The following is a 57671-nucleotide window of genomic DNA, read 5'->3' on the forward strand; positions in this document are numbered from 1 at the left end:
TACTACCCACAGGTAACCTCCAAAACCTGCCCTGTTGGTGCTGTACACCGGATGTGTTGGATATAGCAATCTCCAATTGTTTCACTTTAAAAACAGGTTTATGAGCACTAATGGATTAACCGCCGCAGAGGCGCAGGCCAGCAAAACCTCGCCAATCGCCAAGGGCTACACCAAATGGTTTTCTGTTGAATTCAAAAACATCATCTTTGACCCCTCTATTCTTCATCGTAAAGAAGCCATCGAAGGGTATTATATCGGTTACCTGACCGGGTATAATACCATAAAGGCAAAAAGATATGCTATTCTTTTTGAATGGACGGAAGAGCCCAGTGAGCTCCCCAATTGTAAGGACTTTACCTTACATGTGTATATAAATCCACCCCCCACCCGGAAAGGAAAAACGGAGAACTTTGTAGCTGTCACATTGAAGAGCACCGCAGCATTGGCCGACCCCGTAACGGGTAAAGAGGACATTGATCCTCCCACACCACCACCACCACCACCACCGACCATGTAAACGCATTAATTAGTCAAAGGCGAATAGAAAGTCCTGGCAAAATAGCCCTTTAAAGAGCTATATGCCGGGACTTATGTATTTATATTGATTAACTTTAACAGCCCATGTTAAAGAAAGTCTCTCTGCTTATTGGTAGCCTGCTGGTGGTGGTATGGCTCAACGGCCAGTGCCCCGACAGGGATTCCCTGTGGCGGGAAATCAGTTTATTAAAGAATAGCTTAGATAAATCAGATACTCCAAAGGCCCTTGCGCCGGAAACCAGGCAGCAATTGCTGCAATGGGAGAAAAAGATACAACATTGCCCTTACTGGTACGATTCAACGCATGTATTGCTGCTGCGCACAATTGCCAACACCTATTATAAGCAGGACAACTACCTCGAAGCGATCAGGTACCTCAAAGAAGCTGCTGTATTGGTCAGGCGTACGCCCAATAATCCTGCTATTAATGAAAAGGAGCTGATGCGTATCTATCTGTGGATGGCCATGGCCTATAAAGGGACGAACAATGTGCGGGACAGGATGAAAATTCTGGACAGTTGTATCAAAGAGTGCAGGCGGTTTAACTATGTTGACCGCTCCATACAGAATCCGCTGTACGAACGGGGGCAATATTTTTATGATCTGGGCGACTATCATCATGCTATTGCTTACTTCAGGGAATGCGAAGAAAAGGCGGTACTACATTTCCCACATGCGGTTGACAAGGGCGACAGTTCGGGTACCATGACCTATGCGCTGAGCAGTTTCGGCTGGCGGATCAACGCCCTATTCAGGCTAAAACAATACAATGAAGCAGAGACCCTGTTAAACAACCAATTGAACAAACATGGCGCCAACATTCTGTCGGCCTATCGCGGAACCTTTTATGGCCTGCAGGCAGAAACGGAAATACATAAGGGCAACTATACCCGGTCTCTCCAATTCTTCAAACAGGCCCTGGCAGTAGAAAAGCGGCCGCTGAGCAGGAAACAATTGCTCAATACAATGGCCAATGAAGTTTATTTCCGGCAATACAGGCAATATGATAAGGCATTGCCCCTCTTCAGAGAAGCGCTGACTTATAAAAATACAGATACATCAAAATTCAAGGAAGATTCTATTGAGTCGCTGAATATATGGTCCAATATGGCAGAGATATACGTGCAGAAAGGATCATATGATACAGCCTTTAAATGTTTCGGCCGGGCATTGGACCATATCAGGCAGGGGGCAGGCGTTGAGCAGTTGGTAAACAGCCCAACGGAAGACATTATCAGACTCAAGAAGATCCACTACCTCACCGGCCTTTTAATAGAGATGGGGAATACCCGGCGAAAAAAATATACCTATAGCCGGAATGCAGGCGACTTACAGGAAGCCATCAGGATCTTTAAGTATGCCGACCAATTGGTGAACCGGATCAAAGGTGAACAGTCTAACCTGAACTCCAAACTTTTCTGGCGCAATGACAGTCACGGCCTGTATGAGCACGCGCTCGATGCCTGCTATACTGCCGGTAAGCCGGCAGACGCTTTCTACTTCTTTGAGAAAAGCAGGGCCGTATTGTTGAACGACCAGTTGGCAGAACAACGCTGGCTGGGAGAGCAGGATATCCTGCAGCAGGCGCAGGCCAGGACGAGGGTCAATGCATTGGAGCGGGAATTGAACAACAAGTTGCCTGCGTCAAAGCGGGCGGAACTGGAGCAGGAAAAGGCAGTGCACCAGCAACTGTTGGAACAGTTGACCAGTAAGATCAAGGAACGCAACCCGTTTTATTACCAGAACTTCATTGACAGCAACTTTATCAGCCTGCAACAGGTGCAGCAAACCATCCTGAAAGATTACCAGGCATTCATCGAACTATTTTCAGGGGATAGTGCGGTATATGTTATGATCATTACTGCCCGGGATGCCCGTTTGCGCAAAATTGACAAGCAAGCCTTTGACAGCCTGGCGGGTCAATTTATTACCTATGTATCCGATTATGGACGGCAGAACAGCGATTTTGAGACCTTCACCCATATATCCAACAGCCTGTACCAGCTCATCTTTCAGCAGGAGGCCATTCCTGCCGGCCGGGTCATCATTTCACCCGATGGCCGGTATTTCCCCTTCGAGGCCCTGCTTACCGCTATCCGCCCGCGTACCTGGTTCCTGAAAGACCATGCCATCAGCTATACCTATTCCGCCCGCTACCTGTTCAATGATTTTACGGCAGCGACCAACAAACAGGCAAAAACATTTATGGGATTTGCGCCGGTACAATATGCGGGCGCTAAACTGCCGGAATTATATGAAAGCGACCGGTCGCTGGAAGCATTGACCCGCTACTTCAGTACTGCCGATAACTTTACCAGGAAGGACGCTTCAAGGAATAACTTCCTGCAACAATTTGCCAATTACAGGATCATCCAGTTATATACCCATGCTTCGGACAACCTGGAACAGGGCGAGCCGGTGATCTATTTTGCAGATTCCCTGCTCTACCTGTCGGACCTGGTGAGCGATAAAAAACCTGCCACCAGCCTGGTGGTATTATCGGCCTGCGAAACAGGCTCGGGTAAATTTTATCAGGGAGAAGGTGTGTTCAGTTTTAACCGCGGATTTGCTGCCCTGGGTATTCCCGCAGCCATTACCAGCCTGTGGAAGGCCGAAAACAAAAAGACCTATACCTTAACCACCTTGTTCTATAAATACCTTTCTGAAGGGGAGCCGGTGGATGTGGCATTACAACATGCCAAGCTGGAATTTATGGAGTCTTCCTCCCAAGAAAATGGCCTGCCTTATCATTGGGCAGTACCGGTGCTTACAGGGAAAATAACCGATATGCCCGGGCAGCCATTCCCCTGGTGGCTGGTATTGCCGGCAATAGCTGCGGGCATTATCGTATTGCTGTTGGTTGTTCGTTGGTGGCGCTCCGCCTATCGTCCTACTCCGTAACCGGCGTTATTTTTCGTAACAGTTCCTTAATGGCAATAATCTGTTTGCAAATGGCTTCAATCTCACAGGGATTTTCCAGCAGGTTCAGCTCATTTAAGGCTGATTCCAGTTGCTGTATCCTTGCCAGGTGGTACCCCTGTTGGGTTTCCCGCGAATCGAATGGCGCCGTATCAATAAGAGGCATTTCTGGACCTTTCATAAAAGGTAGCTTATAGCTTAGTTGGTTAATGTTTTCCCTGTTTGCCGGCAGTTCATTGCTTTTCGCGCTCAAGCGGGCTATAAAGCCCCGCGCAGAAGCGGGGGCTTTATGATATAGCACTGCAAATCCCTGCCGCGCAGTTATTTTATTATTCATGGCTGTTAATCTATTTTCCATCGGTTACCTGGATATTGAAAGTCCGGATTGCCGGGGTTGTGCAAGTGTAAATGATGCATTCATAACAGTTCTTATCCGGAAATGACAAAACTGTTACAAACGGTTGCGGGTTTAGCATGGGGTCGTTAATGCTATGGTTTATGGGTTAGCCTGATCTTTTTAATTAGTCGTGGGATGGATAGGTGGGGGAAACAACTGTAACGAATTATTTTTGGGCATATTTTTGGTATATTACACGCAACCGCCGCCTCTACATGAATGAATATAAAAATTTACCTGCCGCTGATCTCCGGATCATTGAAAATCTTACCGGCGGAGGTATTAACAGGAGAAAAGGAGAGGAAGAATTATTTACAACTTATATGTATTTTATACACGAGGGCATGCGCAAGCACGCCCTCACGGAAGATGAGTCTTTTGACGCCTATTCCGATACCATCCTCTCCGCTATTGACAAGATCGCCGACGGGACTTTTGAGCGCGCTTCTTCCCTGAAAACCTGGCTTTATAAAATTTTTCATAACAAAAGCGTTGACCTGTTGCGGAAAAAAGCGACTAATAAGAATAAGGTGCATCAAACGGTATCCATCACAGACATGCTGGTACACGTATCGGATGCTGCTAAATCCATCGTACAAAAGCTGGCCGATCAGGCAGATGAAAACCTCCTGAAGCAGCGACTGGCCGAAACAGGTGATACCTGCCACCAGTTACTGCAACTGTCGGCAGAAGGGTATACCGATAAGGAAATTGCTGCTATGATGGAATATAAGACAGCCGATGTAGTAAAAACCAGCAGGTTACGTTGCCTGGAGAAGTTGCGCCGATTATACAATCCGACATAAAGGTCACATGAAACACCTCGAATACATAGACGACTACTTTAAAGGAGCAGATTCCGCTTCCCAAAGCCGGCAGTTTGAGCAAAAATTGCTCGATGATCCCATCTTTGCGGAGGAAGTCGCTTTCTACCTTACTACCCAAGGGTTATTACAGCAGGAAGCCAGGGCTGAAAAAATAGCACATTTCCGGAAGCTCTACCAGCAGCAACGGACTACCCCGTTGCGCGTAGTGAAGCCGCAATACCGTATCTGGCGCTATGTGGCGGCCGCGGCCGTTATTATAGGATTAATATTCACTGTCACCTTCCTGCTGCCCATTTCCAAGCAGCAATTAGCCGACCGCTATATCCGGCAGGAACTAAGTAGCATGGGGGTATCCATGAGCGCTACTGTTGATAGCATAGAAATGATCCGCGATCTGTACAACAAAGGCAAATTCTCAGATGCACTTTCTTTATCTGAAGCGGTTATCAGTCATAATGCCGGTAACCGGCAGGCGCTTGAATTTGCGGGAATCAGTAACCTGCGTCTGCAGCAATACGATAAGGCCCTGAACTGGTTCAAACAACTGGCTTCCTATAAGAAGGATTATACCAATAGGGGTATTTTTTACCAGGCGCTGACACTTATAAAACGCAATCAGCCAGGCGACCTCCCCCTTGCTAAAACATTGCTGCAACAAGTAGTGGATGAAGACCTGGCTGAAAAGGCCACTGCCGAAAAATGGCTTAAGAACTGGTAACCGGTTGCTTAGTGCAATACCAGGCGGTGTTTGGTATCCGGCTTATCAATTGGTTTATCCTTCATCACAGTAAAAGAAAATTTTTTGCCGGTAGTGGAGGCTGCCCTCACCACGGCATCTATCACCTCTTTGATTTCTACATTTGCCCTGCGTTTGAAAGTAAGAATACCGGATGTTTGTTTGTCATTGCCGGTAACAAAAGATTCCTTTTTCATGGCCAGGATTAGCTGCCGGTAGTCTGCCGCACTTGCCTGATGCAACTCTACCCGTGTAGTGAAGTTTGTCATTGTTCAGATTATTAAAATTAAGAATGTTGGGGTGCAATAAGCTGCAGAAATTTACCCTGCAAATCTTATTCCCCCGTAAGCCATTGCACCGGAACATCCTTATCCTGAACTTTTTCTGTTAGTGGCTTATTTAAAAAAGCGGTAATCTCCTTTTCGATCACCTCAAATTCCAGCAGGAAACCATCATGCCCATACAGGGAGTTGATCACGGCCAATCTTGCACCCCGTATATGTTGAGCCAGGTATTGCTGTTCGGAAAGCGGAAACAGGATATCTGTTTCAATCCCTATCACCAGTGTTTTGGCAGTAATGGTCCGCAGGGCGGTGGGCGCATCCGGCCGTTTACGGCCTACATGATGACTGTCCATACTGGTGCTCAGCCGGTAATAACTGAATGCATTAAACCGTTTGGCCAGCTTTTCCCCCTGGTATTGCTGGTAAGAGCCTGCTTTATACTGCGTCGTAGCGTAAGGGGCGTCATCCGACTGGAACAGGTCATAAGTCTGGTAATGCCGGTAGGAGAGCAGCGCCACACTGCGGGCGATCTTCATGCCCTGCATACCAGCTTCCGGTGAGGGATGACCCCAGGTATGGTCGGATTCAATGCACCAGCGTTGCGATGCATTGAAGGCTTTACCCCAGGCCGAATGCCAGGCATTGGTAGCAATAGGTATAATATATTCAAAAGCGTCCGGCTCATCAATAGCCCATTCCAGTAATTGCTGGCCACCCATGGATCCGCCAATGCCAATATGTATCTGCTCAATGCCAAGAAAGCGGCGCAGGGGCTTATAGGCATTCACCATATCGTGTATCGTGAATACCGGGAAATCATCATAATACAAATGAGTGCTTCCCGGCTTTTTTTCCAGGGGCCCGATGCTGCCATAGCAACTGCCGGGCATATTGACGCAAACAATGAAATATTTGTCAGGGTCAAACAACTTTCCCGGCCCTGTCAGCCCAGGCCACCAACTGGCTGCATCACTGCTGGCAGTCAGGGCGTGGAAAATCCACACCACATTATTCTTTTGTGGATCTAAGGTCCCGTAGGTATGATAAGCCAGGTGATAGCCTGGCAGGGTGATACCGCTTTCCAGCGTAAATGCATCGCGGTATTCAAACAATTGATAATCGCTCATGTACAATCACTGCGTTACAGGATAAACAATCCACCCGGTGCCGAAAGGCCGACGGGTGGTTGGTGGCACCTGGTATTATGATACGAGTTCTTTGGCAAAGACTTTATCAATAGCCTGTTCAAAATCGGCTATAATGTCACTGATGTGTTCAATACCTGCACTCACCCTTACCTGGTTGGGGCGAACGCCTGAAACAATTTGTTCTGCTGCACTCAGTTGTTCGTGGGTGGTGGAGGCAGGATGTATCACCAGCGTTTTGGCATCGCCTACATTGGCCAGGTGACTGGCCAGCTTCAGGGAATCAATCAACTGACTGGCTTTTTCTTTGTCCCCTTTAATACCGAAATTCAGGATGCCGCCAAATCCATTGGGCAGGTACTTGCGCGCCAGTTTGTGGTAAGGACTGCTTTCCAGTCCGGGATACTCCACAAACTCTACCAGCGGATGATTTTGCAGCCAGGTAGCCAGGGCCAGCGCATTCTCTACATGGCGTTGTACACGCAAGGACAATGTTTCCAGGCCCTGTAATAAGAGGAATGCATTGAAAGGGCTCAGAGAGGGGCCAAAGTCGCGCAGGCCTTCAACCCGTGCACGGATAGCAAAAGCGATATTGGGCAGGCCGAGCGGGTTACCTTCGCCAAATACTTCCCAGAACTTCAGACCGTGATAACCTTCTGAGGGTTCGGTGAATTGCGGGAACTTGCCATTGCCCCAGTTATAATTGCCGCCATCTACTATTACACCGCCGATGGCTGTGCCATGCCCGCCGATCCACTTGGTAGCCGATTCCACTACGATATGAGCGCCATGCTCCAATGGCCGGAATAAATAACCGGCAGCGCCAAAAGTATTATCCACGATCAGGGGCAGGTCGTACTCACGGGCCAGTTGGGCAAACTTTTCAAAATCAGGAATATTGAGACGGGGATTGCCAATGGTTTCGAGATAAATGGCTTTGGTGTTCTTATCAATATATTTGGCAAAATTGTTTGCATCATCACCTTCTACAAAACGGGCCTCAATGCCCAGGCGTTTAAAAGATACCTTGAACTGGTTATAGGTACCGCCATATAAATAGGAGGTAGAAACGAAGTTGTCTCCCGCCTGCAATATATTACTCAGCGCAATAAATTGTGCCGCTTGTCCGGAACTGGTGGCCACCGCTGCGACACCTCCTTCCAGCGCTGCAATGCGTTTTTCAAAGACATCTGTGGTAGGGTTCATAATGCGGGTGTAGATATTGCCAAACTGCCGTAGTCCAAACAGATCGGCGGCATGGGCTGCATTGTCAAACCCATAGGAAGTGGTTTGGTAAATAGGTACGGCTCTTGCTTTGGTGGTAGGGTCAATTTGTTGACCGGCATGCAATTGTAAGGTGTCGAAGTGCCATTGCTGACTCATAACATAACTGTTTTATTAATGATTAGATAGATATCGGAATCTGCAGGGAACGGAAACTGGGGTGGGGCGTGCTTATTGGCAGCAACCCATCATACAGGTGCTACAACAGCACGAAGAATAATATGTAACTAAAGTTGGCAGGAGAATTATCTTAATAGTCCACAAGATAGATAGGTTATTAGATACCTCCAAATAATTTTTAATTACACTTTGTTAAAGATAGATGGGAGTGGTTGGGTCCAATCATTGTATTGAGCCGGTGAGAGGGCTTCTTGAGTGACCGGAACTGTTTCCTGAGTACAGTCGCCAGCGATAAGCGGGAAAGATGCTGGATACTGAATGCCGGATTGATTTCCCCACAGCGTCTCCCGCAGGGGACGCTGCGGTATTATTGCAAATGTATGGGCGGCAACCGCTGCTTGCGCAATTCACGTCTGTAGTGCTTTATATACTTCTTATTACTTTTGGCGCCCACGCTGGAGCCTGCACCGCTGAGCAGCATCTTGATCATATAATTAAAGATGGAGCGGTCGCGCAGGCGCTCAAAATAAATAATGCCTGTTTTGCGCTGGTTACGGTTTTTGATCACAAAGCTGTTGGCTACGAACGTGATCATCCTGGTAACAAAGCTCTTCTTTTGCTCATCGCCTCCCTTCAGTATCTGCACATTCAGCTTGCGGTACATCATATGCATTTCGCCATAGGATAAATACTCCCTGCCAATAGCCCGCAGGGTCAGTGAGTCCAGGTGTCCCGACCTGATCCTGACAGAAGCCAGTGGTTCTACCACTTTATTTAAGTGTACCAGGTTGGCCTTACTAATGCGGGTGGTCATATGGAAAGCAGCCAGTGTATCGGTATAAGATTCATACAGCCGCAGGTTCACGTGGATAGAATCTATCAGGTACGCATCTGCGTGCAGCTTAAGGCTGTCTGTGTGATGGTGATCATAGCTTTTAATGCTGGCCAGTGATGCGTTCAGTTGGGAAATGCTGATAATGCCCGATTTCCCTGTCTTTTCACTGAGCTCTTCATAACGCACATGCCCGTTATGTACCAGCACACTGTCTACCCGCAGCTTGAGCGCCATATTTTTGATCGCGGTCACAGGCAAGGGCCTGATAACATTGGGCTCTCTGGGTGGCCTTTTGTCGCGGTATACACTGATGATGGGTTGATGAACATGCACGGTGGCTATATGAGCCAGGGTGTCTTTAAAATAACCAGGCAGGTTGGGATGCTGTACAGTGATCTTACCGGTTTGCAATTGTATATAGTCTGTCTGGTAAGGATGCGTGGCTATATACGTGTTCCTGTCCTGTACGGGGGTATAAGCAAAAGAGTCAATGGACAATAAGCTAAGGGGATGCTGGTAGTGCAGTTGCTGCCAGTAAAAATGATCTTTGCTGCTGGTAAATTCACCGGAGAGTTCTTTAAGGTGAAAATGAGGACTATTATTCAACCATTCGCGGTGATGTTGTTGGGCCTGTATGGCCAGGTGTTCTAGTGATAGCGTCTTCAGGTATAGTTCACTGCTGTCTTTTCCCAGCCCGCTTACCTTCATATTGCTAAGTGCGAAATATTCTATCATAGCCGACCAGGGCATGGAGTGATGCTTCCCGGTAGCCAGCGAAACATTATCCAGTACCAGTTCTATGCTTTGCGGTTGCAGGAAAAGTGGTTTGTCTGCCTGCCGGGTGAATGATACATCCGTGCCTGACAAATGGACCCTTCCAATGGTCAGGGGGGCTTTGCCATCATGCCTGATATTGGTCAGCAGCCATTGATTGCGGGCGGGATGGGTGCCTGGATTCCAGGTAAGCAGCACCGTTTGCTTTTCTCCGAAGGAGTCCTTGCTGACCTGCTTTTGTTCAAAATGCAGGGTAGGTTGCTCTACGGTCAGTTTCTTAACATGCATGGATGGCAGTGGTTTGCTCTTCGTAGGGAGTTCTTCGGAGCCTAAGGAGCCCTTTGTATCGTGCTGTGGAGAATGTGTGCCTTTTCCGGCTGTTAAACTAATTAGCAGGGTAGGCGCTTTAAGGATCAGCTCTTCTGTCTGCAGGTTGCCGGCAGCAATAGCCGCCATATCCGGCACCAGGTGCACCTGGGGTATTACAGCCGTTATGGAATCATGGGTAGTATAATGCGTAACATGCACATCATGAATGAAAGAGGGGTGCATATCTGTCAGCTCATAGGCGCCTGTTTTCAGGGCCATATTTTTACTGGCAAACTGTAATTGCTTTCCACGCACAGCGAGTCCTTCCAGCCTTGCCGCCTTACCGGCATCTTTTTTCGCAGCATTTATTTTGAGCGATGTAATAAAAGTGCTCACGTTGTTGTGCGGACCGGTCATTAACAAATGGGTATTGTTACCCTGCACCTGTTCCATATTCAATGACAAAGAGGACGAGTGGGAGGGTGTTGCAGGTGGTGTGGCTGTATGTATAGATACCTCCGCTTCTCTCCATCTTGCAGAACCGATGCTGATATGGTCGCTGCTGTCGTCAAATGCCAGCCCCGACAGCCGGATGCCTTTGGCCCTGATCGCCATCCTGCCTGAAAGGTCATGAATGGCTGCTTCATCAGCTTCCAGTATCGTACTATCGCCTGTAAAACTGCCATTCCGGATATAGGCCTGCAGCTTTTTTGTTTTGATACTGCCTTTCTCAAAATGCAGCCAGTCTACCGCATCGCCCATCATGGAAGATGTGCGGGCTGCCAGTAAACGGTTGGTGCTTACAGTGAGGTTTACCTGCTGCAGCAACAGGCGGGTATCCGGATTGGGAGCATAAGAAACATTGCCGTTGATCACCCGTATTCTTTCCAGCGACATGGCATTGTCCAGGGAGTTCAGCATCGAGTACATGGATACCTTGCTGCCGTTTTTGGTGCGGTTGAGCCTGGTATAATGGATCTCCGGTTCATACAATACAGCCTGTTTGGCCTTAATATGCCGGTTAAAGATCAATTCTTCCCACGACAGGCTGTCGAGTTCAAATAAAGGAAGCTGGTGGTGCCGCTTTACCGGGGCGCCGGCCAGGCTGGTAATGGAAAAATTATTCAGTAAAATGCTGGAATTAATGATCCGCACGCTGTCAAACTTAAAACTATAGGTGCTGTCCTTGTTCAAACTCGAATAGCCGCGTATCGCCATATCAAACCGGCCCACGGTAACCGGCTGAGGGGCGTTGCGGTTAATCATAAGGTCCCGCATTTCAAAGTCATCTCCTTTCGTATGGAATTCTGCGGTTTGTTCCCCATGGTGGGTGACCACCGAAGTACTGATATTCTTTACGCCCATATACTTAAGCTGCATATCCAGGCTCAGGTGGTGCAGCAGGGTATCCATATGCACAGGAGGTGTATCGCCTTTGTTCGTACTGTCGGACTGTACACGCAGGTTCAGTACCGGGTTGGTGGCGTACATGGAATCGGCCCTGATCGTGTTGGTGGCATAAAGATCAGTAAAATCAATATTGGCAAACTGTAGTTTGTCGAGGAACAGGTTCACGGCCACCTTCTTATGATGCCTGCCAGCTGAAATAAGCGTACAGCTATCCAGGGCTATTACCCGGTCTTTTACATTAATGTGAAAGCGGCTAAAAGTCATCCGGTAACGCCCGTCGGGAAAAGTGAATGCCTGGTCATGGGTGCTGAAAATGATGTTATCGCTGAACAGGAAGGGTTTGTCTTCAGCCCGCTTGCCATCCACCTCGAAATTATTGATGAGGAAATCAATATTGGAAATGGTCACCGGCTGCCAGTCTTCCCGGGCGCGGTTGGCCAGGGTGAACTGTCCGTTACTGACCCGGAAATAACCTACAGAAAACAGGGACAATGCTTGGTGTATGGAGTGATACAGGTCGCCGATCTCCCGGGAGAGGGAACCCTGTCTTTTTTCCAGCGTATCTGATTTCATTACCTGGATGTCGGGGCTGGCGATCAGAATGCTGTCTATGATCAGTTCACGGTGCAGCACCAGCGGCATCAGGGCATGGAGCTGCAGGCTGAGCTTTTCCACCGATACATGGTAGGCTGTCTTCTTGCTGGCTGAATCGGTATTATACAGGATGGCATGCTTAAGGTCAAGCCGCCGGTCGCTGAAGTTGAAGACAATGTTTTTCAGGGAGAGGGCTACCTTGCCTTTCGACTTATGGTGTACGATCTCCCGGATAATGTTTTCAGCATGGTGTATAAACCAGAAATAGGCCACCACCAGGAGTACCAGTAATACACCTGCCACGATGCCGGTAATCTTCAACACCTTCCTTGCCAACGGTTTAATGGCCATATTGTAATATACGCCAATTTATGTTAAGGTGCTATAGGTAGGAAGGCTGTTACTGTTTGCTGTTTGCCTGCGTTGGCGATATACCTTACCCTTCGATGTTACAGTCAATAAACACTTCTCCATCAAACTCTTTATTGAGCTTATTTAAAATCGCCTCATGTGATTTCTTCACTGTAACCCGCTTCGTTTTAATATTGGGCATAAGCTGGTTCCGGTCGCCGGAAAAATAAAACCTGCCTTTCGTTTTGGCGATCAGGGTGGCGCAAAGCAGGTCATTGGGCATCGTGTTGAGCCAGCCTGTCTGGATCTTGGCGAAATTCAGGGGCGCCATTACCGTCAGGTCTTCATGTGTCATCATATCAACACCCAGCCTGCTGGCAGATCCGTTTTGACTGCAATGATGCCCTATCTTATAAAAAACAGTATTATTTAAGAGATATTCAGCATTCACCTTCTTGTTCTTTCCATCAACCTTGATGGTCCATTCCAGGTCGTGCCAGCTTTTCCAGTTCCCAAATTCTGCATCACCCGGAAATAATAACACCCGTTCACTATCCTCAAACTGGAAGGCAAGGGCAAGGCTGGTATTATTAATACTCCGCTCATAGCGAAGGGCCAGGCTGCCGGCTGTATATAACCAATCGGTATCTATCTTCTGCCACGCATTATTCTTTTCATAATCTTCCTTAATATCGGAATGATGATCACCAAGCTCATATTCACTCTCAAATGGCATTACATCGGTTCCGTTGCCATCGCCCAGTACGGCGGCTGCAAATGCAAAATCTTTGCTGCTCTTCTTTTCACGTTTATCAAAATGTTCTCCGTCTGCTTCTGTAATATCCAGCAGGCTGGTATCCCGGGGTGGACCTAGTACGAAAATACGCATGCCCGGCAGTTTGGCAACCTGCTTAAGCAGTTCGCCCGGGCTCAGGAATTCTACCTTCGTGTCCTCCTTAATGATGTTAAAATCTGTAAAAAGATCCACCATACTGGGAACATCTTTGGTAGCCGCTCCCAGCGTTTGGTTCATGTTCAATGAGTTCAGTTGGTCCAGTGAATGAATGAAATGCTTTTTCCCCTCCACCATCAGGTTACTCTGGAACTCATCCTGAAATTGCTTTTCGTAATATTCTTCTTTAACGAGGCCATTTAACTGTGTTACGGCGGCATGAAGGGCCAGGTTGAGCTTTGAATGGTTCCTGCGAAGATCATTCGCTACATCATCAGATTCATCTTCGGTCCAGGAAAACCATACTTTGTCAAAGGTCAATTCGTCAAAGAGATCACTGCAGGCTTTAAAGCCATTGATATGATCTGCATGTTCATGCGTGACCACCAGGATATCAATCTTTCCACCAGTCACTTCTTTTATATTCTCCAGCCAGGGCTCAAAATCTTTCCTGGCCCCCAGAATACAGCCACAATCGATCATCATCTTGCACTTAACAGTTGCGCCGGCCTTGAATTGCAGCAAAAAGCAATCCCCGGTACCTGCGCGGTATAAACGGATAGACACCTGGTCGATTGTTGCGGTAGTCTTTTTGGTTGTTTTAGCTGTCTTTGCCATAAACAGGGTTTAATGTGTGTGTAAAAACGCGAAGGGTTCTCCAACGCCATTCCGTTCTGCCGGGCTGAAATAGGCCTTGTAAGCATTCATATTGAGCCGGTTTCCGCGCTGTTGTTGTTCCAGTTGAAGTGCCCGTCCCAGGTTCAGCTTATGTACATCCATATCCGATCCCGGGATATATGTTTTTAAAAGATCAATGTCCAGTAAAGGCTTGCTGATGGCATACTTTAGTTTCAGGGTATCCAGGTCAAAGATCAGTGTGCATCCACCGGTCAGTTTAAGCCCTTTCGCAGCATCATGGCTGCCCATAGCCTGCCAGTTGCCATCTCCATCTTTCGTTACCTCCACCAGCGCCCGCTGCAGGAGGGTAACTATCACCTGATTGCTTTGGTTGCCGGTGGGACCTGTGCGCGACGTATAATGCAGCGTATGGACCTCAAAAGAAGGCCGTGGCTGGTCATATCCATACGCTTTGGAACTCCTGATGCCGAGCGCTTCATAGTTATCACTGAATACAAGACCGGTCAGTTTTTCAAAATCGATCGAGTTGGTGAACTTGATATGCAGGCGTTGGTGCAACCCCATTATCTCCTGATCATTCATATAACCACCGGCAATATACCGGCGGTTCAGGTAAAATATTTTCTCGCGGTCTTTAACATACGTAATGGCCTGGCGAAACTCCCTTAGAAAATCCACCAGTATGGCTATTGGCTCATCCAGGCCGTCTGCCAGTGGTACAGAATAGCTTAAGCTCTCTACTGAAAGGTTCTTTATACCGGTTGGATAAATGCCCCGCTTGCGGAAACCATCAATAAATGCGATCCGGTAATCCCGGTTATCATGTGCTATCAGGTCGGTGTCGGCCGTGATAATGGCTCTCAGGAAATCACCGAATGTAATATCTATAGGTGGGCAGAAATCCAGGGCGCGGATACACATCTGCAATACATGGCCTGCTGTTTTGGAGGCTTCGGCCGCCAGCCTGTTTACCAGGTCGGGTAGCAATTGTCCCTGTGGCAGGATGCCGGTCCCATTGGTAGCGATCCGGAGCAGATCGGCCACCCTTGTTTTATAAATGGTCAGGAAGGCGTCAAAGACGGCCGAAACAAGAATAGCGCCCCTGGCGTGGGGTTCCATAATAGTGCGGTATTCGTCGCCGGTTGGTTCTTTGGGCTTCCAGGCCTTTGTTTTTTCATCAAATTCCCCGATGGCATCCCGCAAGGCGCCATAACTTCCAATAGCAATGCCAAACTCCTGGGCCAGTTTGCCCAGCAGGTTTTGTGCAGCCAGGTCACCGCGGGTAGCGGCAATCTGGTTTTTCAATACATCCGGAAAAGTAAAATGCTGGAACAAGGCAACAATGTCGGCAAATGCTTCATGAAAAGCCAGTACATCAGGATTCGTGTCCTCAATATACTTCCGGTACAATCCATCCAGGATCGCATGGGTGGTTTCGTGGGCAATAATATCATGGCTCAGGCAGGTGAAAGTCAGGTTATCCGGCATTTGCAGGGTTATATCAGCAGGCCTTGCCGAAAAATAGCCAAACAACAGCGCTTTTTTCTGCGGACTGTAGAAGGCATTGGCATCGCGCAATGCATGCGGGTAAATACGCAAAGCAGGAACATATACATCGGTGAACCTGGCATCGCCATCTTTGCCCTTTACCCTGCGCGGGCTCCACAATACCGGCCTACCCAGGGCCGCTTCAAAATTCTTGATAGTGGTCATTCCCACAGCATATACCATCTGCTGGTGAAATTGTGGATTGCTGCCGCCGGGGTCAATACCATCCTGTGCCACAATATATAGTTCATTAAGATTTACCGGCGTATACCATTTGTTGACCGTAGGGTCATAATCCACTATTTCGAGGTATTCACCTTTAGGCCCGGGTTGCAGATCCTCTTCCCAGGGCACTTGATAAGTTATATTATTGATCAGTGCTGTATCTATATTGAGCGACAGGCTGGGGTCAAATGCATAACCACGTAACTTCCGGAATGGCGGTTTCCTGATCATAATAATGGCATTAATAAGTGAATCGATAGGTTTACAGCAATCTTTAACCACAGGAATGTGGGAGATAGCTTAATACTGCTTAAGGAAAGGTCGAACCTTTGCCGGGAAGAATAACCCGTGAAAACACGTATTTTTTATAGTAGCCATACTTTATATATCTTCAGGGGTAACAAATCATCCGTCCTGTTGATATAACCACGAATACCTTAAAACGGCTGACATATGAAACCGGGTCTGCTAACAGGATTATTACTAATAGCTCAACTGTCCAGGGCACAGATCAATGATACCCTGCCTGCGGTGGTAGAACCGCAGGTACAGGATAATCGCGTGAAGTTCACCTCTGTATTACGCCCGCTGCGTGGCGTTGCCGGGGCGCCCGCCCCTTTCTATACCTACTTCTGGGAGTTTGGGGATGGTACCTACAGTTTTGAAAAAGAGCCTTCCCATGTGTACAGGGACACCGGCGATTATCCCGTTCGCCTCTATGCTACCAATAACTATGATGATGGTAAAAAGCCGCCCACCCGCCTTAAAAAAATACGGGTAGAGAAGAAGACCATGCTGGCCGCCAATACAGCGCCTGCCTTTTTCAAAAGCGCCGGATCATTGGAAATGATGACCAACCAGATGCCCCGGCCGGGAGAAGATATGGTACTGCTCCTGGGTTACCGCAATAAGCCGGGTAGCCAGGTGGCGTCTGTCAGCGGCTCTGTCATGCTCTTGTACAATGAAAAACAATTTGGGCAGAACAGCTTTGATATGGCAGAGGCCAGGAGTTATCACCAGGAAAAAAACATTGGGTTGGATTCCCTGCTGGCCTATGCCCCTGCAGAAGAGTGGATACTACCCGGGCATGATGAGCAGAAAAAAGGATTGTTCACCGTAAGCGCAGATAATTACGAAGTAATAGCCAATAAGCCACAACTGAAACAATTGCTGAAACAGCAAATGGAAACCTATCGCAAGCATCATATCTGGCGGGTGAATGAGGTAAAGCCGGGCGAAGAGAAATTCATGTTCCTCTCCTTGAATACCCTGCCGGAAATGATCAAAGACACCAATGCCGTGGTCACGATCTCCGGCCTTTTCATTCCCGATGACCCTTCTATGGATATAGAGCAATTCAACCTGGAGTTGCAGATAGTGGCTTCGCACGATCCCAACAGGATCATGCTCAGGAACCGCCGGTTGAACTACCGGTTTACCGGCAAGAACAGGCAGAATACCTATAAAGTGCAGTTCCAGAATACCGGCAAAGGGCCGGCCAAAAGAGTAGCCATTACCATCACCATACCCGGTATGCTGAATACAGGTACGGTAGAACTGGTGGATATGAAACCGGCCTGCGCCTGGTGCGATTCGGCCTACGCCAATCAAAGCTGTATAGATACCATTCTTACGAAAGACAGTATCCAGTTCATCTTTAAAAACATCTACCTGCCCGGTACACAGCAGGAGGGCATCAGTGACCCGGATTCTACCATGGGCTATATACGGTATAGGCTGCGCTTTAACAAGAACATGAAGAAGCTGCCTTTTACCAGCCGGGCGGCCATTGTCTTTGATAAAAATGAGCCGGTGTATACCAACCGTTCGGTGGGCCGGTTTAAGAAAGGATTGTCGCCGGGTATCATCATAGGGTACAATACCATCCCGGGTAAAGTGCCCGCTGATATATTGCCGCAAAATTATGTCCTGGGCTTTTCTTTATCGGAATATGCTGCTTACAGGAAATATTTCCAGTGGGAACTCTACCTGCAAAAATCACGCACGTATGAATACTATGCAGGCCGCAGAACAGGCGGTGATACCACCATCAATGGAGCAGTATATAAAGTAGAATACCGGGACCTGTACCAGAAGCAAAAAGTATTCTCAGTAGAAGCGGTACCGTTATTTTTCCGGTATAACCTCAATGCCTTTATGGTAGCCGGGGCGGGTGCCTTGGTAGCGGTAGATGTAGAGCGTACTACCACACCGGTAGTGGAAACCTATGTACAACGGCCCAATGGTACCGGCCTGGAACTGTTCAAAGGAGAGCAACCAGCACAACAGGAATCTTTTGCCAACTGGCGGGGGGCGCTCTTTGCCGATCTGCAATTAGGTATCGTACGCAGAGGCCCGGCCGCCGGTATCCGTTTCCTGCAATACATGAACCCCTCACACCAGCGCATCTTCCTGTATGCGAGCTGGAAGTTGTAAGTGGCAAAAAATCGATACTTTTAGCCAAATTAACCCTGATGGCACACTGCCTGTATAAGGTAGTTATACAGTTTATTGTTTATTGTTGCTTCTTTATTCAATCTTATGCGTCGCCCGACAGTACCCGGCTGCCCGCCTCCCTGCAAAAGCAATTACAGGAATTACAACAAAAAGACAACCTGGAGCAATGGCTCTATGCCCGTATTGATTATGTGGATGCGGCCCCGTTTGAACGTATCAACTTCCTGATGGAAACCCAGCAGGCCGCCTGGAGAAGCTATACTACCTATGATGAAAGAGTGGCCTGGTTTAATCTGTTGATATTGCAGGGATATTACCAATTGCAAACCGGCAATATCCTTTCTTCCATCAATGCCTATGAAACGGCCCTGGCATTCTATGAAGCATATCCCTTGCCCGATGTTGACATTGTTAGCTATGTGCTTAAGCCACTGGGTAATAACTATACCCGGCTGGCTGATTACAATACGGCCTTATTTATTCACAGAAAAACATTGGCGCTGGCGCAGCAGCGGAAAGATAACCGGGAAATAGCCGCCACCTATAGCAATATGGCCATTTGCACCCGTTGGAAGGGCGAATTACTGTCGGCCATGCAATATTGCAAGGCAGGCATAGAAAAAGCAGACCCGCATACACCTTTGTATGGGCTGTTGCTGAGCACCTGGGCCGATATATTGACGGAACAGGGGACGTATGATTCGGCAGCATTTGTAATAGAACGTTCCCTGCAACAATTACGACGCTATAAAAACGATACAGATGCTGTATATTGGTATGGCAGCGCTTTGCAAATGGCGGCCCGTATTAGCATGGAGCAGAATAAGCATGTTGCAGCCCTGCAGTATGCCCGGCAGGCACTACAGTTATTTAACCGCTATTATCCCAATGCCCGCCAGCGTGAAAAGGCCAAGGTAAATGTACTGCTGGGCGATCTATGTTTTAAAACAGGCAAGCCAGAAGATGCCTTACAATACTATCAGCAATCACTACAATGGTTATTGCCTTCCTGGCAACCCGCCAACCTGCTGGAGGTTCCGGCCGAAGCACTGCTGTACAGCGAGAATACGCTGGCAGATGCACTGGCGGGTAAGGCCATGGTATTACCTGTGCTGAATAAACCGGAAGCAGCACTGGAGCATTATATAACTGTATTTATGGCCGGACGGAAATTGCGGGCAGCTTTCTATTATACGGAATCCAAGCTGAAAGAACTGCAGCTTACCCGGATGCGTGCAGAGGCGGCCATGCACCTGGCCTATAAACTATGGACAACCACCAAACAGAAAAAATACCAGGAGCAACTATTGCTCATAGCTGAACTTTCGAAAGCCCAGGTACTGGCAGAAGAAAGGGCTGCCCGGCTCGGCCAGGCAAAAAATGTACACCCGGCCGATAGCATTGCCCGCAAAGCACAACGATTGCAGGAGGTCATTATCTATTACCAGCATGAAGCGGCAGCGGCTCCCGGTAATAAAAATATCCCGGCTTTATTACAGGCGGCTGAATATGAGCTTTCCCTGTTGAATAAAAAGAACAAGCTCAGGAACAATAATGATTCCACCGGTCAAAGTATGATCAGCTTGGCACAACTGCACCACTTCTTTCAAGGTATTCCACCGCAGGTAACCGCCCTGGAATTCTTTGCCGGGCGTGATAACAGCTATATCATAGAGATGGATAATAAAGGAATCAGCGGGGTAAGACTGATTGCCAACAGCAGCGCGCTGCAGGATACTGTACAGCAATTCATGCAACAATGGTTTGTAAAGGGACCGGCTCCCATGATGAATACGCCGCAACCATTTTTCCGGCAGTGTTACGAAATCTATGCCCGTCTTTTCACCGGTTATAACTGGCTAAAAGACCGGCGGTACCTGTTGATCCCTGACGGCATGTTCAGTTACCTTCCCTTCGATGCCTTGCTTACCCATGGGAAGTTTAGTCATCATTACCAGGAATGGCCATTCCTGTTTAAGCAGGCCTCTTTATCACAGGCCTATTCCTTACAAACCTGGTACCAGCAGCAATCGGCCCTCTACCCGGCAAATGGGTTTACCGGTTTCTTTGTATCCAAAGGCAAGGGACAACCGCAGCCGGTATTATCAGTCATGCAGGAGTATCAATCCCTGCAGGGAATGATCAAAGGAAATTATTTCCCCGATTCAATGGCCACCTGGCAAAACTTCACCACCTATGCCAGTAGTACAGGTATCCTGCATATCAGTACCCATGCGGTAGCCAGCGTACAGGATTCTTTTCCTTATCTGCAGTTATATGATCAGCCTTTTTACCTGTTCGACCTGCGCTATCGTTCCTTTTCGCCGGCATTGGTAGTGCTGGGCGCCTGTAAAACAGCCGATGGGGAATGGCTGGCAGGGGAGGGGGTGAACAGCCTGAGCCGGGGCTTTACGGCAGCCGGCGCAGGTGGTGTTGTATCGGGATTATGGAATGTGAATGATGAAACAGCTATTGGTATCCTGCAACATTTTTACCGGCAGTTGCAACAGCGAAAAGATCCTGCCCTTGCCCTGCACGATGCCCGGCTGCAATGGTTGCAGGAACATACTGATAACGCTACCCTGCACCTGCCATATTACTGGGCAGGATTTGTATACAGCGGTCATTTGCAACCGGTGGGCATGGATCAGCATAATAATTATTGGTGGTATCTTGTAGCAGGAGGAATGGTATTACTGGTAACAGGTATGGTTTTATTTGCCAGGCGTAAGAAAACAAAACAGTAACCTCCTGTATTAAAGCGAGTCTATCCTGCGGCAAACGCTGGTCCAAATAACTTCCGGGATTACATTTAACTCCATAGCACTCCATAAATCTGCTTAGCTATTTGTAGTAGAATTACTACAATCTCAACGAATCATTATTACAGCCTTCCTTTTCGGGCATTGCTACATTTGCGACAATCGTATTTTAAAAAAGGGATATCCATATCAGTTTAAGCCGGAAAGCTTATGCCGGCCTTAAACTACATAACCATGAAATACCACTTATGAAAAAATACCTGCCGCTATTCGGGTGCCGGATTGCACCTGTTTCTTTTCTCTTTGTATTACTCCTGTTAGCTGCCACTACTACACACGCTACTGATTTTGTGGTCTCCAATGGCAACAATGCCGGTGCTGGTTCCTTACGGCAGGCCATCCTTGATGCCAATGCCAATGCGTCTGTACCCCACACCATCACCTTTACGGTGACCGGGGTGATCAATATCACCACCTCACTGCCCACCATTACCCGGCCCGTGACCATTGATGGCGGTAGTCCCGGTACGGTGACGATCAGTGGACCAGGGGGCAATAACACTATTGCCCTTTTTGTATTGGGTACAGGTTCCGGTGGCAGTACCATCCGTAACCTTACCATGCGCAATACCGGCATCGAGCCTATACGGTTGTCAGTGGCCCTGAGTAATGTCACCATTGAAAACATGGTGCTTACCCAAACGAGTACCCATTACATGAACCGGGCTATTCTTGCCAACGCAGCCGTGACCGGCCTTACTATTAAAAATGTGACGGTTACCGGCCTGGAAGATAAAATGTACGGCATTTACCTGGCCGGCAATGCCACCAATGTAATGATCGATGGGTACAACCTTTCTGCCGGCGGGGGTATGACTGCCAGAGGGATACAGGTAACAGGTGTGGCCAATGGCTTTACTTTGAAAAACAGTATTATTGACCTGGATGATCCGGCTACTAACGACGACGGCGATTATGGGATCGTCTTTTCCACTTCAGCTATTAATGTAACCATAGACAGTTGCACCTTTCGCGATAACGAGATAAACGCCATATACTGCGGTGCCGGCGTCAATACTTTCAACCTCAAAAACTCCCGGTTTGATAACCTCGATGGCTGGACCAGGAACAAGTTTGTGTTTTTCAACACCAATAGCGCCAATATTACCATTGATAAAAATATTTTCAATGCCGATTACCGTTCCGGCGCCGATGATGGAGATTTTGCGCTCGATCTGAACGGGGCATCCAACCAAACCATGACCATCACCAATAACCAGTTTATTGAAAATGACACAGTAGGCATTTACCTTGGTGGTGGTGCCCTTACCAATAACCATGATAATATACTGATCAAGGGTAATGCTTTTACCCGCAATGGAAATGGCAACAATGCCACCGGTGGCATTGATTTCCTGGCAAGGAATCTTACTTCAGACGGGGGCGCAGTACTGATTACCGAAAATACTTTTACAGATAATAACGGGATTGCTGTTATTGTCCATCCCGGCAATACTACCACCTATGTGCTCCCTAATTTTACCATTAGTAAGAACATTATCTACAACACCAAATCCACCTGGGGCGCTGTACGGGCCCAATACGTTGATAAGATCATTATTACCCAGAATAGTATTTACAATAACCAGGGGCTTGGTATAGAGCTTTATGCCGCGGCCAACTGTGGTTATGAAGGCACCACTTATACGCCACAGATACTTTCCTCGGTAGAAACTGCAGCAGGCGTATATACGGTCACCGTTAAAATGCCCACCATTTGCGGTTCGGGCAATTGTTCATTGGAGCTGTTCTCCAATGAAGCTGGCGTGAAAGGCGTGGGCGGACAGCATTATGTGACTACAATACCGGGCCTGGGCTCTGGTAACCGCGTGCTCACCGGCGTTACCGGTACTTTCCCGGAGATCACCGGCGCTCCTTATGGCTTTTGGACAGCTACACTAAGGGTGAATAATAACTGTGGCACCTCAGAATTCAGCAATAAAAAAGCGATCAAGCCCAATGGACCTGCCGGCATCAGCAATGGCATCGCCGTATGGTTGCGGGGCGACGATATTTCTGTGGCCAATGCAGAACCTACCGCCAGTGGCCAGACCATCACGGGCTGGGAAGAGTTCAGCGGTGTTGGACCTTCTGCTACTACCGTTATCAATAACCCCCTTACCAAACTATCAGGGATTAACTTCAATCCCGTAGCCGACATGGATGCCGATGGCATCAGGGGGCATTTTAGCGGGGCGCCTTCCTGGATCACAACGCCTACCGCCACTACGGTGGGTGTGTTCAATCCCTTGTCTGTATCCGCCAGTGGCGACCGTTTTTATTGCCTGTTTTCTCAGGCAGGATCAGATTATAATACCAATTCGGCACAGATCGAATTTTATCGTACGGGCAATAACATCAACTCCTACAGAGGTAGTACCTTATTGAATCCCGCTATACCCGGCACTACCGGCGTCATGGCGCTCAACAGGCCGGGGGTGTTCTCTTCTGTTACCAGCGCAACTAACCATACTTCGTATTACAACGGCGCCAATATGGGCAGCGGCAATTACAGCAAAGGCAATTTTGCCGTCAGCCAGTGGTTTGTAGGCACCGGTTATAATTCAACAGATGGTTGGGCCAGTCAGGCTGAAGTAGATTTCGCGGAAGTGTTTACCTATAACCGCGTACTCTCAGCAACCGAGCTCCAGAAAGTTCAATCGTACATGGCGCTCAAGTATGGTATAGCCATGAAACAAAATTATGTATTGAGCAGCGGTACACTGGTATGGGATGTGACGGCCAATGCCGCCTACAGCAAGCAGATAGCAGCCCTGGTACGGGACAATCTATCGGTATTGCACCAGAAACAGGCAAAAGCTTTCCATACGGATGAAGTGATCAGCATTGCGTTGGGAGATGAACTCGCTACTACTAATAAAGACAATGAAGACACCATTGCCAATAATCTTTCTGTATTCATGTGGGGCAATGACAGTGCCTCTACTGCCTATACCAAAGCATTTACGGCAGGTACCTACAGCAGTACCCGTATGCACCGCGTATGGAAAGTACAGAAAACAAACTGGGCCGACCAGGATATCACTATCACGGTGACTGGTGCTAAAACCAATAATTACCTGCTCATCAGTACCGATCCTACCTTTGCTTCTATCAGCCAGGAATTACCCCTGAGCAATACTGGTACCATCACCCTGTCTTCTGCGCAGTTGGCCAATGGCGTTTACTTTACTTTTGGCCGCCAGCAAAAAGCGCCGGGTGGGGTAGCCCTTGGACTGGGCGTATGGACAAAGGCCGATGAAGGAATAACCATGACAGGTACCAATGTAACAGCCTGGCAAGATCAGGGTCCGTCACAGCGGGTATGGCCCAGGGGAAACACCAGTGCAATAGGTTGGTCGGATGCTGCCTTTAATTATAACCCCGTAGTACAATTCACAGGAGTGAACTATTTCCTCTTTAGCCAGTTTACACCAGCTTATACCCAGGGTGAGGTGTTTTCCGTGCAGTCCTCTGCGGTCAACAATGTGGCTTCGTTCCCTTGGCAATTGGGTGGCACAAGCGGGTCTACCGCCGTTCACTATCGCTGGACAGACAACAATATGTACCTGCATTTTGGCACCAATGCCCGTCGCAATTTTGCCTTTACCGGTAAAAACCTGGCCTTGCCGGCTATTCTCAATGTGAATACTGCTGCCAATTCCTGGACAGCTTCGCTTGATGGGAAAGTAATGAGCGGGCCCAATGCTTTCACTACCAGCTTTGCACAGGCTATTACCAATAATTATATTGGAGCAGGACATAATGCTGCTTTCAACGGCTCTCTGCCCGAAGTGATCCTGTACAACCGCAAGCTCAATGCTACAGAACGCCAGCAGGTGAACAGCTATATGGCCATTAGATATGGTATTACACTCGATCAAACCATACCCGCCGATTACCTCGCCAGCGATGGCACTACCACTATGTGGAAGGCATCTGACAATACCGGCTATGCCAATAACCTTGCCGGTATCGGACGCGATGAGATCGGGTCACTGTACCAGAAACAGAGCCGCAGCATCAATACGGCTGCTACCGGCAACCTGATCGCCATGGCGGTGGGCAGTGAACTGGCAGCCAGCAATGCTGATAATACAGATACCATCACCAACAATAAATCATTCCTGGTATGGGGCGATAATAACGGAGCCATCACTTATACGACCAATATAACAGGTGACAATGTTACCCTGCGCATGCCCCGGGTATGGAAAGTGGATAAGACCAACTGGGCCAGCAGGGATATCACCCTTAAGTTGTTTGGCAATGTAACCAATGCCTACCTGCTCATTAGCAATAGTGCTTCTTTCGCTACTATTGACCAGGAACTGCCCATCAATCCGGATAGCACCATTACCATCAACAGTGATCTGCTGCCTGATGGTGCGTACTTCACGTTCGGCAAACAAATCGTAGGTCCGGGTTATGTGAATGCAGGTGTACAGGTATGGTTACGGGCCGATGATGGCGTGTCTGCCAATAATACCTGGTTCGATTACAGCGGTAATGATGCCAATGCCGAACAAACAGTGGTGGCCAACCAACCGGTGCTCACTACTGCTGTCAATAACTTTAATCCGGCGTACCGGTTTAATGGTACTACCCATTACCTGGATGTTCCTTATAGTGCCGGCTTTAATGGAAATGTAACTGCTTATACTGTGCATACACAACCAGTGGCCAGCGGTTTCCGTACGCCGCTTGCCAGCAGGAACTCTTCCGGCAGCGTCTCCAAAGGCTGGAACTATTACCGGAATGTAAATATCCGGGAATCCTGGACAGGCACTAATACGGCATCCTGGTCTATCTTGACTGGTGGCGCCACTACGCTGAATGTACCGGAGATCATCGGACTGGATGCCACCCTGGGATCGGGCAATTCAGTGAAGCATATTTATTCCAATGGTCAGACGGTGGCTACCGCTACCAACGGTACCTATATTACGAATGCTACTGCTCCGTTGCGTATCGGCGCCATCAGCGATGGTCCCTCGCTTTGGTGGAATGGCGATATTGCAGAGACCGTTGTGTACAACCGTGTGCTTACGGCCAGCGAACAGAAACATGTGGAAAGCTACCTGGCGCTTAAATACGGCATTACGCTGAATCAAACTACACCTACCGATTATGTGGCCACCGATTGGGACGGCACTACCGGCACCAAAATGTGGACAGCTTCCAAGAACGGTAGCTACAATAAAAATATAGCCGGTATTGGCCGCGATGATAAAACAACCTTATACCAAAAGCAATCCCGCTCAGCGAGCGATTCGCTCATTACCATTGCTGCGGGTGGTACCATTGCTGCGGATAATGCCTCCAATGGCGCTGATATAGACGACCTGTCCTTCTTCGCCTGGGCCGATGATGGCGGCGCTGCTACTTTCTCAGTAGCTATTACCAGCGTGACCAATGCAACCAACCGCATGGCCCGCGTATGGAAAATAGACAGAACAAACTGGTCCGATCAGGATGTTACTTTCAAAGCAGTACAGGGTGGTGACCGCTACCTGCTGGTACATGCAACAGATCCCACTTTTGGTGCAGGCACGGTTGAGTATCCCATCAATACAGCTACCGGCACGGTGACCATCAATACTGCTGATCTGCCGGATGGCGCTTACTTTACACTGGGTGCCAAGATCGTGGGGCCTGCCTGCGTGAATACCGGTATTGTTACCTGGCTGCGGGCCGACTATGCGGCCGCGCCCAATAGCTGGGCCGACTTCAGCGGCAATCAGGTCAGTGCTGCGATGGATACTGCAGCCAAACAGCCTGCATTGATAGCAGGAGGGCTCAACTACAATACAGCCCTTCAATTTACTGCCAGCACTGATTATATGAAAATACCGCAGGCATCCATAAGCGGGAAATTTCCCACTGGCAATGCAGCCAGAACATTGATTGGAGTAGGAATAAGCACTACTGCTACGGATCAGTTACTGTTTAGCTATGGCAGCTTTGTCGCTAATCAGTCCTCAGGATTAAGAAAACAGGCAAATCAGGCAGCCACTTTTGAAGGCATGGGCGCACCCAGTGGATTAGTAGGACCTGCCAACTCTTTTCCGAATAATAAAGTGACCATTATCTCCGGCCGCTATACAGGTGGCGCCACCGGCAGGGCTTCCTTATATACGAACGATACCTCTGCGCTTGCATCAGCTACCATGAACTGGAATACTGTTATCTCTGCCGAAGGTGCGCAGATTGGTAAATATGTTGGAGAAAGCCGTTACTGGAACGGTAATATCGGCGAAGTGATCGTGTACAACAGGAACCTTACAGATGATGAATTCCAGCGGGTAAGCTCTTACCTGGCCCTGAAATATGGGATTACATTAGATCAAAGTCCTGCTACTGACTATATAGCCAGCGATGGCACCACAAGAATGTGGACGGCTGCCGATAATACAGGATACGCCAAACGTGTTACGGGTATAGGTCGTGATGATTGTACCGAACTGTACCAGAAACAAAGTTTAAGCGTGGATACTGGCATCGTGGCTATGGCCATAGGCGATGCGGTACAGGCAAGCAATGCTGCTAACAGCGATTCCATTACCAATGACAATTCCTGGTTTGTATTTGCCGATGATGGCGGCGCTGTTCAGTACAATACCGACCTCAGCGGCCTGGAAGGTATTACCACCCGCATGGCCCGTACCTGGAAAGCAGATAAGACCAACTGGGCCGATGCTGGTGTTACCTTCAAGCTCACAGGCGGCAATGACAAAATATACATGGTTGTAAGTGCAGATGCTACTTTCGATGGCGCAGATGCAGCTTATAAGCTGGATGAAAATGGCAATGTGACCATTACCACCGACCTCATACCCGATGGTGCTTACTTTACTTTTGCCAAAGAACTCAACGGTCCCGGTTACGTGAACGTAGGAGTGCAGTTCTGGATGCGTGCGGATGACAATGTTTCTACCGTTGATACGTGGAACGATTACAGTGGTAATGACAACCATGCCACACAGGCTACAGCAGCCAGTCAGCCAGTAGCGGTTGCGAATTCAGTGAACTATAACCCTGCCTTTGATTTTGACGGCACGGATGATTATATGGACTTTGCTACCAACGCCGGTATCAGTGGTACCAATCCCTTTACCGTGGTAAGCGTGCAGATGCGCCACACCTTAGGAGGCTACGATGCGATACTGTCGAACCAGGGCACGGCCACCAACGGCTTCCATAGCATGTATAACCCCAGCAATAAATATGTAGTGAATGCTACAGGCCAAACCGCTTTTGAAAGCACAGGCACCTATGCTACAGCCAACATACCTTATCTGAATGCTACCACCCGTTCGGGCAATACGTTTAGTTTCTATACCAGGGGGGCTGCAGACGGAGGGGGTACCGCAGGTTGGTCCTTCCTTGGTAATAACCTGCGCATAGGTAACAGGGGTGCGTCGGCAGACCTTGCGTTCGACGGTCACATCCATGAAGTGATCGTGTACAACAGGGCATTGCCGGCCAACGAACTGCGGCGGGCGCACTCTTACCTCGCACTCAAATATGGTATTACTTTGAGCGGTGACTATATCGCCACCGATGGCACTACTTCCTACTGGACAATAGCCAACAATACCGGCTACCTGGCCAATATTGCCGGTATAGGCCGCGATGACAATACCGGTTTGTACCAGAAACAAAGCCGCAGTGTGAACACCGCCGGCAATGGAAATATGGTGGCCATGGGATTAACAGCCATAGCAGCTACCAATAAAGACAATACAAGCACTATTGCCGATGACCTGAGCTTCCTCGTGTGGGGCGATAATGCGGGCACCGGGACAAAAACTACAGAGTACCCCACCTCACTGGATCCCGGCGGCTGTAGCAGGATCACACGCCTGCAACGGGAATGGAAAGTGCAGAAAACAGGCAGTGTAAATGATCTGCAGGTAAAGGTCTACCTTACCGGGCTGGTGCCTACCAGCACAACGCTGAGCGACCTGAGGCTGCTGATAGATGATGACGGCGACTTCAGCAGCGGCGCCACCACCGTGACAGATGCTGGTGCTTATGATGCTGCCACCCAGGTCGTAACCTTTGATGGTATTAACTTTACCGATGGTCAGTACTTTACAGTAGTGACTGACCTTACCAACCAGGCGCCCGGTGGTGTGATCACCAACCTGTACACTTGGTACAGGGCCGATAAAGGTATTACCACGGCTACCGGTGTAAATGTAGCTGCCGACCAAAGTGCTGTGCCCAAAGATATAACACAGGCTACCGCAGGCGCACAACCGGCATACAATACAACCAGCAATCTTATCAACTTCAATCCAGGTCTGGGCCTCGATGGTACCAATGATGTATTGAGCAGTGGAGCCATTACGTACTCGGCTACCCCCAACGGGGAAGACCTCTTTGCAGTGGTATTACCCAACAATGCCACAGGAGCCCGGAACGTAATAGGCTTTGGCAATGCTACTGCAGGCCAGGGTACTGAATTAAGGTACAACGCCAATGTACTGCAATACGCTTCCAAAGCAGCAGGCGCCATTCAAACCATTGCCAATCCTGTTGCTTCCAATGGCGTTGCGCAGTTGGCCAATGGCAACCGTACCAGTGCAGGAGCCGCCAACCTGTTGCTCAACGGAACCTCCGTGGCTACAGGCACCATCAGTCAGCAACCGGCCAATACAGCCCTGAATATCGGTGCAAGGCGCAATGCCGCTACGCCCGACCAGTTCTTTAATGGCCAGGTAGCTGAAGTAGCTGTTTATAACAGGCAGCTCACTGCCGCGGAACGGGAAAAAGTAGAAAGTTACTTTGCCATTAAATATGGCATCACCTTGCCGCACAACTATGTGGATCCTGCAGGTACCCCTGTCTGGGATATTACTACCAATACAGGTTATGGCTTCAACATCACCGGTATTGGCCGTGATGATTGCAACGGGCTGCACCAGAAACAATCGAAGAGCGTCAATACAACAGAAGCGTTGGTGACCCTGGGCAACTATGTAGGTATTGCCACTACCAATGCCGGCAATGCCAATGCCATGGATAATGCCACGGCTTTATTACTGGGCGATAACAATGCCAACAGAACAGCGTGGACCGCTACCGGCGTGCCGCTGAACAGGCAACGCCTGGCGCGTACCTGGAAAGTGCAGGAAACAGGCAATGTGGGTACAGTTACCATCCAGGCGCCTGCCAACAGCAGCAGCGCCACCGTGAAATTGCCATTGGAACTGGATGCTACGGCCTACCTGCTGGTAAGCACTACCGGCGATTTTGTGAATGATGTAACCGAAATCCCCATGACGCTGAATGGTACCGATTGGGAAGCGGCTGTTGACTTTACCAGTGGCCAGTATTTCACCTTTGCTACCAATGATGCCTGTGTATCTGCTGTTCCTTTATTAACTACCTATGGCGCTTCGGCCACAACAGCTACAGATGAATGTTATGTGGGTGGATGGATCCTGTTCAGGGACCCGGTAGATAATACCAAATTCGTGGCAGGTATTTATGATCCTGCCGGTTTGATAGACCGTTCAAAAATATCTGCGAAAGTAGATGCGGCCAGGCCGTTTGCTGATCTGGGCGAAGGAAGTTCTACAAAGGCAGTGCGCCTCATGCGCCGTATGCTGCAGGTAGATTGTGCTGCCTGCTACGATGCAGTGGCCAATCCAACGCCCGGCTTTACAGTACGCATGTTCTATGCGCCTGATGAAAAGGCCGGTGCGGAAAGTGTGGAAACCAACAACATGGAAGCCATTAAAACAGCCAATGGTATCACCGATCCGCATGTATTCAAGTGGTTCAAAGCGGCCGGTAAAACCATTGATGACGTGATCACCGGTCTTGCTCCGGGAGGTATTGCCGCCGGCGGACAGGAATGGTTTGATGGAGCGTTGACAACCGGACAACTGGGCGGTGTTGATTATGTGGATTTTGCATCTGTCAACAGCTTCTCCACCTTTGGCGGTATATGGTCTGTCAACCTGCAGGCGGTGCTTCCTGTTACCTGGCTCCATGTACAGGCGCTTCCCATGGGTAGCAATACCATAAGGGTGAAATGGGCAGTTACTGCCCAGATTAACAATGCAGGGTTCACGGTGGAAAGGAGCGAGGATGGGCGACGTTATCAGCCCATTGCCACGGTGGCGCCGCAGGCTGATAATCCGGGTATGCCTTCTTACTACTCAATAGATGATAACAAGGTATCGCAAGGTGTTACTTATTACTATCGCATCAGGCAAATGGACCTGGATGGCCGTGTAGGCTATTCAAAGATCGTGACTGCAAAACTGAATGCGGGTGGCCTGCAATACCTGCAGATCAAGCCCAACCCGGTATCAGGTACCCTCCGGTGGGAAGTAAACGTTTCCCGGCCACAGTCCCTGCAGGTCAGCATCATTGACATAAAGGGCAGGGTGCTGCGTGAAAAGAAAATGCAGGCACAGGCAGGCAGCAACCAGTACAGCATGGAAGGGGCAATATTCAGCCGGGGAGCTTACCTGCTGAAGATCATAGGAGAAGATGGAACCATCATGACAGAGCAGTTTATAGTACCGTAGATAAGCTACGGGCAACGAGCTGTGAGCTGCGAGCAGTTATAGGGTAAGCGGCTCGCAGCTCGTAGCTCACAGCTTGCGGCTAACGTCCCGTAGATTCCCGCGGGATCAATACAGAAGGCACAATAATAGTTTCTGATTTCAGCGGGTTATCGCTTTTCTTGAGGCTGTTGAACAACACAGAGGCCGCCATTTTACCCATCTCAAAAGCCGGCTGGGTAACAGTAGTAAGGGAGGGGTTCAATATAGGTGCAGTAGACTGGTTGGAAAAACTGATTACTTTAACATTACCCGGTATGGCCACTTTTAATTCCTTACAAGCCAGGTAGATGCCGGCCGTTAATTTTTCTACCGAAGCAATAATGCCATCCGGCCGGTCTTTGCGTTGTAATAGCTTTTTGATGATGGCATAATTCTCCGTCTCATCATCGGTGCACACTACCAGGTCTTCCTCCCGGAAAGGAAAGTGGTGGGCAGCCAGTGCCTGCTGGCAGCCTGTAAGCCTGTTTTTGCTGATGGACAGGCGTTCGGAGATTGTTAAATAGGCAATGCGTTTGCAACCTTGCTCTATAAGATGCTGGGCGGCCAGGTAGCCACTTTCCCGGTCATTGGTCGTGATACGTGTAGTCGCCGTTTCTTCACACACGCGATCAAAGAATACAACGGGGATATCGCGCTGCATCATTTCACTGATGTGTTCATCATGGGTAGTTTCATTAGATACAGAGATCAGTACGCCATCTACCCGTCCGCTCTGGAAATCAGTAAGGATGGCCTGCTCCCGGTCAAAGCGTTCATGCGTAAGATAAATAAGTACATGGTAGCCCTTTTCACGCGCTACGGATTCAATACCATTAATGGCTACAGAGAAAAAGCTGTCGGCTACTTCCGGCAATACAACGGCAATCGTCTTGCTTTTCCTTTTGCGCAGGCTGCTGGCATAGGGGTTGGGAACATAATTCAGCTTTTTGGCCAGCTCCAGTACCTTCTGTTTGGTTTGCTCACTGATCTCATGACTGTCAGTAAATACTTTCGATACTGTTGATACAGAAAGGCGCAGTTCTTTCGCCAACATTTTCATGCTGATATTAGCCATATAGTCCTTGGTATGGCCCAAAAATAACCAATTCCACGCAACTGGTTTCGTAAATAAAAACCGGATAACCCGTTAAATAAAACCAAAAACTTCTCAAATTAGTGGTGCCAATACTGTAAATACTATTCATAAATGATTGCCGTATGACACCTGTTAACAAACTTTCACAAGCCGAGATCAATCCCCTGAAGAGCCTTGATGAATGGGAAGACGACGTATTGGAGCGTTACCCTGATCCGGAGGCCATTGCTACTTCCAAAAAGACAGCCGAATACAGGAATTATGAAACCCCGGGACGGGACACCGTGCGGGAATTCTACAGGTTGAACCATACCTATCAGACCTACGACTTCGTACAGGAAAAAAGAGCCGACTACCTGAAATTTGATAAGAAGGAAATGCCTGTATGGGATGCCTTCCAGTTCCTGAACCAACTGGTGGATGATTCCGATCCCGATACCGACCTGGACCAGTTCCAGCACCTCTTACAAACTTCCGAAGCCATCCGTGCCGATGGACATCCTGACTGGATGGTGATGGTTGGCCTCATGCATGATATGGGTAAAGTACTGTGCTTGTTTGGCGAACCACAATGGGCAGTAGTAGGAGATACCTTCCCGGTAGGATGCGCCTATTCCGGTAAAATTGTGTATCCTGAATTCTTTGCCAATAACCCGGATTATTCTGATACCCGCTACAATACACAATATGGTGTTTATACACCCGGCTGTGGCCTGCGCAACGTGCACATGTCATGGGGCCATGATGAGTACGTGTACCAGATGATGAAAGATTACTTGCCCGAATCCGGTTTGTACATGCTGCGTTATCATTCTTTCTATGCCTGGCACCGCGAAGGAGAATATGAGTACCTGCTGGACGACCATGACCGGGAAATGCTGAAATGGGTAAAGCTGTTCAATCCATACGATCTGTATTCGAAGAATCCCACACCGCCCGACTGGAATAAACTACGGCCCTACTACCAGGAACTGGCCAATAAATACTTACCCGAAAGATTAAAGTTTTAATATAGTTTTTCAGACCTGACAGCACGTAAGGTGGGTCGCCCTGCAGCGCAGCAAGGCAGCCCGGCGGGGCGGCTCACCTTTAAGTTCAAGCTGACATTGGCAATCCTTCAACAAAATCATGGTGACAATGTGCTGTCCGGCACAGTGCCGTTGTCACCTATTCAATAACCCAAACCTGCATCCTCTACTAAAAACCTTCCTCGTTTATTTCGATTTCCGGACTATGAAGTAGTAATAAGCGCATGATGCTGTTTTACCAGTTTCATTTTTTTTGCTCCTGTTTAATAATTGTATGATAAACACTTATTTAAAGGGACGCAAGCGGAATCCTTTTATAATAACCACCAAACAAACGCTATGCAAGTGTTGCCATTTCAACGATGCTGTAAGGCCCGGACTGTTTTGATGACGGGATTGATCTGCCTGTCGGGCATTGCAGGGGCCAATGTGCCTTTTCATGCTGCCAACGATTTTGACCTGCCTGCCCCGCAACAGGCCGGGGGAGAAGTGAGCGGTGTTGTAAAAGACGCTGCCGGTAAACCCGTACAGGGCGTTACCATTACCATCAAAGGAACCAAAAACTCAAAAGTTTCCGGTGCCGACGGAAGCTTTACCATTAAAGCAAAGAAGGGTGATGTACTCGTATTCAGCGCTGTTTCTTATGCTCCGCAGGAAATAACAGTGGGCGACGCCACTACATATGATATTGCATTAACTGCCGCTGCTACTACCATGGGCGATGTGGTGGTAGTGGGATATGGCAGAAGCTCCCGCAAAAACCTTACGACGGCTGTTACCAGCGTTAAACCCGAAGAGCTCAACAAGGGCGCTATCAGTGATGTAGGACAAATGCTGCAGGGTAAAGTACCCGGATTGAATATTACCCGCAGTGGTGATCCCAACAGGGCCAGCGCCATGATCCTGCGGGGTGTTTCTACCCTGGGTGGATCACAGTCGCCGTTCTTTGTAATAGATGGTGTACCCGGCGCTGATATTTCTGTGATCGCGCCCGATGATATCGCTTCCATTGACGTATTGAAAGATGCGGCTGCTACGGCTATCTATGGTAACAGGGCTGCCAATGGGGTGATCATCGTTACTACCAGGAAAGGGAAAAAAGGACAGGCTGTGGTAGGATACAATGGGTATATAGGGGTGGAAAAAGTAGCCAACAAGCTGGATATGATGGATGCCAATCAACTCAGGGCTTTTCTCGCAGCTAATAACCTGGCGCTTTCGCCCAATGATGATAAAGGCGCCAATACCAATTGGCAGGAGGCTGTGCAAAGAAGTTCAGCCGTTTCACACAACCACAACATTTCTGTGAGCGGTGGCGGTGAGCACAGCACCTATAGCGCCAGTGTTAACTATTTTGATCAGCAGGGTATCATATTGACCAGCGGGTTACAACGTGTTATTGCCCGGCTGGCCCTGGAACAATATGCGCTGAATGATAAAGTGAAACTGGGGTTATCTGTTTCCAACTCCAACAGTGATGCCAAACTGGTGCCTTACCGCAATACGGTGCTGGCCCAGATGATCACCTATTTGCCGGTATCGCCCGTAAAAAATGCGAATGGCACCTATTTCGATAACTTTACCAATACCGGTTACTACAATCCCGTTTCCCTGATCAATCATGGCAACGAGAACCTGAAATACAATAACCTCATTGCTAACCTTACGGCACAGGTAAAATTGCCCCTGGGACTTACTTATGACGTGAATATTGCCTACCAGAATTTTACCACGCTTTATGGTGCTTACTATGATAAGTATTATACTACCTATTATAATAATATCCGCAGTACCCCCGATCCGCCCGCTAACCCCACTTTTATAACACTGACCGGCAGCAATGGCTATGCAGTGCGCAATACCTACCAAACGACCAATAAAATACTGGAAACCTATTTTACCTGGAACAAGCAGTTTGGTGAACATACGGTCACTGCTGTATTGGGATATTCCTACCAGGATAATGTAGTGAACGACGGGTTCCAGACCACTACTACTAATTTTTCCGTAGACAATACCGGTTTTTATAACCTCGCCCTGAGCAACCCCTATGCGGTATCTGCTTTCCGGGTAGACTATGGTGGTACCGGCATGTACCAGAAAACCAAGCTGATATCAGACTTCTTCCGGGTAAACTATAATTACAAGGACAAGTATTTATTACAAGGCTCTATACGCCGGGATGGTGGTTCCATGTTTGGCGCCAACCACCAATGGGGATACTTTCCCTCTGTGGGCGCCGCATGGCGTATCATTGAAGAAAGCTTTATGGACAAACAAAGCCTGCTCAGCGACCTGAAACTGAGGGTCAGCTATGGTGAAACAGGTAACGGCATTGGCTTTAATCCCTATACGTCCCAGTTTTCCTTCAACAGCTATGGCACCTACTACAACAATGGTTCGCAGGTGAGCGCCATTGGCGCCAGCCGTTCTGCCAATCCCGACCTGGGCTGGGAAAAAACAGCCACTACCAATATCGGGTTAGACTTTGCTTTCGGGAAGGGACGCATCAGTGGTTCATTGGAATTGTATAACAAGAAGACAACGGATATGATCTATGATTACCGGGTGAACGAAGCCATTGTGCCTACCGGCTTTATTACCGCCAATGCCGGAAGCATGAGCAACAAGGGTATTGAGTTAAGCCTCAATGCAACCCCGGTAGCAAAAGGCGACTTTACCTGGAGCACCTCCCTGAACCTGGCGCACAATACCAATAAGATCATCGCCCTGTCTAATGAGCTGTTCAAAGGCGATTCCATACTGATTACCCAGCCCGATGGCAGTGGACAAACAAACAGCAAGCTGCAGATCATCAAAGCCGGCAAACCGGTAGGACAGTTCTTTACCCTGCAATATGCCGGTTTCGACAAGGCCTCCGGTCTGTCTCAATACGTCAAGGCTGATGGTTCCCTCACTACCAATCCTTCCATCGGTGTAGATTATCATTATATGGGCAGTCCGCAACCGAAATTATTACTGGGTTGGTCCAACAGTCTTAAATACAAAAACTTCGACTTTAATGTGTTCTTCCGGGGTGTAATGGGCAACAAGATCTTCAACGTTACCCGTGCCGATCTGTTCCGCCCCAGCACCGCACAATACACCAATATCCTTACAGAAGTAGCCGGCGAGCCTATTACGGATGCCAACGCCCCCAAGTACTCTTCCCGGTTTATTGAAAATGGCAGCTATGTAAGGCTCGACAATGCAACGCTGGGATATACTTTTAAGAACATCAGCCCCTATATTAAAAATCTCCGGGCCTATGTATCCGCCAACAACCTGTTTGTGATCACCGGATACAAAGGCATTGATCCTGAGATCAACCAGGGTGGCCTGGCGCCGGGTATAGATGCCAATAACTTCTATCCAAAAACCCGGACGATCCTGATTGGGGCAAATGTTTCTTTCTAATGAACCTTCTTAAAAAAACTGTATGAAGAATATACTTAAAATAGTTGGTCTGCCGGCTTTATTGATCAGTGTGTTGCCGGCCTGTCATAAAGTGGATGTTCCCATTACTACTGAAATTACACCGGATGTATTCCCACTGGATTCTACCCAGTTTTCGTCCGTAGCAGGCCCGGTATATGTAGCTTTCCGGGGCAACTATTCCCTCGACTACTGGTTTATGCAAAACCTTTCCACCGATATGGCTATCCTGCCTGCGCGTGGTGGTAACTGGTATGATAATAAGAACTACCTCGACCTGCATTACCATAGCTGGACCAAGGACCACCCCTGGACACAAAGTTGCTGGGCCTGGTTGTCCAAAATTATCGGCGTGGCCAATCAGTCTATCTCCATCTTGCAGCAGAACATGACTGCCGGTACCTACAAAACGCAAACCCTGGCCGAAATGCGGGGTATGCGGGCGATCGCCTATTTCATGATGATGGACCTCTATGGCAACGTGCCCCTGTACACAGAGTATGGTGACTTCTCTGCCAGGCCCAAAGCGCCCCGTGAAGAAGTGTTCGACTTTATTGAAACGGAACTTAAAGCCATATTGCCCGATCTGAGTACTACCGTTGGTGTGTCTACCTATGGCCGGCCTACCCGTTATATGGCGCAGGCGCTCCTGGCCAAAATGTACCTGAATGCGCCGCAATATATCGGAAACACCCGGTACAATGAATGTATCGCTGCCTGCGATGATATCATTAGCAGCAACAAATATGCGTTGGAAGCACGCAGCACCTACCTCAGCATGTTCTATCCCAACAATGGTCCTGCCTTCAAGGAATTTATTTTTGCTATTCCCTATGATGCAGCAGCCACCAGTGGTAGCTACCTCGGCGTAAACGGGTATATGTACTATGCGCGGTATGACCTGCCACGCTCTACCCGTACTAAATATAACCTGCCCTTTGTGCCCAGCTCTGCGCAAAGCACGCTGCCCGTGTATTATGCCAATTTCAATGACCCCAATGATATACGCAATAAGCAATGGCTGACCGGCTTGCAATACCTGGCTGATGGGGTAACGCCGTTGACGGTAACTACCACCAAAAAAGGATACGATCAGTTTTATACCGGTACTGATGGCGGCGATGCCTATACCTACCAGGTAGATCTTACCCCGGATGTTGTTTTACGCCAGAATCCTTCCCTGTTTGATTGCGGCAATGATGAAATAGCCTGGAACATGGGTTATCGAAACATCAAATTCTATCCGGATGCTACGTCTGCCACCCGCAACCAGAACAACGATGTACCTGTTTTGCGCTATTCTGACATTGTACTGATGAAAGCGGAAGCCATCCTGCGCGGTGGAACACCTACACTGAGCCAGACAGCCCTTTCCCTGGTGAACCAGTTGCGGGCAGAGCGTTCCACATCCGCTGCCTGGTCGACTGTAACACTGGACAGTATATATGCCGAACGTTGCCGGGAATTTGCCTGGGAAACCTGGCACCGGAATGATATGATCCGCTTTGGAAAATATGAAGGCTCCTGGGGCTTTAAAACCAACAATGAAGTATACAGAAGGATATTCCCGATCCCGACGAATGCTATGACATTGAATACAAGCCTCACGCCAAACGATGGATATCAATAGCCAACGAGAGGTAGAAACCTTTCCTGGTGACGCCCGCAAAGGTGTCACCATCCTCTCCTGGATTAAACTTAGTTCTATAAGCAAGCAGAACTGATATAGCAATGTAACACCGGGGTTGTCTAGCCCCGGTATTCTTATTTTAGCAAAACAATCAACAGACTAATGAAGCATACCGGTACACCAACAAGGCTGCAATCGCTGGATGCCCTGCGTGGCTTTGATATGTGCTGGATCATCAGTGGTGAATTCATCGTGCACGCCTGGGCCAAAGCAGATGATAACCCCGTAATAGGGTGGATGAGCAGCCAGTTGCACCATTCAGACTGGAACGGTTTCACCTTTTATGACATGATCTTTCCCCTGTTCATCTTTATAGCAGGTGTCTCCATGCCTTATTCTTTTGCCCAGCAGTTGGCAAAAGCAGGGGGCGACAGGGGAGTGGCTAAAAAGAATATCTATAGAGCGCTCCTTAAACGTACCCTAATATTGATATTACTTGGCATGGTGGTAAATGGCTTGCTGCAATGGAAAGGATATGAATACACCCGCTTTGCCAGCGTATTGGGCAGGATTGCTTTGTCCTGCTTCTTTGCTGCCTGTATCTTTTTAAACTACCACTTGCGCGGGCAGGTCATCTGGTGCCTGGCTTTATTGATGGGTTATTGGGCTGCTATGTTATTGATCCCTGTGCCGGGTTTTGGCGCCGGAGTGTTGACGCCTGAAGGCAATCTCGCCGCCTGGGTAGACAGGATGTGGCTGCCCGGTAAACTGCACCGTAAAGTATATGATCCCGAAGGATTACTGTCTACCATACCAGCCATTGCTTCAGCGCTCCTGGGTATTTTTACCGGGCAGTTCCTGCGCTGGCAATCGATGCAATGGACGCCACGTCGCAAGGCGGGAGCCTTGATAGTCGCCGGCGTGGCGCTGTTGCTGCTGGGAAAATGGTGGGATATTGTTTTCCCGATCAATAAAATTATATGGACATCTTCTTTTGTGCTGTATGCCGGTGGATGGAGCCTGCTGTTGTTGGCGCTGTTTTATGGGTTGATTGATGTGGCAGGGTTTAAAAAGTGGAGCCTGCCCTTTACCTGGATTGGTCTTAATTCCATACTTATTTACATGGCCGTGCATGGCATCATTAATTTTGAATCTACGGCACAGTTTCTGTTCGGTGGATGGATCAAACAGGCACCGGAGGCATGGCAGCCGGTATGGTTATGGACCGGCGTAGCGCTTATACAACTGGCTTTATTGTATTTTTTATACAGGAAGAAATGGTTCCTGAAAGTGTGAGGTTTTAAACAACAACTATGACCCGGAAGAATATTCTTATTGCATGCATCAGCCTCCTGTTCCTGCAGCAGGTACAGGCCCAGTTAAACATACCCGCCGCCCGTGCATTGGTGCAGCGTGTAGTACCCGGTAAGGCCGACCAGTTTATCATTGAGCCATTAACCCCGGCAGCAGGTAAGGATGTTTTTGAGCTGGACTACGACTTCCACCAGGGAAAAAATGTTTTACGGGGCAACAACGGCGTGGCAATAGCCGCCGCCTTATACTTCTACCTCAATGAATATTGCCATGCGCAGGTTACCTGGAATGGCGTTAACCTGGCGCTGCCTGCAATATTGCCCATAGTTGATACCCCTGTACACAGGGCTACTCCCTATGAATACCGGTACTACCTCAATTACTGCACCTTCAATTACAGCATGAGCTGGTGGGACTGGCCCCGCTGGGAAAAAGAGATTGACTGGATGGCCCTGCATGGCATCAACATGCCCCTGGCCATTACCGGGGAGGAATATACCTGGTACCTCGTTTATAAAGAGATGGGTTTTAGTGATGCTGATCTGAAGGACTTCTTTTCCGGCCCCGCTTACTTTTCCTGGTTCTGGATGGGCAACCTCGATGCCTGGGGAGGGCCACTGCCGCTGGACTGGATGAAACGTCATTTTGAGCTACAGAAAAAGATACTGCAACGGCAAAGGGCGCTTGGCATGAAACCGGTATTGCCTGCTTTTACCGGCCATGTGCCACCTGCTTTTAAAAAGAAATTCCCCCGGGCCAAACTCAAAGCCACCAATTGGACCAATGGTTTTGCCGATACCTATATCCTCGATGCACAGGACTCTTTATTTGCAGAGATCGGCAAACGTTTCCTGCAAATGCAAACGAAGTTGCTGGGTACCGATCACCTGTACTCAGCCGACACCTTCAATGAGAATGAGCCGCCCTCCGATGAACCGGAATTCCTGGGCCGGCTGAGTGCAAGGGTATATGAAGGCATGCGCCAGGCCGATACCGCTGCTGTATGGGTGATGCAGGGCTGGCTGTTTTACAGCGACCGAAAATTCTGGAAAGCACCGCAAATAGAGGCCTTGCTCAAGGCGGTGCCCAATGATAAAATGATCCTGCTGGACCTGGCCACGGAAATAGAGCCCGTATGGAAGAGAACGCAGGCTTTTTATGGCAAGCCCTGGATATGGAACATGCTGCACAATTTCGGTGGCAATACCAACCTGTTCGGCAGGATAGAAGGAGTAGCGAAGGGGCCGGCGGAAGCGTTGCAGGATGCCGCCAGTGGCAACATGAAAGGCATTGGCCTTACCATGGAAGGCATTGAACAAACACCGGTATTGTATGAGCTGATGATGCACCATACCTGGCGGAAGGAACCCATTGACCTTGACCAATGGCTGCCGCAATACCTCCATAACCGTTATGGCGTATTGGACCCTCATGCGCTCAATGCCTGGCAGGTGTTGAGGAATACTGTATACAATGGCAAGCTCATCCGCGATGGGGCCGAATCCATCCTGCAGGCAAGGCCCACTTTCGATTCATTGACCCGCTGGACAAAAACAACCCTGAATTACAATGCCAAAGACCTGTTGCCTGCCTGGGATGCTCTCCTGCAGGCGGCGGAAGCCTGTAAGAACAGCGACGGCTTTCAATATGACCTGGTAGATGTGACCAGGCAGGTGCTGGCGAATTATGCCTTGCCCCTGCAACGGCAGTGGGTAGCGGCTTACAGGAATAAAGATCTGGTGAAGTTTAAACAGCTAAGCAACCAGTTCATCACATTAATGGATGACTTGGACAAGCTGCTGACTACGCGCAAGGATTTCCTGCTGGGGCCCTGGATAGCCGATGCCCGGCGTTGGGGAACTACTAAAACGGAAAAGGCATTGTATGAAAAGAATGCCCGCGATCTCATCACATTATGGGGTGATGCCAACAGCCCCCTCCATGAATATGCCTGCCGCCAGTGGAGTGGCCTGATCAGTGATTTTTACAAACCCCGCTGGCAGCAGTTCTTTGCGAAGGTGGAGCAGGCGCTGGCTGCCGGGAAGGACATCAACGTGGAGGCCTTTCAGCGGGAAATAGCTGCCTGGGAATGGAAATGGGTGAACAAAAGGAAGGACTATGCCTTAAAGCCCGTTGGTGATCCTATTGTCATTGCCCGACAGATTCACCGGAAATACCGGGACATTATCGGGCAGGCGCACCAGGATCGCTAACTGTTTAGTATCTTAATGATTGCTTCTAATAATGCTATATGAATAAACTTCAAACTGCTGACTATATTGTTTTCCTGGTATACTTTGTCCTGGTATCACTATATGGATTGTTTATTTACCTGAGAAAGAAAAAAGCCGTTACCGATTCCAAAGACTTCTTCCTCGCCGAAGGTTCACTGACCTGGTGGGCCATTGGCGCGTCTCTCATTGCCTCTAATATTTCTGCGGAACATTTTATTGGTATGTCGGGCTCGGGTTTTGCCCTCGGCCTGGCCATCTCCACGTATGAATGGATGGCAGCAGCTACATTGATCATTGTAGCTGTTTTTTTTATACCCCTGTACCTGAAGAACAAAATTTACACCATGCCCCAGTTCCTGGCGAAGCGGTATGATGACAAGGTGAGTACCATCATGGCTGTTTTCTGGTTGCTGGTATATGTTTTTGTCAACCTGACCTCCATTATCTACCTGGGTGCTATTGCTATTACATCCATTACCGGCATCAGCTTTGCCTGGTGTATAGCGGGGTTAAGTATATGTTCTGTTATTGTTACCCTGGGGGGCATGAAGGTCATCGGCTATACAGATGTCATCCAGGTGCTGGTGCTTATAGCTGGAGGTCTCATCACTACCTATCTGGCGCTTACATTATTGTCGGAAAAATTTGGCTATGGGACCGACGTGCTCAAAGGGCTTAACTTATTACGGCAGCAAGCCGATTCCCATTTCCACATGATCTTTAAGGAAGACCATCCTTACTATAAAGACCTGCCGGGGCTCTCGGTATTGATTGGCGGTATGTGGATCAATAACCTGAACTACTGGGGATGCAATCAATACATCACCCAACGGGCGTTGGGCGCTGACCTCAAAACGGCCCGTAATGGCATTCTGTTTGCGGCCTTCCTTAAATTGCTCATACCGGTCATTGCGGTATTGCCCGGCATTGCCATGTATGTGATGCACCAGCATGGAATGTTTCAGCAGGAGATGACCGATGCTACAGGCGCCATCAAGCCCGACCATGCGTATCCCACTTTGATGAACCTGTTGCCTCCGGGATTAAAAGGAATGGCTTTTGCGGCGTTGACAGCCGCTGTGGTAGCTTCGCTGGCCGGTAAAACCAATAGTATTGCCACCATCTTTTCATTGGACATTTACAAGAAGTACTTTAAAAAAGATGCTACCGAAAAGCAGGTGGTGCGTACAGGCCGGTGGGTAGTTATTGTTGCCATGTTGATCGGGGCGGTGGTAGCGCCCGCCCTGCGTACGCTCGATCAGGCTTACCAGTTTATACAGGAGTATGTAGGTTTTATATCGCCGGGTGTGCTGGCTATTTTCCTCATGGGGCTCTTCTGGAAAAAGACCACGGCCGCTGCTGCGCTGGCCGGCACCTTACTCACCATACCGGTATCTACCTTGCTTAAATTTCTGCCTTCCTGGACCAATGGCGCTTTCCCGGACTATCCTTTCCTGGATCGTATGACCATCACCTTTGTACTTATCATTATAGTGATGGTATCGATCAGTCTGCTCAAGCCACGTCAGCCGGGTCCAAAGGACTCCTTACGGAGCAAAGAACAGCCGGTTATTATTGATAAGTCCATGTTCAGGGTATCGCCGGTATTTATGATCGGCTCGGTGATCATTCTCGGTATCCTGGCTGCGCTGTATACGGTGTTTTGGTAAGAGTTTAATTAATGCAGGGGATAAGCGTTGGGAGAGTACCTTAAAAGAAGGAATACTGACCTTAAGTACCTTTTATTGACCTCTTGATATGATCATTTATTTTTTCACTTACTCTCCCTTCAATCCAATCCCATCCATCTACGTATTGCTCGTAATCAAAACCCTCCTCGTTAACGAGGTGAGGTATTTGTTCCAGGAAATTGGCCGCCGATATCTCAATCAATTGGGTATACAGCAAATTCGACAATTCGATTTCCATACTATCGCAGATCAATGTGGTTCTGCGTTTTTTTACCGAAGCATTTTTTAAGACTTCAATTGTAATCAATGAAAAGAAAAATGTAAGTAGTTCGGCCCGGGGGCCAATTCGTTTTACGATATCAAACCGGTTTTCTGGATTTACCAGGGCCGGTTTAAATTTTTTCGTACCGTAGATACTGTGGAATAAACCTGCAATGCACACGTATTCACGGCAACCCCATGATTTTAAAATATTGTACGTGCCCATTAAATGATCATTTAATGACCTGTTGCTATGTGTTGTGGTAGTTCCCCCAATCCGCTCAAGATAATATATGTGCTCCCTTAGTTTCATAGTGTTTTAGTTAAACAGGGGATGAATAAGGTCCTGAGTATACAGAAGGTTATTCATCCCGTTTTGCAACTAAAAATCCACACCAACGGTTACCGTGATCGCTTTGGTGTCAGCGGAGCCCTTAACCTTGTTAAGATTCGATTGAACCAGGTTTGCTATCTTGTCCTGGGAAATAAGGACTTTGCCGGTGGTTGGATTCACTGTAAAGTCCTTTGCTGATAGTTTGGTTACTCCAGCCTTTGGCTTGGTAACTAAACTCTTTTTTGTTGCCATACAAAAATATTTAGGTTATAAAAATTGGGCTATTATTGTAGTGTTTTGCCTAGCAGCCCATTTTACTAAGCAAAAACAGTTTCTGCCAGCGTCAAATTCTGCGAGCCTGAATTTTCATCAATGCTTACCAAACTGCTGATCTTATTAGCTATTTTTGAAGTTGCCATTACATTGGTATCTCTTACAGCAAGACTTAGATAATGATCATCATAGAATATTATTAATCCGTGCTCTGTAAGGAAATCCAGTTTTTCATTTATATCTGCTTCAGAGGCTTTTCTAAATAGTGATTCTTCCTGTATTTTCTGAATAAGCAGTGCCCTGCGAATAGCTTTATCACAATACTGATAGATCAGTTTCGATACGGATGATAAAACATAGATCGGATGCCGCGCAATGGGTCTGAGGTCCCATATCAATAAGTGGTCTTCATTTTCGCAATAGAACAAAGCAGATTCCTCGTGGGATAGCCGCCATTTTTTAATACTGGAAAAAAAGGGGGTTAAATTTTTGTAATCGGGTGCGTAATCTTTATATCCATAAGTAAAGTAGTAAGCCAGATTGAATAAAGATTCTTCTCCGAAGGGATATATATAGCTATAGGTAGGATAGGGCTTTATGTCTTTAAAGCCCATCACGTCCGACTGGTCAAAATTAGGACTGAAGCGATCCAGGCGGATTGGAGCACAACTGTTTGGAGGCGTTAGATGAGATAACAGAGGAATGAGTTTCGTCACCTGCAGGTATTCTTCAATATCTTCATATGGGAAACCATATAGCACATTCCATTCCACTCCCATATCCAATTCTTTACACCATTTTAATAACTGGATATTTTGCAAAGGACTGACTCCTTTACGCATTAACTTGAGCGTTGTCTTGCAAAAGCTTTCAATACCCGGTTGTATACAGGTAATGCCCGATTGCTTTAGTTTTTCCAATTGATCTTTGGTCAGGTTAGCCTTTACCTCATAAAAAAGATTATATGCTGTTCTTTTCCTGACCTCGATAAGTGCGGGAATAAAATCTTTGAAATAGTTGTAATCAAGAATGTTGTCCACCACTGAGATTTCATGGTGTGGATATTTTTTCAGGAGATGCTCAAACTCTTTTAAAGCCCTGGGAGCGGATTTGGTGCGTTGATTCATTGTATCCCCATTCAGGCCACAAAACGTGCAATGATTTTTCATACCCCACCAGCATCCCCTGGAAGTTTCAAAAAGGATCCGTGGAGAGAATTTTTTATGCAGCTTTGTTCGGGATAATTGTTCAAAATAATCGTCATATGTCACAAAAGGCAAATTGTCGATATGCCCAGAAAGTCTTGCATTAGTGGGGGGGCGTGAGAAAAAAATATGCACATTAGATTGTGAAATGACACCCGGATAGTTATCGCAGTCACTGCCTCCCAATATAGACGTTACCAGTTTTGTAAAAGAATCTTCACCTTCTCCTGAGATAACATAATCTACAAAATCAAATTGACGGATTACTTCCACACCCATTACGCCCTCATTGTTCGCTCCCCCGAAACAGATTTTAATGTCCTTATTCTCCAACTTGATCTGTTTCGCTAAAGCCAGAGAGGCCACTTGCTGCTGAAAAACTGATGTGAATCCTACAATAGCCGGCTTTCTGTCCAGAACCATGCGCGAAGCTTCTTTGATAAAGGCGTTAGTCCGGTCTTTTATCTCCATGATCTGCTTAATAAAGCGCTGGTTGATTTTCTTTTTATTATATTTTGTTTTGTTATGTAAAACATTTTTTCCTAAAAGAACCTCTTGTATAAATTCTTCATCCTGGGCCCGCGTTTCGAACAGGTTATGTGAAAAAAGCCATTCCCCTAGCATGTCGTGATTCACAGGAAATCCGCAAGCTATCTTTGAATAGATGGATACACCGGTAACTTCAGCAAAGAGAAGGTTCAGATATAAGATCCCAACATCTATTTTTTTGCAGGCTAAGGACTCCCTGATCAGCGAAAGACCTATAGAAGGAGTAACTACAGGCGCGAAAGGCATATTTATCAACAATACATCATTTCTCATAGCAAAAAGTATTTGTTAGTGCGTGCACCCTACCAATCAGATTGCTCAGTTCCGGTGCGTCAATTGCTGCATCCGTAAGCCTTGAATAAAGGAATGGAATATTCTTTTGCAAATGTTGAATTGCAGTATCTGTTTTTTTCTTCCTCGCACCGGAAACTATATTTTCGGATACCAGGAATAGATTAAAATCATAGAGTACGTTGTAAATGATATAGGCCTGTGTCATTACAGGTAAGGATTTCAGCCGGTTAGTAACTGGCGATTCGATCCTGATCTGTTCATATTCATGCAAGTCAGGCATGTTATAAGCCCACTGCATCCATATTCTTTGATGGATAAGTTCATGAATGAGGGATTCTGCAAAAGCCACCTCATTTGTCTGAAAGGGATTGATAAAAATAGCCCCGAAATATTGCGTTCTTAAATTATAGCTGAATCGTATTGAATCCCCGAAATCTGGTGTCAAAAATACATAGCTGATCGTTTCGAACAGATCATTATATAACCCGGGAGAATACTTTTGAAGGATTGACAGGGAGTTTTCAATAAGCAATTTCATTTCATCAACTGTCCCTTTTGTACTGAAGATAGTTGGATATATATCTTCGGATATGAATCCTGTAAAAGCATTTTTAAGTGGCAAACAAACTGTCAGGATTTGAGTATTATCCATTTTATGAACTAGAAAGTGATTGGTCTCGTTCAACTCAAACTTGTTCTCATGGAAAAAATAGCATTTCTGATAATAAAAAAACCTCGTTGCAAGATGTTTTGTTGTCGCGACAGGCTCGTGTTCAATTCCCAACTGCATTCCAATCAGATTCAATAGATTTTTCTGGGAGGATGTGTCTTTTTGCAGACTGAAATCAACAAGGCATTTAAAAAGTTCAGGGTTTTTCCAAAACCTGGTTTCTGAAGAATGTGTAGTATAATAATCAATCAGATCATTTACCTGTCCTTCTATTTTCTTAGTGACATATCTTTCATGAATACACCTGTGTAGTATATTAGGAAAAAAATCAATGGCCATAGTTTGGATAACTTCAATATTGCTGAAGATATCTTCCTGGTCGAACAAAGACTGGTAGAGTTGATTATATTTATCCATAGACCCCATATCCTGTATTTTCCTGTAAAGAAACTATAGGGTACATTCGGGAAAAAGTTCTCTAAATCGACACAAGGATTTACTGTATCGATAGGCCGATACGTTAAATTAAAATAGACAAAAGATTGCAATGCTTCAGGTCTTGACCTCGAATTAACACAATAACCTAAGCTACTTATGCGGAGCGAAAGGGCAGAGACTAATAATGCTAAGAGTTGTTAGACATTGGTAGAGGATTGTAATTCTCTAAATATAATACTTTTTCCTGATCGTGAAAACTTTTTAATGCTTTTCAGTTTCTGGATAAAGGCGCAGCTTCCTATTCCTTCTACGTTTTTTGTAGCCCGATAGCCCTGTTAATGTCAGCATACCGATCTTGTTTATTCGAAATAAAAGAGATCATTCCGCATCCCGAATGAGGCAATAAGAGTTTATGACCGTTGTTCCTATTCGTGTTGGAAAGCTACTTGTTTATGTAACTAAAAAACACCGTATTTACACCCATGTCGTTGGGTTAAAACACGGTATTTTGGATAAGAATAGGGAAAGATGTCACCTCTGATTGAGGGATTAACTATCCTTCTTCTTCGCTTCCTGGTAAGGTTGGTTAATAAGCGTATTGGGCTTTAAGTACACGTAATTCTTTTGAAAGTCAAGAATGGTATTGAACCTTTTCAATACCTCATTGCCCAATATATGCGTTTTAAACCTGGCCGGATTGGCGGTTGCCAGCAGTTGTACAGGAATATTTAACAGCACCTCTTTCCCAAGATTCAGCCTTTCATTATTCACTGTAAGTACAGGCACTTCCTTACCCTGCCCGTTTTTCAGAATCACTTTTTTAATCACTTCCAGGTCTTTCGGGTAATTTTGCTCCTGCATCAGTACGGTATCTAACATAATGGTCCGCTGATAGCCGTTGTCAAACAGGAAACGGTTCCTGTACTTCTTATCTTTTACCTGTAGCTCTGCCTGTATGCAAAACAATGTATGGGTGTATTCTATATCGAACCGGGAATACTGCTTGTCTATCTTAGACAGCCTGGAATGCACAATGAAAATGTTTTTATCATAATCTATTTCAACAATCTTCCCGTCAAACAGGTCCCAGCCAAACCGTCCGTCTGTGCCCTGCCCGGATAACACAACCGGGTAAACGGGCAGGCTGTCCCAGGTCAGGTTCCCGATCTGTAAAGTCTTGTCAGCTTTTAAACTTTGTGATAGTGATACATGCGTTTTATTTTTGATCGCATCTTCGGTCAATAGCAGGCCGGTTGTTCCTGAATCAAACTTCAGGTCCAGGGTATCTACCTTGTTGAGGATGGCCTTGACCTTTATGTTATTGAATTCGGTTAATGTAAAGGGAATGGTGTCGTGGGTTTCTGGTCTTTGTTGGGAGTAATCTTTGATGGACTGGCTTTCAATCCTTGTATAGCAGGTGTCTTTGCCATTCAGTAATACGATAAAATCAACCTGTTCGCCTTGTTTTATCTTTACTTTGATAGAATCTATATCAGTATAAAACTTAATCCATTTGGCTTTCACGCTTTTGGTGACCGTGTAAACGTCGGGATTGGTTTCCGGATTTAGATGCCAGTTGCGCCGGTCATCTTCACCTTCAATAATAAACGCTTTGGGAGAGTTGGCTTTAATTACCGGCAGGCGTTTTTGAGCAACTACAAAAGACGGCGCCAGGAGAATACATAGGAATAAATATTTCATCTCTGTCTTCTTATAATAAAAAACCCGGATGCATGCAGAGCAGCGGCAAACCGGGAATAACAGTACAAATGTAAGTTGCGGTCGGATAATTAGCAAGGCATTCATAAGGCCCACTAACCACTCACCATTTACCACTCGCCATTCACAACCCCCTCTTCCCATCTGCCCAATACGCATCGGTGCGTATCTGGCTTGCTTCCACGCCTTTTTGCAACAGGTATTTCCTGAACCGGCTGATGGACAATGCCCGGCCGGCCAGGTAAAAGGTGGCCCGTTGCCAGGTGTTCCAGCAATCGGGGTGCATGTCTTCCATCCAGCTAATGGCATTGACGGCCGGCGCTTCCGGCGATGCATGCACATAGTCAATCATAATCTTTAATGTGTTCAACGCCACAGCATGTTGCGGATGCAGCTCCAATACCCCGAAATATTCATGACTGCAGGCGAGGGCCGTGGTCTTGTACCAGTTGAACAAGCCGATGGCCGTTTCATCGCCAAAGAAAAAATGATGCTTACCCTGTTCATTGTACTTCAACTTACCTTGTCCGGCCCTGAACCTTACTTCCTGGCCTATTTGTAAATTTGTGGCCCACTGACTGCCCGGACCCTTGCCATGCAGGTAAAAAAGTACGGTACACAGGCCCTGCTGTTTATTAAAAGAGGAGAGGGTATAATGGCGGAAACTCGTATCATCCACCCTGAACTGGACGATCTTTCCGGGTAGGAAATCCTCATCATCAAAATCACCTTTGAAAGTGATCAGTTTCAGCTCGTCTGACAGCATGGTGGTATCGGACACAACAGCCTGGCGCAGCCAGGGACTGGCTACAGCGATCATGGTATCGGCCAGCCATTTGGGGACTTGAGGCATGGTATAAGGAATTTATCAACAGATGGTTAACTTTACAAAACTATAAACCTTCCGGATCGTTATTGTTATACCAAACGGAGAAAGGTTTACACCAAACGGATTTTATGCAGATCAGTATTAACTACGGCGCCGGCGAAAGATTTGTCATGTCTGATCACTTTTATCGTGACAATATCGGGCGGCCATTGGTAACGGAAAAAAGGGACATATTCAGCTTTCCTTTTGGAGATGCGGAGCTGGTGAGGCTTGCCTTTGCAGGTGTCTATATCGTATATGGTGATATGCAGCTATATGAATCCCGGCGGCTGCAGTTTGAAATGACTGACCATGATGACCTGGTGGAAATGCATTTCACCTTATCGGGCTCCGGTAGTATGTCGGATGATATATATGGTGGTCAATACCATTTTAAGGAAAATGAGCACAACATGCATTACATGCCCCGGTTCATAGGAACGGGCGACTATCAACTGCATCAACGGTATAAGTTTTTTGAAGTACACTTTGCTACGCCGTTCTTCCTGGAGCTGGCGCAGTCGGGCAGTCCGGGATTAAGAAAATTTGCTGAGCTGATAGGCAGCGGTAAGGTCACCGTACTCAGCCAGCAGAACCTGCCGATGTCATTTGCCATGCACCAGTGTATTTACGATATCATGAACTGTGGTGTGGAAGGCGGGTTGAAATTGTTATTCCTCCAGTCCAAATGCGTTGAACTATTGGCTTTACAGGCCCAGATGTATGAAGAGGCGGCTTCAAAGTCTTCCAGGTGCCTCAGCACTTCCGGTCATGATAAAGAAAGTATCTTATATGCGAAAGAGTACCTCATACAACATGCTTTGCAGCCGCCCTCGCTCACAGAACTGGCAAAATTGGCGGGCATTAATGAGTTCAAGCTCAAACAGGGATTTAAGCAGGTATTCAACAATACAGTATTTGGCTACCTGAGCGACTATAAGCTCAACCAGGCGCGGGAACTACTACTGCGCGGCGATACAGCCATTAAGGAAGTGGCCGACAATTTAGGCTACTCTTCTGTACAACACTTTAGCAATGCCTTTCGCAAAAAGTTCGGTGTTCCGCCAGGCAAAGTACGGAAGTAAATGATATTGAGGGGACTTCTAAAGTATTGTATATTAGTATGTTTTGAGGTTTAGGGAAAATAAGGTAAATTTGATTTTACATCATGGTTGTAATGAAAATGGTATAATCGCTAATGCGAAAAGAACTCTGCTAATGTTTATTAAATCAGCGTATTATGTACGGCGAAGCAAAAAAATTACATCTGATAGAAGAAATTCTCAAAATTGAGAATGAGGCAGTGTTGGAAGCGGTAGAAGCCGTGATCAGCAAAAGCAAGCTGCATGCAGTAGGGCGCAGGAGTTTTAAGGATTTTGCAGGTACGATGAGTGATGAAGATGCCAACGAACTGGAGAAAATCATTGAAGAAGGTTGCGAACAAATACATCCCGATGATTGGAAATAAATGCTTGCTGGATACCAGTGTGATAATCCATTCTTTTAAAAGCAAAAACATTGTAGGAGAACGATTAGACGCGATGGTAGAAATATATGTTCCTGTATTTGTTGTCGGTGAGCTGTATTATGGGGCATATAAGAACAGATAATCATTTTACTGAAATAGAGAATCTCAGTTTAGTGAGCTAATAACTACTGACCTAAGAGCCATCATCGTTTCGCTGTTTATACTATTCATACCCATATTTCTTCAAAAACGCGGCCCGTAGCGCTGCAATCTTTTGGGTAAAGCGCCTGTCGAACCAGATGGCATGACCAGCTCCTTCCAGCGTTTGAAATTCTACCTCATTGCCGGCTTCTTTGGAAGCGGTGGCAAAGGCTTTGGCGGTTGAATAAGGAACACTCTGATCATGGGTGCCATGAATGAGCAGCATAGGTGGCAATCCCTTTTTCACTAAGTGTACCGGTGATATCTCCTTCACCGTATTTTTATCTTTTAAATCTTTGGATACCCAGGCGGTATTTTCATCCTGCATGAAATCATATACACCCGCATTTACCATCAGCAGGTTGGGCGTAGGACTATAATGCAGATCGTCGGTACTTTCATTCCACTTGTCAGCCAGGGCAGTGGCCAGGATCAAATGCCCGCCCGCAGAATTTCCCGTCACTACAATTTTATGGGTATCTATATTATATTCCTGTGCATGTTTACGCAGCCAGCGTATGGCGCTGCGCGCATCCTTCACCGCTTCAAATGGCGTAGTGCCCTGCCGGTCGGCCAGGCGATATTCCACGGAAGCAGCCACCCAGCCTTTCTTTGCATAGGCTGCACAGTTATAGAAGGCCCATTCGGGACTTCCGTTAGTCCAGCTACCACCACTGAAATAAACGATCACGGGTCTTTGGGTAGCTGCCGCGCTATCGGGCAAAAACAGGTGTATGTCCAGGTCAAAACCGTTCACCGTTTTATAGGTTTTTATCAGGTGATTTTCCCGTTCCTTTTTAGCCTCGGTATACAAGGCAATGATCTTTCTTTTGTAGGCAGTATCACGACAGGATGCCCTGAAGGAGCGGATCACATTTTCCAGGGTTTTCGCTCCCAGGTTCTCTATATGATTATTCAGGTAATCATATTGCCAGAAGTCGCGGCAGGTCTGATTCGTGAAATAGACAGGTATTATTTTCAGTGTACTGTTGAGCCTTTGATTGTCCATCCTCTTGTAAACACTTTTCCTGAGTTCGGCAGTAGCCGCATGCTGTAGAAAACCTCTTACATAAGCTTTAAGGTCTTCGCTGTTCAACAATGCAGGATGATTAAAGTAGGATAAGTTGGCATCCAGCCTGTTTTGTGTGGAAAGCGACAACTTCCCTTTTTTTCCGGTAGCTATTTCATGAAAATAAGGATAGTCCAGCAGGAGCTTATCAAAGAAGAAATGGATACCAGTTTGTTCTGCGGCAATAAACGTGGTGTCTGCGTTATTGCTTTGGATCTTATACCTGTCCAGCCCGGTTTGAAAAGTGCTCCTTAATGAATCAATGGTGGCAACAAAAGCTTTTTCAGGCAGCGCGTATAGCTGGTTCCTGTTGGGATAAAAGTAGCCAGCAAAACTCCTGCTTGCTATTTTTTGCCCGGCCTGGTATTGCTGACGCAGCGTGTCTGTAGGCGGCGCCAGTTGCGCTATACTGCCAAAAGAAGCTAGGGTAAGCAATGAATAGAGCCAGTTGATTTTTCTCATGTTAAGGTGCTATGGGGGTTAAAACAGGTTGTAAGGGCAGGGAGTTGGCTAAAGATAAAGGAGTATCTCATAACCTGCAACAAAGCCTGAAAAAGAAGCGATTATATCACGGTGGATGCTAATATAATCCTGGCCGGATGGTAGCGATACTGCCCAAAACAGCTTCCATAATTGCACTGGAATGCCCTGCAACTTGCACTGGGATAGTAGTCCCGGTGCAAGTTGCAATATATGCGGGTGCATACCAGGAATAGATAACTAATACTGAATCAATAGAGTAGGAGGGCTATTGAGGGCAATTCGGTAAGTGTTCAGTGCAATTATTATATGGAAACGCTCTCAGAAAGATTGATTTTCAATATCATAAAGAAAGTTATAGCGTGATAAGTCTCATTTTCCCTGCATCCCGTATATAGATTCGGAAGAGTGATTTTACCATAATACCTCACTAACCATGCCTACAAGAAAGACCACCAGCCTGACCAAAAAACGGGTTGAGCAGGAGCAGGCTTTTGAACGTACCCGGGAAAATATGTCGGAATTTGGGCGGGCAGGTACTGCCAACCGGTTGCTTCGTTCTGCTTTAAAACCAATATTAGTTAAGGTAGCCGATCGTTATGTTTCGGGCAGGTTAACAAAGCGGATGATGTGTATTATACAAAGCGACCCGGTAAATGGCAGGGGTGAACGCATCATTACCGCTCAGGCATTGTCCATGCTGGAAGGGTTTAATTTCAACCGTAACAAATCACTGAACGATACCCTGTATGCCACTTACCATATTAACTACGACCGCGCAACGGGGCTTGCGACAATACAGATCCCTTTTTTTAACGCTACTGCAATGGTGGATGCTGTAGCATATACCGGCTCTTACGGCTTCATCGCCTGTGCACTTGCAATAGATTTTACCCACCAGCAGGTTGAATATGCCCACCAGCAAACCGATATCATTGCAGTTAATGATACTACCACAAAGTCCATTCACATTTCCTTGTCGCTGCCTGCCGGCAATGTTCATCCTGTAATTATTACATTGGGAGTTGAATTCTATGACCTGGATGATGATCACAAGCATGTAATCATAGATAAAGCGTCTAATGCCATGGCTGTTGTGAAAGTGTTGACGGGATAGCTATAGGTTGATGGTGGGTTATTCTGATTAGCTAACGACAAGCAACAATTTATTTGGGCAGTATGAACTATGAAAGATACACAGAATTGGAGATATCATCGGATGCTTTGGAGTATAAATTTATCAGCAGAGGCCCTAAGGGTGATATACCCAAAATTATTCAATTCAAGGCTACCTATATTCCCAATATGTACAACCTGGCTTTTGGAGATCTATCCCATGATGGTTCTATTGATGACTTGGTTGTTAATAACAACAAGGATAGAAATAAGATACTGGCTACCGTAACGTCAGCAGTATATGAGTTTACCAGCAAATTTCCTGAAAATGGGGTATTCTTTACTGGCAGCACTCCCGAAAGAACAAGGCTTTACCGGATGGCCATAGCCCTCAATTACGGGGAATTAGTAGCTGATTTTGAAATATTTGGAATAATAAGGGACATGAATACCTTTTTAGATGTTCCCTTTGAGAAAGGTGTAGATTACTTTGGCTTTTTGATAAAGCGAAAAAATGCTAAATTTGAGAAATGAAAAAGAAAAAGACACTAAAAGGTGCTAAGGATTTTGGAGTAAAGCTGAAGGTTAACAAAGACCTCGACAAGCTTTCCGGAGAAAATCTTTTTCCGGAAAAGTTGGAGCAGGCCAATAAAATTCTGTCCAATACGAAGTTTAGATATGTAAAGTAGATCCTACAATAAAATATTAGCAAAGCTACCTTTAAGAGGTAGCTTTTTTTATTACTACCAGTTGCGCTAATAAAACCTGCCGAAAAATCATAGTTCTCTTACAATTCCCTGTTAACTACAAGCGATAGAGTAAGGTGTGTTCTCATTTCAAACGTTTGCACTTCCTGCAAACGCCGACAAACGTTTGCGCACAGCTCTTTTCGTGCAAACGCTTGCGCGTTGTTTTGCAAGGACAGTTGGTTATGTTTGGTATACAATCTCCCGCACGCGTAGCAGATCTCCCTTTGAAAATGACTATTGCATCATTCATAAATTCAAAAATCATTTTACTATGAAATGGAGAACTACCTTATTCGCCATCGGCTTCCTGCTGGCCTTTATAGGGGCCGGTGCGCAAACACCCAATGAGTATTACGTAGATGGATCACTCACGACTAATGGAAATGGTACGGCCGTCAGTCCCTGGAACAGGATATGGTATGCTATTAACCGTAGTCCGCGCGATACGACCAAAGACGCCATTGTATACATCAAGCGGGGCACCTATGAAATTGACTCCACTGATTTTCTCACACAGCTCTATATCGGCAGCGCCAATGGTGGCGGAGGCGGCAAATACCTCACTCTCCGGACTTATGCCGGCGATGAAGGGAAAGTGATCATAGACGGAAAAAAGCTGGCTACTACTTCTTTCTATCCCAACATGCTGGTGATAAGCGGCGCTTCCTATGTGCGGCTGCAAAACCTCGTTTTCAGGAACCTCAAAAATACCAGTGGCTATGTGGTCAATGTACAGAACGCTCAAAACATAGAGATCAAAAATTGTGCCTTCGATACCCTGCAGTGGACCACCACCAGCGCTGAACATGGTTATCCCACTGTCAATAACAACAGCTACTTTATACATCCCATTTACCTGGCGAATAGTTCAACGGTAACCATACAGGCCGATACCTTGCGTAACTCCGCCATTGGCTGGGGCGACCTGTTGCGTGATGCAGGCGGTAATACAGGTATTTCCATCAGCACGCTGGTCACTACCAACAATACAGGTGTAGCCTCCAATTATTACGTGGCATTAACCGGTAATGATACCACCGGCAGCGGTTCTCTTACCCAACCCTGGCGTACGATAAAAAGGGCCATTGACCTCGCCGGCATCAATTATACGTACGTGCCGTCACAACTCATCAATGCGCCCGTTACCATTCATCTGCGGGCCGGTACGCACAAGCCGGCGGGTACCGGGCTGTTTATCGGGTCTAATCGCGGTGTTAATGGCCAATGGTTTACCATCAGGAACTATCCCGGTGAAAGCCCGGTGGTAGATGGTAGTGATATTACGGCGAAGTTTGCTGCTTTGCTTTCCCTGTCAGATACTAAGTATATCCACATTGAAGGATTGAAGCTCACTAAGATGACCAATGATTCTGCCTTACAGAATGCAGCGCCGTCTGTAGGAATAAAAGATACCCGTTTCGGGATCATCGTAAGTGGTAAATCGTCCAACATTGTTATTAAGAAGAATGAAATATATGACATGGCGTGGACCAGGAACCTTACTAAACAGAAGATCCCTGCAGCTACCGACAACCTCAATCCGCTCGTGGTCCTGGGCACCACCGATACGGCCGTCAGGAATGTGGTCATTGACAGTAACCTGGTGCACGATAATGTGCCGGGTTATAGTGAAGCGGTCACCATCAATGGGAATGTGGATTCCTTTGCCGTGACCAATAATGAAGTGTACGACAATGCCAATATAGGCATCGTAGCCGCAGGCCATTACCAATGGATTGTGGATGATGCGGGCTTTTCGGTAACTGCCCCCAACAACTATTCAAAGAACGGCTATATCAGGAGCAATACCGTGTAC

34 protein-coding genes (1 of these 34 running past the window's edge) are annotated in these 57671 nt (G+C 47.3%); 19 read left to right on the plus strand and 15 right to left on the minus strand.

The annotated features are described in order from the left end of the window. The first annotated feature begins 100 nt into the window (after positions 1 to 100). Both HB364_RS17860 and HB364_RS17865 read left to right on the plus strand, forming a co-directional pair. Positions 101 to 517, plus strand: coding sequence for a hypothetical protein (locus tag HB364_RS17860; protein ID WP_167289573.1), 417 nt, complete (start codon positions 101 to 103; stop codon positions 515 to 517). A 104-nt stretch (positions 518 to 621) separates the two neighbouring features. After that, positions 622 to 3438, plus strand: coding sequence for a CHAT domain-containing protein (locus tag HB364_RS17865; protein WP_167289574.1), 2817 nt, complete (start codon positions 622 to 624; stop codon positions 3436 to 3438). Here the strand turns inward: HB364_RS17865 and HB364_RS17870 are convergent. Next, positions 3428 to 3637: a hypothetical protein gene (locus tag HB364_RS17870; protein ID WP_167289575.1), complete on the minus strand. Its 210-nt coding sequence runs from the start codon at positions 3635 to 3637 to the stop codon at positions 3428 to 3430. The two genes, HB364_RS17865 and HB364_RS17870, sit on opposite strands and share 11 nt — an antisense overlap. A gap of 431 nt (positions 3638 to 4068) precedes the next feature. On the opposite strand from HB364_RS17870, the gene HB364_RS17875 reads away from it, so the two are divergent. Continuing rightward, positions 4069 to 4659 carry an RNA polymerase sigma factor gene (locus tag HB364_RS17875; protein WP_167289576.1) on the plus strand — a complete coding sequence of 197 codons (591 nt, stop codon included), beginning with the start codon at positions 4069 to 4071 and terminating at the stop codon, positions 4657 to 4659. Positions 4660 to 4666: 7 nt separating this feature from the next. After that, complete coding sequence (locus tag HB364_RS17880) at positions 4667 to 5398, plus strand: hypothetical protein (RefSeq protein ID WP_167289577.1); 732 nt, start codon at positions 4667 to 4669, stop codon at positions 5396 to 5398. Positions 5399 to 5406: 8 nt separating this feature from the next. On the opposite strand, the gene HB364_RS17885 is transcribed toward HB364_RS17880, so the two are convergent. From HB364_RS17885 to HB364_RS17910, 6 genes are all read right to left on the minus strand, one after another. Beyond that, positions 5407 to 5685 (minus strand): hypothetical protein, encoded by a 279-nt coding sequence (locus tag HB364_RS17885; RefSeq protein ID WP_167289578.1) that lies wholly within the window; start codon positions 5683 to 5685, stop codon positions 5407 to 5409. 65 nt (positions 5686 to 5750) lie between these two features. Continuing rightward, a complete protein-coding gene (locus tag HB364_RS17890; protein ID WP_167289579.1) occupies positions 5751 to 6827 on the minus strand; it encodes a homoserine O-acetyltransferase family protein in 1077 nt (358 codons plus the stop codon). A gap of 75 nt (positions 6828 to 6902) precedes the next feature. After that, positions 6903 to 8228: an O-acetylhomoserine aminocarboxypropyltransferase/cysteine synthase family protein gene (locus HB364_RS17895; protein WP_167289580.1), complete on the minus strand. Its 1326-nt coding sequence runs from the start codon at positions 8226 to 8228 to the stop codon at positions 6903 to 6905. Positions 8229 to 8616: 388 nt separating this feature from the next. Further along, a complete protein-coding gene (locus tag HB364_RS17900; protein ID WP_167289581.1) occupies positions 8617 to 12522 on the minus strand; it encodes a hypothetical protein in 3906 nt (1301 codons plus the stop codon). Positions 12523 to 12607: 85 nt separating this feature from the next. After that, positions 12608 to 14092 (minus strand): MBL fold metallo-hydrolase, encoded by a 1485-nt coding sequence (locus tag HB364_RS17905; protein ID WP_167289582.1) that lies wholly within the window; start codon positions 14090 to 14092, stop codon positions 12608 to 12610. 9 nt (positions 14093 to 14101) lie between these two features. Further along, complete coding sequence (locus tag HB364_RS17910; RefSeq protein ID WP_167289583.1) at positions 14102 to 16117, minus strand: gluzincin family metallopeptidase; 2016 nt, start codon at positions 16115 to 16117, stop codon at positions 14102 to 14104. A gap of 222 nt (positions 16118 to 16339) precedes the next feature. Between HB364_RS17910 and HB364_RS17915 the strand changes: the two genes are divergently transcribed. From HB364_RS17915 to HB364_RS17925, 3 genes are all read left to right on the plus strand, one after another. After that, positions 16340 to 18322: a PKD domain-containing protein gene (locus HB364_RS17915; protein ID WP_167289584.1), complete on the plus strand. Its 1983-nt coding sequence runs from the start codon at positions 16340 to 16342 to the stop codon at positions 18320 to 18322. A gap of 38 nt (positions 18323 to 18360) precedes the next feature. Further along, the gene (locus HB364_RS17920) at positions 18361 to 21090 is read left to right on the plus strand and encodes a CHAT domain-containing protein (protein ID WP_167289585.1); all 2730 of its coding nucleotides are present in this window, start codon (positions 18361 to 18363) and stop codon (positions 21088 to 21090) included. A 263-nt stretch (positions 21091 to 21353) separates the two neighbouring features. Then, positions 21354 to 31715, plus strand: a complete 10362-nt coding sequence (locus HB364_RS17925; RefSeq protein WP_167289586.1) for a LamG-like jellyroll fold domain-containing protein — start codon at positions 21354 to 21356, stop codon at positions 31713 to 31715. Between the two features lie 79 nt (positions 31716 to 31794). Here HB364_RS17925 and HB364_RS17930 read toward each other — a convergent pair whose 3' ends face one another. Next, positions 31795 to 32808, minus strand: coding sequence for a LacI family DNA-binding transcriptional regulator (locus HB364_RS17930; protein WP_167289587.1), 1014 nt, complete (start codon positions 32806 to 32808; stop codon positions 31795 to 31797). A gap of 143 nt (positions 32809 to 32951) precedes the next feature. Between HB364_RS17930 and HB364_RS17935 the strand changes: the two genes are divergently transcribed. The 6 genes from HB364_RS17935 (at position 32952) to HB364_RS17960 (ending at position 44140) form a co-directional block, all read left to right on the plus strand. Continuing rightward, a complete protein-coding gene (locus tag HB364_RS17935) occupies positions 32952 to 33839 on the plus strand; it encodes an inositol oxygenase family protein (RefSeq protein ID WP_167289588.1) in 888 nt (295 codons plus the stop codon). 357 nt (positions 33840 to 34196) lie between these two features. Then, on the plus strand, positions 34197 to 37274 hold the full coding sequence (locus HB364_RS17940) for a SusC/RagA family TonB-linked outer membrane protein (protein WP_246228516.1): 3078 nt from the start codon (positions 34197 to 34199) through the stop codon (positions 37272 to 37274). A 22-nt stretch (positions 37275 to 37296) separates the two neighbouring features. Beyond that, a complete protein-coding gene (locus HB364_RS17945; protein WP_167289589.1) occupies positions 37297 to 38922 on the plus strand; it encodes a RagB/SusD family nutrient uptake outer membrane protein in 1626 nt (541 codons plus the stop codon). A gap of 162 nt (positions 38923 to 39084) precedes the next feature. Then, complete coding sequence (locus tag HB364_RS17950; RefSeq protein ID WP_167289590.1) at positions 39085 to 40218, plus strand: acyltransferase family protein; 1134 nt, start codon at positions 39085 to 39087, stop codon at positions 40216 to 40218. A 17-nt stretch (positions 40219 to 40235) separates the two neighbouring features. Then, positions 40236 to 42449 (plus strand): alpha-N-acetylglucosaminidase, encoded by a 2214-nt coding sequence (locus tag HB364_RS17955; protein ID WP_167289591.1) that lies wholly within the window; start codon positions 40236 to 40238, stop codon positions 42447 to 42449. Between the two features lie 38 nt (positions 42450 to 42487). After that, positions 42488 to 44140: a sodium/sugar symporter gene (locus HB364_RS17960; protein WP_167289592.1), complete on the plus strand. Its 1653-nt coding sequence runs from the start codon at positions 42488 to 42490 to the stop codon at positions 44138 to 44140. A 61-nt stretch (positions 44141 to 44201) separates the two neighbouring features. Here the strand turns inward: HB364_RS17960 and HB364_RS17965 are convergent, their stop codons facing one another. The 6 genes from HB364_RS17965 to HB364_RS17990 all read right to left on the minus strand — a co-directional run bounded on the left by HB364_RS17965 (position 44202) and on the right by HB364_RS17990 (position 50757). Then, positions 44202 to 44735, minus strand: a complete 534-nt coding sequence (locus HB364_RS17965; protein ID WP_167289593.1) for a DUF6817 domain-containing protein — start codon at positions 44733 to 44735, stop codon at positions 44202 to 44204. 69 nt (positions 44736 to 44804) lie between these two features. Beyond that, a complete protein-coding gene (locus HB364_RS17970) occupies positions 44805 to 45008 on the minus strand; it encodes a hypothetical protein (protein WP_167289594.1) in 204 nt (67 codons plus the stop codon). Between the two features lie 65 nt (positions 45009 to 45073). Further along, positions 45074 to 47056, minus strand: a complete 1983-nt coding sequence (locus HB364_RS17975) for a RiPP maturation radical SAM C-methyltransferase (protein WP_167289595.1) — start codon at positions 47054 to 47056, stop codon at positions 45074 to 45076. After that, positions 47046 to 48164 (minus strand): hypothetical protein, encoded by a 1119-nt coding sequence (locus HB364_RS17980; protein WP_167289596.1) that lies wholly within the window; start codon positions 48162 to 48164, stop codon positions 47046 to 47048. The genes HB364_RS17975 and HB364_RS17980 overlap by 11 nt, the downstream gene beginning before the upstream one ends. 570 nt (positions 48165 to 48734) lie before the next feature. Next, complete coding sequence (locus tag HB364_RS17985) at positions 48735 to 49886, minus strand: hypothetical protein (RefSeq protein ID WP_167289597.1); 1152 nt, start codon at positions 49884 to 49886, stop codon at positions 48735 to 48737. Between the two features lie 142 nt (positions 49887 to 50028). Then, the gene (locus HB364_RS17990; RefSeq protein ID WP_167289598.1) at positions 50029 to 50757 is read right to left on the minus strand and encodes a siderophore-interacting protein; all 729 of its coding nucleotides are present in this window, start codon (positions 50755 to 50757) and stop codon (positions 50029 to 50031) included. Positions 50758 to 50861: 104 nt separating this feature from the next. Between HB364_RS17990 and HB364_RS17995 the strand changes: the two genes are divergently transcribed. Together HB364_RS17995 and HB364_RS18000 are read left to right on the plus strand one after the other, a co-directional pair. Beyond that, positions 50862 to 51857: a helix-turn-helix transcriptional regulator gene (locus tag HB364_RS17995; protein WP_167289599.1), complete on the plus strand. Its 996-nt coding sequence runs from the start codon at positions 50862 to 50864 to the stop codon at positions 51855 to 51857. A 155-nt stretch (positions 51858 to 52012) separates the two neighbouring features. After that, the gene (locus tag HB364_RS18000; protein ID WP_167289600.1) at positions 52013 to 52240 is read left to right on the plus strand and encodes a hypothetical protein; all 228 of its coding nucleotides are present in this window, start codon (positions 52013 to 52015) and stop codon (positions 52238 to 52240) included. 223 nt (positions 52241 to 52463) lie between these two features. Here HB364_RS18000 and HB364_RS18005 read toward each other — a convergent pair whose 3' ends face one another. After that, positions 52464 to 53972: an alpha/beta hydrolase gene (locus HB364_RS18005; protein WP_167289601.1), complete on the minus strand. Its 1509-nt coding sequence runs from the start codon at positions 53970 to 53972 to the stop codon at positions 52464 to 52466. Between the two features lie 454 nt (positions 53973 to 54426). Between HB364_RS18005 and HB364_RS18010 the strand changes: the two genes are divergently transcribed. From HB364_RS18010 to HB364_RS18025, 4 genes are all read left to right on the plus strand, one after another. Beyond that, on the plus strand, positions 54427 to 55107 hold the full coding sequence (locus HB364_RS18010; RefSeq protein ID WP_167289602.1) for a hypothetical protein: 681 nt from the start codon (positions 54427 to 54429) through the stop codon (positions 55105 to 55107). Positions 55108 to 55169: 62 nt separating this feature from the next. After that, positions 55170 to 55640: a DUF6934 family protein gene (locus HB364_RS18015; protein ID WP_167289603.1), complete on the plus strand. Its 471-nt coding sequence runs from the start codon at positions 55170 to 55172 to the stop codon at positions 55638 to 55640. Further along, positions 55637 to 55795: a hypothetical protein gene (locus HB364_RS18020; RefSeq protein ID WP_167289604.1), complete on the plus strand. Its 159-nt coding sequence runs from the start codon at positions 55637 to 55639 to the stop codon at positions 55793 to 55795. The genes HB364_RS18015 and HB364_RS18020 overlap by 4 nt, the downstream gene beginning before the upstream one ends. A gap of 331 nt (positions 55796 to 56126) precedes the next feature. After that, a protein-coding gene (locus tag HB364_RS18025; RefSeq protein WP_167289605.1) for a right-handed parallel beta-helix repeat-containing protein crosses the window boundary here: on the plus strand, positions 56127 to 57671 show its 5' portion. 951 nt of this gene lie beyond the right edge of the window; only the first 1545 of its 2496 coding nucleotides appear in the window; its start codon is at positions 56127 to 56129; its stop codon lies beyond the right edge, outside the window.

Origin of the sequence: Paraflavitalea devenefica (assembly GCF_011759375.1) — a bacterium.
GTDB lineage: Bacteria > Bacteroidota > Bacteroidia > Chitinophagales > Chitinophagaceae > Paraflavitalea > Paraflavitalea devenefica.

Excerpts from the sequence above, each read along its gene's own strand:
- HB364_RS17860 (WP_167289573.1), top strand. The coding sequence starts at position 101 with ATGAGCACTAATGGATTAACCGCCGCAGAGGCGCAGGCCAGCAAAACC.
- HB364_RS17865 (WP_167289574.1), top strand. The coding sequence starts at position 622 with ATGTTAAAGAAAGTCTCTCTGCTTATTGGTAGCCTGCTGGTGGTGGTA.
- HB364_RS17870 (WP_167289575.1), bottom strand. The coding sequence starts at position 3,637 with ATGAAAGGTCCAGAAATGCCTCTTATTGATACGGCGCCATTCGATTCG.
- HB364_RS17875 (WP_167289576.1), top strand. The coding sequence starts at position 4,069 with ATGAATGAATATAAAAATTTACCTGCCGCTGATCTCCGGATCATTGAA.
- HB364_RS17880 (WP_167289577.1), top strand. The coding sequence starts at position 4,667 with ATGAAACACCTCGAATACATAGACGACTACTTTAAAGGAGCAGATTCC.
- HB364_RS17885 (WP_167289578.1), bottom strand. The coding sequence starts at position 5,685 with ATGACAAACTTCACTACACGGGTAGAGTTGCATCAGGCAAGTGCGGCA.
- HB364_RS17890 (WP_167289579.1), bottom strand. The coding sequence starts at position 6,827 with ATGAGCGATTATCAATTGTTTGAATACCGCGATGCATTTACGCTGGAA.
- HB364_RS17895 (WP_167289580.1), bottom strand. The coding sequence starts at position 8,228 with ATGAGTCAGCAATGGCACTTCGACACCTTACAATTGCATGCCGGTCAA.
- HB364_RS17900 (WP_167289581.1), bottom strand. The coding sequence starts at position 12,522 with ATGGCCATTAAACCGTTGGCAAGGAAGGTGTTGAAGATTACCGGCATC.
- HB364_RS17905 (WP_167289582.1), bottom strand. The coding sequence starts at position 14,092 with ATGGCAAAGACAGCTAAAACAACCAAAAAGACTACCGCAACAATCGAC.
- HB364_RS17910 (WP_167289583.1), bottom strand. The coding sequence starts at position 16,117 with ATGATCAGGAAACCGCCATTCCGGAAGTTACGTGGTTATGCATTTGAC.
- HB364_RS17915 (WP_167289584.1), top strand. The coding sequence starts at position 16,340 with ATGAAACCGGGTCTGCTAACAGGATTATTACTAATAGCTCAACTGTCC.
- HB364_RS17920 (WP_167289585.1), top strand. The coding sequence starts at position 18,361 with ATGGCACACTGCCTGTATAAGGTAGTTATACAGTTTATTGTTTATTGT.
- HB364_RS17925 (WP_167289586.1), top strand. The coding sequence starts at position 21,354 with ATGAAAAAATACCTGCCGCTATTCGGGTGCCGGATTGCACCTGTTTCT.
- HB364_RS17930 (WP_167289587.1), bottom strand. The coding sequence starts at position 32,808 with ATGGCTAATATCAGCATGAAAATGTTGGCGAAAGAACTGCGCCTTTCT.
- HB364_RS17935 (WP_167289588.1), top strand. The coding sequence starts at position 32,952 with ATGACACCTGTTAACAAACTTTCACAAGCCGAGATCAATCCCCTGAAG.
- HB364_RS17940 (WP_246228516.1), top strand. The coding sequence starts at position 34,197 with ATGCAAGTGTTGCCATTTCAACGATGCTGTAAGGCCCGGACTGTTTTG.
- HB364_RS17945 (WP_167289589.1), top strand. The coding sequence starts at position 37,297 with ATGAAGAATATACTTAAAATAGTTGGTCTGCCGGCTTTATTGATCAGT.
- HB364_RS17950 (WP_167289590.1), top strand. The coding sequence starts at position 39,085 with ATGAAGCATACCGGTACACCAACAAGGCTGCAATCGCTGGATGCCCTG.
- HB364_RS17955 (WP_167289591.1), top strand. The coding sequence starts at position 40,236 with ATGACCCGGAAGAATATTCTTATTGCATGCATCAGCCTCCTGTTCCTG.
- HB364_RS17960 (WP_167289592.1), top strand. The coding sequence starts at position 42,488 with ATGAATAAACTTCAAACTGCTGACTATATTGTTTTCCTGGTATACTTT.
- HB364_RS17965 (WP_167289593.1), bottom strand. The coding sequence starts at position 44,735 with ATGAAACTAAGGGAGCACATATATTATCTTGAGCGGATTGGGGGAACT.
- HB364_RS17970 (WP_167289594.1), bottom strand. The coding sequence starts at position 45,008 with ATGGCAACAAAAAAGAGTTTAGTTACCAAGCCAAAGGCTGGAGTAACC.
- HB364_RS17975 (WP_167289595.1), bottom strand. The coding sequence starts at position 47,056 with ATGAGAAATGATGTATTGTTGATAAATATGCCTTTCGCGCCTGTAGTT.
- HB364_RS17980 (WP_167289596.1), bottom strand. The coding sequence starts at position 48,164 with ATGGATAAATATAATCAACTCTACCAGTCTTTGTTCGACCAGGAAGAT.
- HB364_RS17985 (WP_167289597.1), bottom strand. The coding sequence starts at position 49,886 with ATGAAATATTTATTCCTATGTATTCTCCTGGCGCCGTCTTTTGTAGTT.
- HB364_RS17990 (WP_167289598.1), bottom strand. The coding sequence starts at position 50,757 with ATGCCTCAAGTCCCCAAATGGCTGGCCGATACCATGATCGCTGTAGCC.
- HB364_RS17995 (WP_167289599.1), top strand. The coding sequence starts at position 50,862 with ATGCAGATCAGTATTAACTACGGCGCCGGCGAAAGATTTGTCATGTCT.
- HB364_RS18000 (WP_167289600.1), top strand. The coding sequence starts at position 52,013 with ATGTACGGCGAAGCAAAAAAATTACATCTGATAGAAGAAATTCTCAAA.
- HB364_RS18005 (WP_167289601.1), bottom strand. The coding sequence starts at position 53,972 with ATGAGAAAAATCAACTGGCTCTATTCATTGCTTACCCTAGCTTCTTTT.
- HB364_RS18010 (WP_167289602.1), top strand. The coding sequence starts at position 54,427 with ATGCCTACAAGAAAGACCACCAGCCTGACCAAAAAACGGGTTGAGCAG.
- HB364_RS18015 (WP_167289603.1), top strand. The coding sequence starts at position 55,170 with ATGAACTATGAAAGATACACAGAATTGGAGATATCATCGGATGCTTTG.
- HB364_RS18020 (WP_167289604.1), top strand. The coding sequence starts at position 55,637 with ATGAAAAAGAAAAAGACACTAAAAGGTGCTAAGGATTTTGGAGTAAAG.